At 32.1% G+C, this 57,671-nt stretch carries 68 protein-coding genes (2 of these 68 cut by a window edge); 11 read left to right on the top strand and 57 right to left on the bottom strand.

What is annotated here, in order from left to right:
* The 14 genes from NST63_RS27065 to NST63_RS27000 form a co-directional block, all read right to left on the bottom strand.
* Positions 1-1,913: the 5' portion of a helicase-related protein gene (locus NST63_RS27065; RefSeq protein WP_341044306.1), read on the bottom strand. 493 nt of this gene lie to the left of the window's left edge; 1,913 of the gene's 2,406 nt are visible here — the first part of the coding sequence; its start codon is at positions 1,911-1,913; its stop codon lies off the left edge, out of view.
* Positions 1,914-1,977: 64 nt separating this feature from the next.
* Entirely contained in the window at positions 1,978-3,138 is a 1,161-nt protein-coding gene (locus NST63_RS27060) for a hypothetical protein (protein WP_180212618.1), read from the bottom strand.
* A 563-nt stretch (positions 3,139-3,701) separates the two neighbouring features.
* Positions 3,702-4,598: a hypothetical protein gene (locus tag NST63_RS27055; RefSeq protein WP_180212617.1), complete on the bottom strand. Its 897-nt coding sequence runs from the start codon at positions 4,596-4,598 to the stop codon at positions 3,702-3,704.
* A gap of 157 nt (positions 4,599-4,755) precedes the next feature.
* Positions 4,756-5,010, bottom strand: a complete 255-nt coding sequence (locus NST63_RS27050; RefSeq protein ID WP_180212616.1) for a hypothetical protein — start codon at positions 5,008-5,010, stop codon at positions 4,756-4,758.
* Positions 5,011-5,069: 59 nt separating this feature from the next.
* The gene (locus NST63_RS27045) at positions 5,070-5,240 is read right to left on the bottom strand and encodes a hypothetical protein (protein ID WP_161809554.1); all 171 of its coding nucleotides are present in this window, start codon (positions 5,238-5,240) and stop codon (positions 5,070-5,072) included.
* Between the two features lie 27 nt (positions 5,241-5,267).
* Positions 5,268-5,633 (bottom strand): hypothetical protein, encoded by a 366-nt coding sequence (locus NST63_RS27040; protein WP_251340344.1) that lies wholly within the window; start codon positions 5,631-5,633, stop codon positions 5,268-5,270.
* Positions 5,634-5,651: 18 nt separating this feature from the next.
* Complete coding sequence (locus NST63_RS27035) at positions 5,652-6,701, bottom strand: DUF6094 domain-containing protein (protein ID WP_180212614.1); 1,050 nt, start codon at positions 6,699-6,701, stop codon at positions 5,652-5,654.
* Positions 6,701-6,973, bottom strand: coding sequence for a hypothetical protein (locus tag NST63_RS27030; RefSeq protein WP_180212613.1), 273 nt, complete (start codon positions 6,971-6,973; stop codon positions 6,701-6,703). The genes NST63_RS27035 and NST63_RS27030 overlap by 1 nt, the downstream gene beginning before the upstream one ends.
* Before the next feature lie 27 nt (positions 6,974-7,000).
* Positions 7,001-7,300, bottom strand: coding sequence for a DUF2325 domain-containing protein (locus tag NST63_RS27025; protein WP_341044305.1), 300 nt, complete (start codon positions 7,298-7,300; stop codon positions 7,001-7,003).
* Between the two features lie 234 nt (positions 7,301-7,534).
* Positions 7,535-8,419, bottom strand: coding sequence for a hypothetical protein (locus tag NST63_RS27020; RefSeq protein WP_212946038.1), 885 nt, complete (start codon positions 8,417-8,419; stop codon positions 7,535-7,537).
* A gap of 78 nt (positions 8,420-8,497) precedes the next feature.
* The gene (locus NST63_RS27015) at positions 8,498-9,226 is read right to left on the bottom strand and encodes a vWA domain-containing protein (RefSeq protein WP_341044304.1); all 729 of its coding nucleotides are present in this window, start codon (positions 9,224-9,226) and stop codon (positions 8,498-8,500) included.
* Positions 9,192-10,049 (bottom strand): hypothetical protein, encoded by an 858-nt coding sequence (locus tag NST63_RS27010; RefSeq protein ID WP_341044303.1) that lies wholly within the window; start codon positions 10,047-10,049, stop codon positions 9,192-9,194. The genes NST63_RS27015 and NST63_RS27010 overlap by 35 nt, the downstream gene beginning before the upstream one ends.
* Positions 10,050-10,062: 13 nt before the next feature.
* Positions 10,063-11,178: an AAA family ATPase gene (locus NST63_RS27005; RefSeq protein WP_212946037.1), complete on the bottom strand. Its 1,116-nt coding sequence runs from the start codon at positions 11,176-11,178 to the stop codon at positions 10,063-10,065.
* Between the two features lie 32 nt (positions 11,179-11,210).
* On the bottom strand, positions 11,211-12,170 hold the full coding sequence (locus tag NST63_RS27000; RefSeq protein ID WP_180212608.1) for a DUF6744 family protein: 960 nt from the start codon (positions 12,168-12,170) through the stop codon (positions 11,211-11,213).
* A 641-nt stretch (positions 12,171-12,811) separates the two neighbouring features.
* Here NST63_RS27000 and NST63_RS26995 point away from each other — a divergent pair.
* Positions 12,812-13,213 carry a DUF3888 domain-containing protein gene (locus NST63_RS26995; protein ID WP_212946036.1) on the top strand — a complete coding sequence of 134 codons (402 nt, stop codon included), beginning with the start codon at positions 12,812-12,814 and terminating at the stop codon, positions 13,211-13,213.
* 40 nt (positions 13,214-13,253) lie between these two features.
* Here the strand turns inward: NST63_RS26995 and NST63_RS26990 are convergent, their stop codons facing one another.
* The 4 genes from NST63_RS26990 to NST63_RS26975 all read right to left on the bottom strand — a co-directional run bounded on the left by NST63_RS26990 (position 13,254) and on the right by NST63_RS26975 (position 16,362).
* Entirely contained in the window at positions 13,254-13,760 is a 507-nt protein-coding gene (locus tag NST63_RS26990; RefSeq protein WP_341044302.1) for a hypothetical protein, read from the bottom strand.
* A complete protein-coding gene (locus NST63_RS26985) occupies positions 13,757-15,205 on the bottom strand; it encodes a hypothetical protein (RefSeq protein ID WP_180212605.1) in 1,449 nt (482 codons plus the stop codon). Before NST63_RS26985 ends, NST63_RS26990 begins: the two co-directional genes overlap by 4 nt.
* 529 nt (positions 15,206-15,734) lie before the next feature.
* Positions 15,735-16,079, bottom strand: coding sequence for a YolD-like family protein (locus NST63_RS26980; RefSeq protein ID WP_180212604.1), 345 nt, complete (start codon positions 16,077-16,079; stop codon positions 15,735-15,737).
* Between the two features lie 16 nt (positions 16,080-16,095).
* The gene (locus tag NST63_RS26975; RefSeq protein WP_242598335.1) at positions 16,096-16,362 is read right to left on the bottom strand and encodes a YolD-like family protein; all 267 of its coding nucleotides are present in this window, start codon (positions 16,360-16,362) and stop codon (positions 16,096-16,098) included.
* A 117-nt stretch (positions 16,363-16,479) separates the two neighbouring features.
* Here NST63_RS26975 and NST63_RS26970 point away from each other — a divergent pair, with 117 nt between their 5' ends.
* Positions 16,480-16,845, top strand: a complete 366-nt coding sequence (locus NST63_RS26970; protein ID WP_180212603.1) for a hypothetical protein — start codon at positions 16,480-16,482, stop codon at positions 16,843-16,845.
* A gap of 184 nt (positions 16,846-17,029) precedes the next feature.
* Here NST63_RS26970 and NST63_RS26965 read toward each other — a convergent pair whose 3' ends face one another.
* The 17 genes from NST63_RS26965 to NST63_RS26885 form a co-directional block, all read right to left on the bottom strand.
* On the bottom strand, positions 17,030-17,227 hold the full coding sequence (locus NST63_RS26965; protein WP_058005824.1) for a hypothetical protein: 198 nt from the start codon (positions 17,225-17,227) through the stop codon (positions 17,030-17,032).
* On the bottom strand, positions 17,224-18,252 hold the full coding sequence (locus NST63_RS26960) for a GAF domain-containing protein (protein ID WP_341044301.1): 1,029 nt from the start codon (positions 18,250-18,252) through the stop codon (positions 17,224-17,226). Before NST63_RS26960 ends, NST63_RS26965 begins: the two co-directional genes overlap by 4 nt.
* 242 nt (positions 18,253-18,494) lie before the next feature.
* Positions 18,495-19,670 (bottom strand): IS200/IS605 family element RNA-guided endonuclease TnpB, encoded by a 1,176-nt coding sequence (gene tnpB / locus NST63_RS26955; protein WP_341044300.1) that lies wholly within the window; start codon positions 19,668-19,670, stop codon positions 18,495-18,497.
* Positions 19,671-20,031: 361 nt separating this feature from the next.
* Positions 20,032-20,700, bottom strand: coding sequence for a JAB domain-containing protein (locus NST63_RS26950; RefSeq protein WP_180212599.1), 669 nt, complete (start codon positions 20,698-20,700; stop codon positions 20,032-20,034).
* A gap of 90 nt (positions 20,701-20,790) precedes the next feature.
* Positions 20,791-20,940, bottom strand: a complete 150-nt coding sequence (locus tag NST63_RS26945) for a hypothetical protein (RefSeq protein WP_341044299.1) — start codon at positions 20,938-20,940, stop codon at positions 20,791-20,793.
* The gene (locus tag NST63_RS26940) at positions 20,937-21,167 is read right to left on the bottom strand and encodes a hypothetical protein (protein WP_341044298.1); all 231 of its coding nucleotides are present in this window, start codon (positions 21,165-21,167) and stop codon (positions 20,937-20,939) included. Before NST63_RS26940 ends, NST63_RS26945 begins: the two co-directional genes overlap by 4 nt.
* Before the next feature lie 238 nt (positions 21,168-21,405).
* Positions 21,406-21,816: a hypothetical protein gene (locus NST63_RS26935; RefSeq protein ID WP_180212597.1), complete on the bottom strand. Its 411-nt coding sequence runs from the start codon at positions 21,814-21,816 to the stop codon at positions 21,406-21,408.
* Entirely contained in the window at positions 21,797-22,564 is a 768-nt protein-coding gene (locus NST63_RS26930; RefSeq protein ID WP_180212596.1) for a PD-(D/E)XK nuclease family protein, read from the bottom strand. Before NST63_RS26930 ends, NST63_RS26935 begins: the two co-directional genes overlap by 20 nt.
* Positions 22,565-22,766: 202 nt before the next feature.
* On the bottom strand, positions 22,767-23,390 hold the full coding sequence (locus NST63_RS26925; protein ID WP_212946034.1) for a hypothetical protein: 624 nt from the start codon (positions 23,388-23,390) through the stop codon (positions 22,767-22,769).
* A 30-nt stretch (positions 23,391-23,420) separates the two neighbouring features.
* Positions 23,421-25,220, bottom strand: a complete 1,800-nt coding sequence (ltrA, locus tag NST63_RS26920) for a group II intron reverse transcriptase/maturase (protein ID WP_341044297.1) — start codon at positions 25,218-25,220, stop codon at positions 23,421-23,423.
* An 890-nt stretch (positions 25,221-26,110) separates the two neighbouring features.
* On the bottom strand, positions 26,111-26,383 hold the full coding sequence (locus NST63_RS26915; RefSeq protein WP_180212594.1) for a hypothetical protein: 273 nt from the start codon (positions 26,381-26,383) through the stop codon (positions 26,111-26,113).
* A gap of 11 nt (positions 26,384-26,394) precedes the next feature.
* A complete protein-coding gene (locus NST63_RS26910; protein ID WP_212946033.1) occupies positions 26,395-27,522 on the bottom strand; it encodes a recombinase RecT in 1,128 nt (375 codons plus the stop codon).
* Between the two features lie 479 nt (positions 27,523-28,001).
* Positions 28,002-28,274: a hypothetical protein gene (locus NST63_RS26905; RefSeq protein ID WP_212946032.1), complete on the bottom strand. Its 273-nt coding sequence runs from the start codon at positions 28,272-28,274 to the stop codon at positions 28,002-28,004.
* A 12-nt stretch (positions 28,275-28,286) separates the two neighbouring features.
* The gene (locus tag NST63_RS26900; protein ID WP_180212591.1) at positions 28,287-28,520 is read right to left on the bottom strand and encodes a hypothetical protein; all 234 of its coding nucleotides are present in this window, start codon (positions 28,518-28,520) and stop codon (positions 28,287-28,289) included.
* 45 nt (positions 28,521-28,565) lie between these two features.
* Positions 28,566-29,312, bottom strand: a complete 747-nt coding sequence (locus tag NST63_RS26895; RefSeq protein WP_180212590.1) for a hypothetical protein — start codon at positions 29,310-29,312, stop codon at positions 28,566-28,568.
* A gap of 6 nt (positions 29,313-29,318) precedes the next feature.
* The gene (locus NST63_RS26890; protein WP_058005840.1) at positions 29,319-30,167 is read right to left on the bottom strand and encodes a hypothetical protein; all 849 of its coding nucleotides are present in this window, start codon (positions 30,165-30,167) and stop codon (positions 29,319-29,321) included.
* Between the two features lie 183 nt (positions 30,168-30,350).
* Positions 30,351-30,509, bottom strand: coding sequence for a hypothetical protein (locus tag NST63_RS26885; RefSeq protein ID WP_161809556.1), 159 nt, complete (start codon positions 30,507-30,509; stop codon positions 30,351-30,353).
* Positions 30,510-30,898: 389 nt separating this feature from the next.
* Here NST63_RS26885 and NST63_RS26880 point away from each other — a divergent pair, with 389 nt between their 5' ends.
* Positions 30,899-31,048 carry a hypothetical protein gene (locus tag NST63_RS26880; protein WP_161809557.1) on the top strand — a complete coding sequence of 50 codons (150 nt, stop codon included), beginning with the start codon at positions 30,899-30,901 and terminating at the stop codon, positions 31,046-31,048.
* Positions 31,049-31,245: 197 nt separating this feature from the next.
* On the top strand, positions 31,246-31,461 hold the full coding sequence (locus NST63_RS26875; protein WP_180212588.1) for a helix-turn-helix domain-containing protein: 216 nt from the start codon (positions 31,246-31,248) through the stop codon (positions 31,459-31,461).
* 70 nt (positions 31,462-31,531) lie between these two features.
* On the opposite strand, the gene NST63_RS26870 is transcribed toward NST63_RS26875, so the two are convergent.
* From NST63_RS26870 to NST63_RS26840, 7 genes are all read right to left on the bottom strand, one after another.
* Positions 31,532-31,711 carry a DUF3976 domain-containing protein gene (locus NST63_RS26870; RefSeq protein ID WP_180212587.1) on the bottom strand — a complete coding sequence of 60 codons (180 nt, stop codon included), beginning with the start codon at positions 31,709-31,711 and terminating at the stop codon, positions 31,532-31,534.
* Positions 31,712-31,760: 49 nt separating this feature from the next.
* Complete coding sequence (locus NST63_RS26865; RefSeq protein WP_419715189.1) at positions 31,761-32,057, bottom strand: permease; 297 nt, start codon at positions 32,055-32,057, stop codon at positions 31,761-31,763.
* 107 nt (positions 32,058-32,164) lie between these two features.
* On the bottom strand, positions 32,165-32,359 hold the full coding sequence (locus NST63_RS26860; RefSeq protein ID WP_180212585.1) for a helix-turn-helix transcriptional regulator: 195 nt from the start codon (positions 32,357-32,359) through the stop codon (positions 32,165-32,167).
* A gap of 167 nt (positions 32,360-32,526) precedes the next feature.
* On the bottom strand, positions 32,527-33,219 hold the full coding sequence (locus NST63_RS26855; RefSeq protein WP_341044296.1) for a hypothetical protein: 693 nt from the start codon (positions 33,217-33,219) through the stop codon (positions 32,527-32,529).
* Positions 33,220-33,356: 137 nt separating this feature from the next.
* Positions 33,357-33,758: a disulfide oxidoreductase gene (locus NST63_RS26850; protein WP_180212583.1), complete on the bottom strand. Its 402-nt coding sequence runs from the start codon at positions 33,756-33,758 to the stop codon at positions 33,357-33,359.
* 27 nt (positions 33,759-33,785) lie between these two features.
* Complete coding sequence (locus NST63_RS26845; protein WP_341044295.1) at positions 33,786-34,202, bottom strand: thioredoxin family protein; 417 nt, start codon at positions 34,200-34,202, stop codon at positions 33,786-33,788.
* A gap of 413 nt (positions 34,203-34,615) precedes the next feature.
* On the bottom strand, positions 34,616-35,920 hold the full coding sequence (locus tag NST63_RS26840; RefSeq protein WP_341044294.1) for a replication initiation protein: 1,305 nt from the start codon (positions 35,918-35,920) through the stop codon (positions 34,616-34,618).
* Between the two features lie 1,368 nt (positions 35,921-37,288).
* On the opposite strand from NST63_RS26840, the gene NST63_RS26835 reads away from it, so the two are divergent.
* Complete coding sequence (locus NST63_RS26835) at positions 37,289-38,710, top strand: IS110 family transposase (RefSeq protein ID WP_341044293.1); 1,422 nt, start codon at positions 37,289-37,291, stop codon at positions 38,708-38,710.
* A gap of 215 nt (positions 38,711-38,925) precedes the next feature.
* On the top strand, positions 38,926-39,828 hold the full coding sequence (locus tag NST63_RS26830) for an alpha/beta fold hydrolase (protein ID WP_341044292.1): 903 nt from the start codon (positions 38,926-38,928) through the stop codon (positions 39,826-39,828).
* Positions 39,829-40,065: 237 nt separating this feature from the next.
* On the opposite strand, the gene NST63_RS26825 is transcribed toward NST63_RS26830, so the two are convergent.
* Complete coding sequence (locus tag NST63_RS26825) at positions 40,066-40,338, bottom strand: hypothetical protein (RefSeq protein WP_341044291.1); 273 nt, start codon at positions 40,336-40,338, stop codon at positions 40,066-40,068.
* Between the two features lie 154 nt (positions 40,339-40,492).
* Positions 40,493-41,817 (bottom strand): IS3 family transposase gene (locus tag NST63_RS26820; RefSeq protein WP_139254896.1). Its coding sequence is split into 2 segments (ribosomal slippage): positions 40,493-41,439 and positions 41,439-41,817, totalling 1,326 coding nucleotides; the frame shifts between segments, so codons are not numbered across the junction.
* A 211-nt stretch (positions 41,818-42,028) separates the two neighbouring features.
* Between NST63_RS26820 and NST63_RS26815 the strand changes: the two genes are divergently transcribed.
* A complete protein-coding gene (locus NST63_RS26815) occupies positions 42,029-42,847 on the top strand; it encodes a hypothetical protein (RefSeq protein ID WP_341044290.1) in 819 nt (272 codons plus the stop codon).
* Between the two features lie 423 nt (positions 42,848-43,270).
* On the opposite strand, the gene NST63_RS26810 is transcribed toward NST63_RS26815, so the two are convergent.
* The 8 genes from NST63_RS26810 to NST63_RS26775 all read right to left on the bottom strand — a co-directional run bounded on the left by NST63_RS26810 (position 43,271) and on the right by NST63_RS26775 (position 50,211).
* Positions 43,271-43,822: a D-glycero-alpha-D-manno-heptose-1,7-bisphosphate 7-phosphatase gene (locus NST63_RS26810; protein ID WP_341044288.1), complete on the bottom strand. Its 552-nt coding sequence runs from the start codon at positions 43,820-43,822 to the stop codon at positions 43,271-43,273.
* 107 nt (positions 43,823-43,929) lie between these two features.
* A complete protein-coding gene (locus NST63_RS26805) occupies positions 43,930-44,427 on the bottom strand; it encodes an NUDIX hydrolase (protein WP_341044287.1) in 498 nt (165 codons plus the stop codon).
* Positions 44,428-45,212: 785 nt separating this feature from the next.
* Positions 45,213-46,427, bottom strand: a complete 1,215-nt coding sequence (locus NST63_RS26800; protein ID WP_341044286.1) for a hypothetical protein — start codon at positions 46,425-46,427, stop codon at positions 45,213-45,215.
* A gap of 40 nt (positions 46,428-46,467) precedes the next feature.
* Positions 46,468-48,075: a type IV secretory system conjugative DNA transfer family protein gene (locus tag NST63_RS26795; protein WP_341044285.1), complete on the bottom strand. Its 1,608-nt coding sequence runs from the start codon at positions 48,073-48,075 to the stop codon at positions 46,468-46,470.
* A gap of 536 nt (positions 48,076-48,611) precedes the next feature.
* Positions 48,612-48,755, bottom strand: a complete 144-nt coding sequence (locus tag NST63_RS26790) for a hypothetical protein (protein ID WP_341044284.1) — start codon at positions 48,753-48,755, stop codon at positions 48,612-48,614.
* Positions 48,756-48,795: 40 nt separating this feature from the next.
* On the bottom strand, positions 48,796-49,008 hold the full coding sequence (locus NST63_RS26785; protein WP_058005846.1) for a hypothetical protein: 213 nt from the start codon (positions 49,006-49,008) through the stop codon (positions 48,796-48,798).
* A 194-nt stretch (positions 49,009-49,202) separates the two neighbouring features.
* Complete coding sequence (locus NST63_RS26780) at positions 49,203-49,487, bottom strand: AbrB/MazE/SpoVT family DNA-binding domain-containing protein (RefSeq protein WP_058005847.1); 285 nt, start codon at positions 49,485-49,487, stop codon at positions 49,203-49,205.
* Between the two features lie 76 nt (positions 49,488-49,563).
* On the bottom strand, positions 49,564-50,211 hold the full coding sequence (locus NST63_RS26775; RefSeq protein WP_341044283.1) for a hypothetical protein: 648 nt from the start codon (positions 50,209-50,211) through the stop codon (positions 49,564-49,566).
* A 105-nt stretch (positions 50,212-50,316) separates the two neighbouring features.
* Here NST63_RS26775 and NST63_RS26770 point away from each other — a divergent pair, with 105 nt between their 5' ends.
* From NST63_RS26770 to NST63_RS26760, 3 genes are all read left to right on the top strand, one after another.
* Complete coding sequence (locus tag NST63_RS26770; protein WP_341044281.1) at positions 50,317-50,544, top strand: helix-turn-helix domain-containing protein; 228 nt, start codon at positions 50,317-50,319, stop codon at positions 50,542-50,544.
* Positions 50,545-50,897: 353 nt separating this feature from the next.
* Positions 50,898-51,842: a hypothetical protein gene (locus NST63_RS26765; RefSeq protein WP_341044280.1), complete on the top strand. Its 945-nt coding sequence runs from the start codon at positions 50,898-50,900 to the stop codon at positions 51,840-51,842.
* 188 nt (positions 51,843-52,030) lie between these two features.
* Positions 52,031-52,867: a site-specific integrase gene (locus tag NST63_RS26760; protein WP_341044279.1), complete on the top strand. Its 837-nt coding sequence runs from the start codon at positions 52,031-52,033 to the stop codon at positions 52,865-52,867.
* A gap of 42 nt (positions 52,868-52,909) precedes the next feature.
* Here NST63_RS26760 and NST63_RS26755 read toward each other — a convergent pair whose 3' ends face one another.
* The 5 genes from NST63_RS26755 to NST63_RS26735 all read right to left on the bottom strand — a co-directional run bounded on the left by NST63_RS26755 (position 52,910) and on the right by NST63_RS26735 (position 56,378).
* A complete protein-coding gene (locus NST63_RS26755; RefSeq protein ID WP_341044278.1) occupies positions 52,910-53,365 on the bottom strand; it encodes a hypothetical protein in 456 nt (151 codons plus the stop codon).
* Between the two features lie 31 nt (positions 53,366-53,396).
* On the bottom strand, positions 53,397-53,771 hold the full coding sequence (locus tag NST63_RS26750; protein WP_341044277.1) for a hypothetical protein: 375 nt from the start codon (positions 53,769-53,771) through the stop codon (positions 53,397-53,399).
* 19 nt (positions 53,772-53,790) lie between these two features.
* Positions 53,791-54,987, bottom strand: a complete 1,197-nt coding sequence (locus tag NST63_RS26745) for a ParM/StbA family protein (RefSeq protein WP_341044276.1) — start codon at positions 54,985-54,987, stop codon at positions 53,791-53,793.
* 361 nt (positions 54,988-55,348) lie between these two features.
* A complete protein-coding gene (locus NST63_RS26740) occupies positions 55,349-55,960 on the bottom strand; it encodes a hypothetical protein (RefSeq protein ID WP_341044275.1) in 612 nt (203 codons plus the stop codon).
* Positions 55,953-56,378, bottom strand: coding sequence for a hypothetical protein (locus NST63_RS26735; protein WP_180212684.1), 426 nt, complete (start codon positions 56,376-56,378; stop codon positions 55,953-55,955). The genes NST63_RS26740 and NST63_RS26735 overlap by 8 nt, the downstream gene beginning before the upstream one ends.
* Positions 56,379-57,002: 624 nt before the next feature.
* Between NST63_RS26735 and NST63_RS26730 the strand changes: the two genes are divergently transcribed.
* Positions 57,003-57,671, top strand: the start of a protein-coding gene (locus tag NST63_RS26730) for a DNRLRE domain-containing protein (protein ID WP_341044274.1). 1,293 nt of this gene lie beyond the right edge of the window; the window shows 669 of its 1,962 coding nt (coding positions 1-669); it begins with the start codon at positions 57,003-57,005; the stop codon falls past the right edge of the window.

Raw genomic sequence — 57,671 nt, 5'->3', positions numbered from 1 at the left:
GAACGTTCAATAGCTCCTTCTACTAGTAAAGCTGATACACGTCGTGACATTAATCTCTGGAACTGTGCCATTTGCTGTGTCTTATCATTAACCAGATATAATACTTCACAATGAAGATGTTGGCCAAGTCTATGAGATCGTTTAGCAGCTTGCCTCACTGTGTTAATATCATCATTCATTTGCCAAAATATAATGGTTGGGAAAGCTAATAAATCAAGGCCTACTTCCACCAATCTTTGGTTTGTGATGATAACTTTAGTTCCCTTTTTAGTTTGATCCTCTAACCAGTCAAATCGTTGATCGGCACTTATTTTTCCATCCAAAATAACAGGATCTACCCCATTTCGCTTTAAAACCATTTGTATTCTTTGGTTTGTACGATACTCTTGAGTATAGTTTGTATAAATGATTACTCGACGATTTTGGGCTAGTCTTTGTAAAACAAGCTCAACCAATTTACGTTCTTTGGCTGTTTCATATTCTGGTGGAAATGCAGGAGCTTTTACACTATATAATGTTTCACCCATCTTATTTTCAAAGGAAACTGTCATACCCAGTGTAGGTTGATCAGCGTAATTTAAAACAGAAGGATTAAACTTACTCCATGCCGCAGTTCCTAAATCATTTTGCAAAGTCTGACAAGCAATGTACATACTGCTATGAAATTTTTGATATTCATCAAAATGATCATCATCTAAAGAGACAACTATAGGCTTTTCCTCTAACGTAATCATAGGAATCTGTAATTCTGATACATCCATAAATATAGATTTATCCAGTAGATGGTTGGCTACTAACTCAGGTGAAATACCTGGTTTTTCTTTAACAATGACATTTTCCTTTTGTCGGTTTGTTGTTACCCCTACTTGTTTCATATCTGTATCAAGTTTTTTAACCTTTTCTATAACGCCATAACGTTGAGCCCAAGTTTCAGTAGTTGTCTTATGAGAGAAACCCATATTTATTAATTCTTTCGGGAATACGCGCCATAAAACAGCGTGAATACTAGAACTTGCTCCGTTAGTTAAAGTTCCTGTTAAGAAAAGTGACTTTCTACAAGATTTTAAAATTTTATGGAATGCTAGACCACGACCACTACCTTGTGCTTTCATTTGGTGGATTTCATCAAATATACCTAAATGAAAATGCTTTGGTAGCATACGTTGAAATAGTTGAGCAATCATCCAGCGATTTCCATATTTACTTTCTCCTAACTTTTTAATAGCAGGCCGAGCAAGAGAACAGTTACTTTTCTCACTAGTATAATCAGCTTGAAAGGAACGAACTTCTGGTTTCCACTTCTTCACATATCCAATAGGTAAGCCATGTGGATCAAGTAGTCCATTTTTTCTAGCCTCTTGAATCTCTGCTAAAGTTGGTGGGTTTGATGGTTTTTCAATAACATCCTTCCACCCCGCAAGAACTCCTGCCTTTCTATCTTCCTGTTTTTCTCTAGGTGATTGTAAAGCAGCACCAGTGTCAGGATTGACCCAATGGAAATGATATGGATTCCATTTAGCGCCTAAAACAAAACCAAATGAATGTAATTTCATCCTGTCTGTAGATACAAGAATGAAATGTATTTTTCCTTTTGGAATTCTCCATCCTGATTTAACAAATTGAATGTAAGAAAGGGCATCCTCAGTACTATTCAAAATAGTAACAATTTGTTTGGATTTTTTGTATTCAGCCCATAATTTATATTCTTTTCTGTTTTTTGAATGCTGAAATTTATCTACCTTTGATAGCAATGAAGGTTCAAGGATACAGGTTGATCCAAGAGCCTTTGGTATTTCACTTGTGGCCCACTTCGGTATAACATTAGAAGGTCCAACAATTAGACAACGAAAACCATCGTTTGCTCCACTTTCTTCTCGTTGACGAGCTTTTACATGAGCAGCAGTTAAAGACATTTGGGTTTATAGTGATAGGTAAGAATCATCCTCGGCAGTCCGTTAGGAGTTCTTTTCCCCCACTTCACACCGAACGTGAAAGTTTCCCTTCATTCGGCGTTCCATCAATCTCATTATTATTAGGTTTATAGGTTTGTTTATTTAATTCAAAAAACTTAATTACCTTTTGATACTTCCTATCTAGATAGATGGTAGCATTTGCATAGACTTTCGTTAGAAAGGGAATGGTATATTCTTTTTTATTTATCAGATAACCATATGCTTTTCCGTGTGTTCTGAAAGTTTTAATTGGCAAATTCCATCTCTTAATCAGTTCAGAAAGAAACTCCTTAGTTCCAAGAATTTCAATCATACAACTTCTGTACTTATTGGTTATTGAACCATCACCATCTATATAACCTCTAATAAAGTGATGTTGTAATTCTTTTGGAACAATAGTTTCATCTGGAAAATTAATAGTTAAAGATTTTTTTGGAGTACAACCAAGATCTATTAAATCAGAAACAATTTTTTTATTATAAATGTGGATTACATTTGCTAAATAAGTTTTATTATTCAAATGGATTGTCTTGTTCTTTATCGGTACATCAGTATTGAGAAAAGTTTTTAATTTTTCTAGATGTCTTTTATCTCCCTTTTGCAGGGTTACTTCAAGAACATAACGATCACCACTTGTAACGGAACCATCAGCATATAAAAATCCTAACCAATATGCTTTTTCTTCAGAGTCTATGATTTTGAATATATTTTCATTGTAGGTATATTTCTTACCATTTTGATTAGAGGAATACCCTTTCCTGGTTAAATATTGAATGAATTTAGTAGCATCTAAACTTAAGAGCTTACAAATTTTTGTTCTAGGTACTCCATGCAAGAATAGGAGTTCTCCTTCTTGCAACTTCTTCTTAAATTGAATTTGTTTTTCTAAATTAGGTTGTTGTGAACTTACAATGATATAATCTCTTTCTTTTAACCATAGACTTAAAGACTTTTCACATATTTTTAATTGTTTACTAATAGATTTGATACTCATACCTTGTTGGTATAATTCTTCTCCCTTCCTATATAAAGGCGTTTTATCGTAGCCCGAATTTCCTGTACGAGCATCGATTCTATACCCCTTTTCCTTTAATATGAGAGATAGCTTTTTTCTATTAATTCCTGTTTGTCGTTCTATTTCTCTTAAAGACACACCTTCAAGAAATAATTGCTCTGCTATTTGCATATTGCCTCTCAATATTACAAACCTAATAACATGTGATGAATTGACTGTGCCCCTTCACTCCATCGGCATTACCCGACTTCATCATTACTACAGGCTGCTGTCCTTTGAGTTCAACAGTCATTTCCTACTGTTTAGAGATATCGTAGTACATCCTACTTAACAATTTCTCTCAAAGTTCCGACGTTCCTTGTATCCTAGCTTTCAATCATTCCCTTAGCTTTTTTCTAAGACAAATCGCCATTCTTTTGCCTTTAAGTTGGTTGACGAAGAACACTGAAAAAAACAGTATAGTAATTGATCAGGGAATTACAATTACTACGACAAATTTATCTCTAAGAAAATTCCTGTTCGTAAGCATAGAAATGTTATAGCCCCCCGCCTTAATAAGACGACTTCACCGAGCTTTACACTTATTCTTTGATGTAATGAATAAGCATATCGGATATTAGAGTATGACCGCCAACACAATCATAAGTAGGTACTGCCCCTACCAATTCAGATACAAAGTTAGATTAATTATAATAACCCTTTAGTCTTGTCACACGTTTCCATGTGTTTTTCAACTAAAAACGTCGCACACTCCCTGTTCCCATACCTGCTACAAGAAAAGCACCAATCTTCTTTTTTAATACTTCCAGTAATCCCATCACCGAACGAGCTTGTGATGGTACACAAACCCTATTTGTTTCTGCAATAAACTTAGAAAAATATGATCCATCATATAGAGGCTTCATATATTGATCAAGCTTTGCAAACAAAGGTCCAGCATTGGCGCGTAAATAATCTTCGGTTGACCAATCATTTTGAAATGATGCTTCAACTTTAGTAATATCCTTACTTTTTGTTTGAAGATAGCCCATTTGGATACCATCTTGAACATAAGAAAGCATTTCATCCTCTTTCATCGATTTAATAATGAACGCTCTCATATTTTTCATGTTACCAGCTATATTAGTAGTTTCGATGTCGACTTTTTGAAGCTTCTCCAGTGGAAGAATTGACAAGTAATGTTTGGTCCATTCTTTACTTCTAGGAAGCCCGAAAGTCTCTGCAAGAAACCGACCTGCCACTTCATAAATATCATGATCCCATGTCATTACAACGCGCTCAGGCATAGATTGATTATTATTCTTAGAATTCTGTAAGACAGCTTCTTGATAATCTTCACTAACTGCCATTCTAGGCATAGCAAACATATGACAAACCTTTCCATTAACGTCTTCAATTCTTCTAAAAGATTGACTGGAACGAATGGTTTCTGCTTTTCCAGTAGCTTCATCAAATATTTCAATGGTCGGGCTATATAAAGCTGCATGAACAGCACGACAAGATGTTAAGGAACCGGCAAAGGCAACACCAATTAGGGTTTTTTCTCCCTTATCATTAGTCGTTGTCATTGCCATCTTTAAAAATGCTTCAAATTGTTTGCCATCTTCAGTTACACGAATCTTTTTAGTCATAAATAAACGCCCATTTATTACAAAAAACGTTTAAAATGTAGAGGGTTACCCCCTCTGCATATAAACGTTCATGCAAAGAGGGCTTCCCTCCTTTAAAAGTTATTTTTTAATAAATAGTTGTTTCCATCAGATAATCTTCGTATTGCGAATAAACGCCTCAATCATGATCTATATCACTATCATCTTCATTTGTAAAATATGTGGAATATTCACTACTATTTTTAATAAACTCACTTAAATATTCCATCACTTCTACAGTATGTTCTACATGTGTGTCATAAGGGTCTTCCTCCGCTAATACCTCATATACTTCAGTCAATTCTTTTGGGATTTCAACCTTTTCATTGCGTGCTGTGTAATAAAGAGCTTTAAAAATAATATCAGCTTGTATTGCTTTGATGGTTTTTTGCATTTTACTTCTCCTTTCTTTCACAATAGGTATCTTTTGGTGAATTATAACTATCCAACTTTTTAGACATTAATATATACATCTTCCATAACAAAGTCCTCTAGCACGTAACTATTAAATACTATCTCCAGTGCTTCTTCTTCTGACATTTGTTTCTTCATATCGTTAAACACTCGTTCTAGTAACTTGTCATCTTTTATCATTCTTCTCATTTTATCTGCAGAAAATTGCATTTAAATCTTCCTCTCTTTTCGGATTTGTTATGCATAACCATTTGTAATCCCATGTAAAGTCCAACATTTACTTGAGTAGTTACCATAAAGGAAAATAGCTCCTTCATTTGCAGCATTAAACGAAACTTTACAAGAAATCATGGCTGTTTCTCTAAATACAAATCCTGCTATTTCATCTAATGTAATTAACATAGATCCGTTTGATTCCTTTCTATAAGGAAGTTCACAATTTAAAAATCGAAAGAAAATCGATTTTACAGAGCCACTTTGAAAATCGAAATTTTCACATGTGACTTCTACCTGGTGAACCATCAAATCAAATTCAGTTGACCCTTCCACTTCAGAACCTAGATTTAGCTTATGTTTAGATTGATCATCTATATAAGACAACAATTTATCTTTTCTCCTTCTCTACTTTAGATTGAAAATACCTTTTTCTGAAAAGATACGTACAATGGACTTTGATTTAAAAGTAGTCACTTCTTCCTCTTTTCCACTCTTAGGATTAATCTGCATTTTCTGCTCTTGTACACGTTTAGAGACCCCTACAAGAAGGTGGTCTCCCATTTCCTCCGGTAATGTACCAGAAGCGATGGCTGTTGCAACGTGAGTAATTTTAAGAGGCATGGCAGGATTAATTTGCTTACCCAAAGTTATATTTAAGTCCTTTATTTTATCCTCAATTTTCTTATAAAAATCACAAGTTTGAAGAGAAATCAAAATATCATCTTCCTCTACTTTCATGGACTGAAATAACGCCACTGGTTTTTCATTACTAGGAATTTCATAGGAACATGTTTCCCAATCAGCAACATCTAGAGATGGGATAGCATGCTTTCCTAAATAAGAAAAGTTCACAAGTTCCTTCTCAATATTTTGCTGATAACGTCGCTCCTTTTCACTTCTTAATCCCTTTCTCCGTCTCTTTGCATAGACGATCACTTGCTTGTATGTGTCATAGTTGGCATCTGTAAATCGATATACTTTAATATTCACAAATCGACTAGCCAATATTTTTGCACAATCTTTTAGTACATATTGAGGGAGATTAAAGATTAAAACCCCTCCAGGTTGCAAATAATCACCTGTTAAATCCCGAAGAAAGGTGTTTTCCATCCTCTCACCATTCATTTGCATAAATGGTGGATTAAGGTACATAGCACTAAACGCGTCATGAGACATTCTAGTTTCCTCATATCCACATTTTGCTACGTGATCAATTACCTTTTCAGCTATTTCAGCACGTGACTTTTCAATCTCGATTCCGAAACTGGTTGTAATAGCTCCTTTGGACGTTAGATCATCCTTCCATTGTTTCAATGCAGCGCCCTTTCCACAGCAAGGGTCTAACAGAGTAATAGATTCTCCAGGAACACAAGATAATCTTTTTAATATGAGATCCATTTCTTCTGAGGGAGTGGGATAAAACCCACCTTTAGCTTCTGATTCTAAACGTGCCATTAAGCAGCACCTCCTTCAGATTTTTCAATTACTACTAAGCAATAAATTTCCTCATTATAGAATAAAAAAGGACTTTTGCTATAAATAATTGATTCTGGATCACACTTTTCGATTAGCTCTACATATGAAATAGACACAAAATCTTTTGTAACTGTATCAACAAAACCAGTAAAGCACCCCAAATCCCAAATGGTTACCATAACCTTATCTCCAATTTGAATGTCGACTGTTCTATACTGTGGATGACCAGCTCTTTTTAAATTTAATTTCATTAATCTCTCTCCTTAATAAATCATCGTTTATTTTTGTTTTTCGTATTCTAATAGGGATAAATCTATAGCTAGAGTTATCCCTTTTCCTTTTGTATAAACAAGAGGTTTCTTAAGCTCTTTCGCAATTCCTCTTGCAGTTTTCATACTGTTATGGTTAAGAGCAACTATCATTAGAGTCACGACGTCTGCTTTTCGAATCATACTTCGGTATTTAGAAGATGGTCGGTTCATTTTTCCATCGTGAAATAAAATAGTTACTCCTCTACTCTCTACATACTTTTTAATGGAAGATTCCCGTGAACCGCCAATAATTGCGATTGTACACATCTGGATTCCTCCTTTCGAAGCCGTTTACGATTTTTGTATTTGGTACAGGCCCTATATTGAGGATCATGGCAATTCGTTGGAATAAGAAAAGCACATTGTTTTTCTCTATAGAAATAACAAGAATGACACTTAGCGCTTCTATCCTTTTTCAATCCATAGGCCCTTACCATAGGATTTAAATTAGCAAGCCCCCAGTCAGTCGATTGTAGATTTAAAGTATTTTGCAACATAAGATCAACTCCTCTTATGAGTGTTTAATCGTTGTAGTCGTTGCATTTCACTTTCTATTACAGCCATAGCTTCTGGGGTACTCAATTCATCAAAAACTCTATTAAAATCCCAATTTGAAGGATAAACAATTTTATATTTACTATTCAGTCCAGTCCAAGACCCTCCTGTATAGGACAGAATATACGCAATATCTTTTGGTTCAGTAGCTTCGCACAAGGCAGCCAATACTAGCCGCGTAGCAGTCACTACTTTAATTTCTGGTCGGTAGCTATGTTTACTAATCCCGCAAAAAAAAGCATGTGTGTCAAAGTAGTCCTTCATATCATTGAAATCTGTAATTAACTTAATTTCTTCTGAAGCAACTTTAACAACATCTTTTTCTAATTGTTCTGAGAATCGATTCATTCTGGTTCCTCTAATCGATTCATTATTCAGGAAGTAGTCCAATGCTTTCTGTTCACTAACTAATTTTCGAGCAGAATTATCAAATGCTTGAGATCTCAAGCGATAATACTCATTTGATAACTCATTAGATGGAAAGTTAAAGTTAGGATGCCAGCGAGACCCCAAAGCTTTTTCGTAGTCTCCAGTAAGATAAGCCTCCTCCATTTCTTCGATGACATGCTCTACTGCTTCGTCAGGTGTATGCCAATCCCGTAAATCATCGGGTATGGTTATACCCCTTCTATCATCACCGTAGAATTTAATCCATTGTCTTTCTTCAAAATCAAGAAGATAGGGAATTAATTCATTTGGAAGGCTATCTTTACTCATTCCATAGTAATTTCCTCTCTTTTTAGCAAGTTGCTTAAGTATTTCAAAATGTTCATTAATCTCTTCTTCTGTTTTCGGTTGAATGTATTCCAACATTTCTAATAAATCTTCCATTAGTAATCGCCCTAAAAAACAAAAAGGAGGAACCCCCCCTTTAGCGTTAGAGGGCTTCCTCCTTTCAAATTTTAGATGTTAAATCGTAAAAGCAACACTAGCAACAGTATCATTGTTAAAGTCGCTGGCTCTTACTATCTTGTCAGAAAAGCTTTTTACATTATTATCCGTTACATCATTTCCAATGAGTATTGTCGCAACGGAAAATTGCCTTTCTTTTTTTATCTTAGTAAAAACTCCACTTTGAGGGTTTGTGTAGGTCCTTAATGCATGATGATCGGATGGTTCTCCATCTGTAATAAAAACTACATCTGCTTTCCTATACCTACTATTTTCCTCAATAATGCTGACTGCTTTTTGTAAGGGGGAAGTATAATTTGTCCCTCCACCTAAAAAAGTTTCAGCTAGCTTTACTAGATCACCTGGTTTAATCTTTCCCTTGTCATAGCGGAAAGTTCCTTGTTTTGTAGAATTAGAAAAGGGAATAATCGCAAAATCACGTCGTTGTTTTTTTGCAATCATCATTAAGGCTAGAGCGAATCCTTTACTTTGAGCATCTAACTTTTTCATTGAACCACTTTGATCTAAGCATAGAATTATAGGGCCTTTACCTAATGTTTCTTTCCCTTCCGGTGCGTACATCATGGTTTGATGTTCAGCATAGCGTCTTAAAAAATCTAGCTTGGTAGATGAATTCTTATAAGCTGCTAATTCGACTGGTAAAAGTCTTTCTACATCAATACCTAACATCACACCACTACGATCTATTGTTTCAACATGTTTGGTTTTTTGTTTTTTTTTGTGCAATGGCTTTAAATCTTCCTGCCCATTCAGCAATTTCTTTTAATTTTCCATTTTTAGATAATAATTCAGCTAATTTAATTTGATCACGTAACGGAAGTTTTTGTAATTCCGATTCCCCGTTACCTGCACCTCCAGCCAAAAGATTTATTAAGTCCTCCTTTGACTGTTTTGCTTTATCAGTAGCTAAAGACATTCTTTCACTGAATTGTTTTTTATTTTGTTCAATTGATTGTGTTAATTGTGACTGAATTTGTTGCACAGCATTTTCAAAGTTCTCTTGAGCCACTTTCATTTGCTTTTTGGCTTTTGTGATTTTTCTTTTCGCATTCTCTTGAGCCTTTTTATCACTATTCTGATTAGCCACGTCTAACGAATCTTGCGCCTCTTGTTGCATATTCTCAGCTTTACATAGTGACTTTTCAAACTGCAGGGCTTCTTGAATGGCTTTTTGAAGCTCCTCATTTACTGATCTTTGCTCATCGACCCATTCGTAAACTTTCTCTGAATAGCTTACCGTTCCGAGTGCTGCACTTAAATCATCTAATCGAGTCGTTTTATGAGAATGATGATAACTCTCTTCATTCATCATTTTTTTCATAAAATAATAGTTTATTTTAAATTCTTGATCAAAGTCTTGTTCTTCTAAAAGTGATGGTTTCACTTTATATAAAGAAGCCCAAATATCTGACATTAAAGGGGAAAAGGTAGGAATAACCTCTTTCCCTTTTTGGTTTATTTCTTGCAACCGATCTGACATTTCTAAAATTTGCCCGAAACGTCTTCTATCATAACGATCAGTATTTAGAACTGATTTTCGTTTATCCATACTATTGTCCCCCTTAAATTCCTAACATAAGGGTAGCAATTTGTTTTTGACATGTTTCTATTTTATTGCGAACAACTTGAATATCCCCTTCTCTATCAGGATGCTGACTAGAAAGTTGGGATAAATCTTTTAATAAAGATTTCATTTTTTGAGTACCCTCTAAACTAATCTCTGGAGATTGTTCTTTCTTCACCTTCTCATATATTTCTTTAGCCTCAGCTTCAATTTCAAGTATTCGTGTTTTAACAAAGTCTTGTGCATATTTTGTTACTATTTCTTGCACTTTTGTTTTTTGATCAATAGTTTCCCAAAGCCCATCGGTTAAGATCAAAATATCTTCAATAACTACTGTTGAACGACCATCCATTACTGCTTTTGCTTTTAGAAGAGAAAGCGACTGACGAAAACGTCTATCTGATGGTCGAATCCCTTCATCTTTCAATTCAGTACGAATTTGTTTTAAAGTTTCGTAAACATCAGGTGTTATGTTAGTCATATCACAGTACATTTGAAGATCATCAATATCATCTAATGTTAAGTACTCTGTTGGATTTTTAGCTTGAGTTCCTTGAAGCATCGAAATAAAACTTGCATCTTCACCGATATAATCAACTTCAAACCGAAGTAAGAAACGGTCAAATAAAGCTTCAAGTCCTTCTCCTTCTTCTGGATACTCATTGCTTGCTCCAATAACACTAATTAACGGAGTTTTTACTGGAACTCCATTGTTATAAAATAAACGTTCATTTATTAGTGTTAGTAAAGCATTCAAAATAGCAGAGTTTGCTTTGAAAATTTCATCAAGAAATGCTATATGTGAAACAGGCATCTTGTGCTCTGTATTTCTTTTATAAATCCCTTTCTCTAATTCTGATAAACTAACTGGACCAAATATTTCCTCTGGAGTAGTAAAACGTCCCAATAACCATTGGAAATAGTTCATTCCTTGTATGGATTTTGCTACATCCATAGTTAAAGCAGACTTTCCTGTTCCAGGAGGTCCAACTAATAAACAGTGCTGTTTAGCAATTATACTTAGATAAATGGCTTTTATAACCTCTTCTCTCTCAACGTATCTACAGGATAAATATTTTACCCACTCATTTAATTTTTTTATTGAATTATTCATTCTTATCCCTCTCCCGTTAATTAGTTTTTTGATTACGCTTGTTTTGCTCTACCTCTTCTACTATTAGCAGCTTGTTCGGCAGCCTTATCTAAAAGAATTTCGAAGGCGTTTTTAATTAATTCCTGGTAACTTTCCATTTTATCTATTGCATCAGTTACAATTTCACGATAATCAGCAAGATCTGAAACTACTCGTTTCGCTTCGTTGGCTAATATCTTCAACTGTGCAGTTGGAACATTATCTTGTTTGGCCAATTCTTGACAGCTCACAAGTGTGCTTTGAAGATGCTCTAAAACCTTTCTTTGTAACATATCCTTATTCTCATCCGTTTGAATAAGAGGAATCATAAAACCTTCCCCCTTTTCTAGTGAGTTGAGAAAATTCACAAGTCTACGTAACTTATTTTCGTATTTAGCTGGAATAAAGTAGACACCACCTGAGGGTCTAACAGGAGTAGGTGACATGGTTTTAAGAATATCAGTAGAAGACATTCGAATCGCTTGTCCGTTGTGACAAGTTTTATATAGCTCGAATAATTTGCATGCCTCTTCTGCTAAGTCTTCAGCCATCCCACCCTGTTCAACGATAGCCGTGCTAATGGTTTCAGCTTTCCTATTAAAAATAAGAATAGCTTCATTTTGTTTATAAGAAAGCTTTTGTCCTTTTGAATCTATTGTTTCCTCCACAATGTTCCTCTGAATGATTTCCTCATTAGTACAAACATTTCGAACGATGTAGTTTCTATAAATTCCTTTAGTATCTGTTTCGACACGTTTGGTCTCAATATCTTTCGTAGCTCGTCGAAAGGCATCTGCAGAACGAATTTCATTCGGTAAATCTGATTCTTCAAACCCATTCAGTAAAAGTAACTTCCTTAAATTATTACGATCATAATTACTTTCTCCTACTGAATACCAACATAGATATCCAATAATACTTTTTACATTGCTATCCTCATTGATAGCAGCTACTTTTTCTAAATTCATTGTCATTTGAAACCCTCTCCTTTTTTTGAAAATAAAAAAAGAACAGAATTAGTTCGAATTAATCGAACTGACTCTGTTCTTTTTAGTACCAACACAAAAATAAGACCTACAAATTGCACGTCTCGTTGTTGGCAAATCCTATTAACTTGTTCTCTTCAAGCATATTTCAAACTAAAGCTTGATGAGTCTTTTCCTCTAGTAATTTCACTAGATAGACCTTTCTTCCAGCACGTTAAAAACGGAGAAGCATAAAGGTAGACCACAAAAAGTGGTTTTTTACGAAGGTGCTTTCACATTCCTTCTGCCCGACTTCATTCAGCACGTACCAAACGGTGACGGAAATGTACAAGGGCTACAAAAATTAAAAAACTATAATTTCATTATACGGAAAATTACACCTTCTAGCAACGAATTTTAAAGATTAGTTATATACCTGTTTAAGAAAAATAAGGCATTTTACTTTTTATTTGCAATTAGTAATTAAGGATAATTTATTGTATTGAGGACATTATTAAAATAACAACAAATTCACAACATAAGATTGAAATGAAGCTAGTATAAGCAAAACATTAAATGTAATTGAGTTCACTTTGTTGGAATAGTAATTTTTATTTGAGTAATCTTTGAAAGCTTAAGGAGGTGTAAAATTGATAAAGCTTGTGTTTAGATTAGTTATAATATTTATATTAGTTAATTCTTCATTATTTCCAAGTTACACTTCGCGTGTTAATGCAAAGAACATAGATCAAACTGAATTAGAAAATGCTTTTATTGATGCTGTGAATCCTCTAATATATGAAGCAATTACTGATTTCTACAAAAAGGAACCAGTTAATATTTCATATATGTGTCAACATCTTATAGATTTAAACAATATAGATAAAGGATCAAGATATTTTGATGCTGTTATCCAATTTATAACTTATCAAGGTGCACACAATCCACCAAACCATTTATTCACTATTTATATAAAAAGAGGAGTCCAAGGCTGGCAATTGATTAGTTATAAAGTTGATAAAAATTATAATCCGAAAAAATATTGTAGATAATTAAAAAATCCTCATATTGAGGACTCAACATGAGGATTTTTTATAAGGATTTAGTAAACATTATAATTTTTTTGGGTGCTCCCCAGTTTAAAGCGTAATCATAATTATCTTTAAATGCATCTTTATCATTACAAGTAGTGCAAAAACCAAACCAAATATCTACAAAATTATAGGACCAGTTGTAGCCATAGTCTCCAGTGTCCTCTATTTGAAAAGATGATCTAGATCCATATAACGGGTGAAGTACTGGCGTATCAAAGACAACTGCAGATCCAAATGGAATTACAGGAGATGTACCGCCTCTTACAGGATGAACTGCAGCATAACCCCATTGTGGGATTTTGCCACTATGCGTTCTTCTTGGTTGACCATTTGGTAGATACTGAGGAAGTGAATATGCTGTTACATGTTGATTATTATATGTTATAAAAGGGGTTACATCTTTTTTAGTATTTTCTTTTGCTGCAAAAGAAGGTTTAGGTTCTTGCATAAATGAAATAAGAATTAGAGAAAAAATAATAAGTAATGTACCTATTTTTAATTTCATCGGTTATCCTCCTTTAAGTTCTCCCAGTTAAATTCAGGTAGTGTTCCTACAAGCAATTCATTATCTTTTGAAATAAGTGTTGAGATTTGTCCATTACCAATAAAGATTTTTTCTGATTTCCATGTATCATCCCCTTTCAATATTTTATATAGAATATATCCATCGCTAATAAATAAATTATCAGTTGTTGTTATTAATTGATTAATATTTCCACTAATATCTAATTCGATTTTTTTTAATTTAAGAAAATTTCCATCTATTTCCCATATAGTATCTTTTGAGTATAAAAACAATTTTTCTTGAAAAACAGTCAATTTAATACCATTCAAACTAGGAATATCTATTTCTTTAAAATTATCATTAATAGAATTAAATATTAGTAATTTATTTGAAGTTAAAATAACTATTTTATCTTTGTTAAAAGACACAGAAATTAGCTGTTTTTCAAAATTATATTCATTCCATGACAATCCTCTATTAGTTGTTAAATAAAGTTTATTGTTTGAAATTACACTAATAACATTTTCTTTTATTGCAAAATCAATTGCATCTTTACTTTCTAATGTTAAGATTCTTTTTATTTGCCCATTTTGATAATGAGATAGACTATCAGGGGTTAGTATATATAAGTCTTCAGAATTGTCATTTTGCGGTAATACCTTAATAAACCTATCATCCAAATAAATTTTTGACTCCTTTTTTGAATCTTCACCTACTTTAGAAATGAAGGGTTTAGATAAATACACTTGAGGTCCTTCTTCACCCCAAAATATTAACTCCGTATTTTTTTTATTAAAATAACCTCCTAATATGGCTTGATCTCCATTATTTTCAATTGATTTATTACCTTGAAGAGTATATAACCCTCCATATGAAGGTACTTTTTTCAAAGAATAAATTACTGATCCTTTTTTTGCATTTATTACTACTTGTGAAAAGTGACCTTTTTTGTCAACACCATATACACTTAAATTCAATTCATTTTTATTTTTTTCTAAGCTAATTTGATATCCATTTATAAAGCCTTTGCCTGATAACAGTCCATTCTTTTTTGCTAGAACAATTCCTTCATCACTATCAATATTAATATCATTAACATTTATATAGTTATCATTTGATTCATTTTGCAAGTTTATCTTTTGTGTTATATTTGAATGGTTTATTGTTATTAATAATTGTTTTGAAGTTTGAGGTACCCCATAAATTAAATTCCATTTTTCATGATCTTTTTCTACCATTTTTCTAGTGTCTTCTGAATGAGCACTATATAAAACAGCGTCCTTGCTCCATTCTTTTGCCTCTTTATTGGCAATATTTATTGTTTCTAAAAGTGTAGTATTATTTTCAGTTTTATCTTTTTGTACGGAATCCACATTATTTATTTTTAGTCCTATCAAAACCAAAAATATCAAAAAAGGGAAAACCAATAAAAATTTTATTTTCATCCAAAAATCACCTCCAGTAACGGATATACCGATATAATTCGACGGAATATTCTAAATTCCTTCTATTTTTTTTATATTCCGTCTTTTTAGTGTTTTGGCTGTTGAGAAGATCATTATAATGCTATTTTTGTGTAAACATAGACTGTTCATTTAATAATAAATTAGGTTTTAGTTATGTATTTTTGTTTAGTCAATGTAAATGACTAAATTTAATCAATGAAGTTTAATACGAACTTCTGAAATCTACTTGAGGATCATACCTCTTCTTAATTCACATTAGCAACATCATTTTCAGCATAAATAAACCTCTCTTCAAAAAGAGGAGAGGTTTATTGGCTTTGATCTATGATAATGTAATAGAAGTAGAAATTTTAGTTCAATAAGTTTTAGAAAATTGTTATCTCTAATCCACCAGTCTTCAATAATTCAGAGTTAAAATGTGATTTTAATCTAAAAACATATTTTAACTAACTTATTAATTAGGAGTAAATTTTTCAACCTGACCTTTCTCCCTTAAAACTGAATAGTTTCAACAATTAAGCTTTATATCCATAATTTCCCCAAAGTTTATATATTCAAATTCACCGTCATCCATTGTTATTTTAATTTGGCTAGATAACTGATCAAATGAATGAATTAGTCCAATTAGTGTTTCTATAAATCCGTTATCAAATACAACAAATTCTATTGGACAATTATACTTTTTCGCATAATTAATCTTCTCCTCATATTCTTGTAACTGATGATCATCTAACAATGGCATTTGAATCTTTTGATTTTCAACTTGTATTTGTCTTAACAAACTAATATGTTCGGGCATAAAGAAGCCCTGCCATTTTTTATTCCCTCTATCACGAATCTTGTCATTATTCACAGTTGAATGCACCTCTCTAATTTACAGTAGTTGATACTTCCAATATATCCATAAAAGGAATCTTGATCGTCTCTAATCCACTTTCCACATGAATTAACTTTGTCTGTCCGTCCATTTTTATAATTTTACCCTGTACTTGAAATTGGCCTTTCTTCCATACTGTAAGATTTACTAAGTTTTTTTCTTGGTATGCCTCAATTAGCATATTCCCTAATTCCTCTAACTCAAATTCGTCACGAGTAGGTTTTTGTGGTTTAGATTTTTTAGGCATTTTTATTCCCATTTTTATTCCCCTCCAAAGAGTACTATTGTTCTTATTATATACGAACACAAGTTCTTGTTCAACTTGATTTAAGAACAAATGTTTGTTTATAATAAAGTAAAAAAGCGAGGGAGCAATATGAGATTAATCCCCGAAAAGGATAAGGATATTATTGAAAAAGCAATATATTTACCGATGGTAATAATCGTTCTTAATCAAGATTTAAAATTAATTAATAATAGCCCTATTAAGCTAAAATCTCCTTATTTAGAATGGATCGATGAAACGATCAGAACGGTTCAGAAAGAGTTATCCACTGTAAAACGATATATGAAACAGCAGCAAATTAAAGTGGAGAAGGTTAAGACTGAAGAATCATTCACACAATATGTCTTTATATATAAAGGGTATGAGGAAATTCATAGATATTTTAATCCCAGACTTCGAAATCGGACTGAAGAATTATTAAAATATTATCTATATCAAAGATTTAATGACAATTAAATCTCTGTACTCAAACTGTGATGTGTAAATTGATCAAAAACATGTATTTTAATTCGAGGTAATTCTTAAAACGTTGGTTTACTTCCTACAATTTTACTTTTCAACGGTCTATTGGAATTTATTCTAAGAACATAATATATACGAATAAAACAAAACAAAAGCCAGTCTAAGACTGACTTTTTATTTATATTAAATGAAATTTTTTAATTGTTCTTTTATATTTTTTGTTAGGAGAATTGAGTTTCAAGGGTCTATATTGGGCGGTCCTATCAATATCCTTTTTTAATTGATCGCCTTGTAATAATAAGCTATGGGTCTCAACTAACAAATTATCAATATCCGCATAACCAGTTTTTTTAACCTCTTTTTTAAGAATAGTCATTGATCTCCCTCCCCGTTTTTATTATTTTTCATTTTATCATATAAAAGAATTAAGGTACACATTCTGGAATAATATTCAACTGTTCTTAAATCAGCGTTATTGAACCCATCTTGCGTTTCAGACTGGAGACATAAGACACCTAAGATCAATTCATCAACAATCAAGGGTATCCCCATTATAGAACCAATTGGACTTGTCGGTAGTTTACTCTTGAAGCGCTCATCTTCTTCTTCAATTTGGTTCACTATTATCGCTTCACCTTTATCCCATATATAGCCTGCAAAACCTTCTCCTTTTTTAAACGATCTCTTAGAAATCGATTCGGCATTTATTCGAACCGATTCTACAATTTTTAATTCCTCATTTATTACTGAAAACAAAGAAATGGATTTATCACTTTGATCTTTTTCAAGTATAGTTATACATTCTGAAAGAATATGCTTTAGCATTTGTTTCGAAAAATCCTTATCATTTTTCAAATATAAAAAATTCAATGATTTTATTAACCTATTTACATTTTCATTATGTCTTAATAAGACTCTTAGTTTTGCTTCAAACCTAGTTAGTGAATTTTCCAATTGTGTTGAGTAATTATAAGACTTTTTAAGTAAGATACTTTTTATATGAAATTGGGAAGCTAGTTTTTGATACTGCTTTTGTAAATACAATGGACCTTGTTTGAATCCTGGATCATAAAAAGGATTCGGAAAATTAGTAACAGCTGTTCCGATTTCATTTTTTTCACTTGATCGCCAATGATTCCCTAAATTAATAGTCAATCTATATAGGAAGTAGCTTATCGACACTACACTAATGATCTGCAGCCTATTTATTGATTTTTGAAGTGAATTACTAAGAATATCGGCTATTATACCTGAAAAACCGTAAATAATCGCTATCACTAGTAAACCTGCTAAAAGATAACAAGTTGCTATTTTCCAAAATGGATATTTAGGTTGGTCATATGATTCTTCATATGTGTCAGAGGCCCCTTGTTCATCTATATTTAATCTATTTTGATTCATTTTCCCCTCTCCTCTTTCCAAAAATTCGTGACAACATCTTTAATTTAAAAAAAGGAAGCACAGATGTGTTTCCCTTTTCCAAAATTATTAGTATTTATCTATTTTTATATTTTTTTTAATACGTTAGAGTAAAGCCCCTTTCTCTTTACCTAGCCAAGATTGAACTACCCTCTCTTTAAGAACCTTACGAGTTGTTTAAAGAAGGGATTCCTAAGAACACCGGTGTATACACCAGTTATGGATTAGGCGATCCCCGCAGTCCCTGCGGTTAGAAGTCGAATGGCTTCATTTTTAAGATTGATTCCTGCGTTAATATCACGATTATGATGAGTGCTACAAGAGGGACAGTCCCATTCACGTAATCCGAGATGTTTAACGTCTTTATTTTTGTAGCCACAACAAGAGCAAAGCTGGCTACTCGCAAAGTTTTTTGAAACGGTTACTACTTGTTTACCGTACCATTTCGCCTTATATTCCATCATATTTTTGAAATGCGACCAAGAAACTTCGCTAATTGCTTTTGCAAGACGGTGGTTCTTTATCATACTTGATACGCACAAGTCTTCCATTCCAAAAATGTCGTGGTTTTTGATCATTTCAGTAGAAATCTTGTCTAAATAATCTTTTCTTGCATTAGCAATCTTTTCGTGAATACGAGCGACTTTTCTTTTAGCTTTAAGCCAGTTCGCACCACCTATTGTTCGTCTACTCAATACTTTTTGTGCATGAACTAATTTCTTTTCTAATGAACGATAAATCTTAGGATTCGAGTAAATCGTACCATCCGAAAGAATAGCGAAATCTTTCAGTCCTAAATCAATGCCTACTGCAGAATTGGTTTTAGGTAATTCCTTGACTTCTGATTCAGTGTATAAAGAAACGAAATAGCAACCAGAGGGATTTATTTTGATCGTTGCACCTAAAATACGACCTTCAACTTCCCTACTTTTCGCAAAACGGACTTTCCCTAACTTAGGAAGTTTTATATAATTCTCTATGACATCAATATTTCCGTTTGTATACTTTGTTGTATAAGATTGAACAGGATTTTTTTTCGACTTAAATCGAGGTGATTTATTTTGCTTTTTGTAATATCGAACATAGGAATCCGCCAAAATCTCTACTGATTTTTGTAATGCAATACTATCTACTTCTTTCAAAAAGGGGTAATGCTTCTTTAGTTCAGGTAGTGATTTCACTACTTCATATTTGTTGAATAATTTTCCTTTCCAGTTATTTGATATAACTTGCCCATTCTGTTTCAGTTCTTCGGTGATATACCAATAAACTTCTTTTTCCTTTTGTTTTCCAAGAAAGAAATTGAATACAAATCTTGAACAACCAATGGTTTTATTGATCAGTTCAATCTGTTTTTTGTTTGGGTAGATACGGAACTTATAAGCCTTGTTGACTAGCATATTTTTCACCTCACTATTTTGGCTTCATCCATCACATTCCTTGAGGAAGGGTTATTCTGCCGTTGGGATGATAAAGCTCTTTTAAGAAAACAACATATTGGTCGCTCCTTTTAATGGATGTTTATTCTTGAAATAAGAAATAAAAAAAGCGAGCAGTCATTATCGACAACTCGCATCTCCTTTGAAATTATTAAAACTATTACGTATTGCCAAATTCGATTGAATACAAGTCATATTGTATTTCTTTAGCAAATCTTTTTTATTTTTCTCCATAGCTCCTAGCATAAGTAAGGCAACATAAGCTTGTCCCCCACCTTTGGATAGTCTTGATTGGAGAAATCTCCTACAGGATTTTGGCATTTTAAATATACCCCATTTCTCTATGACTAAAGTATTTTCCATCGCCTATGATAAGATGATCTAACAATTCTATACCGATGACTTTTCCAACTTCAGCTAATCTTTTAGTGACCTCTATGTCTTCCCTACTTGGACGTTCTACTCCTGAGGGATGATTGTGCGCTACTAGTATTGTTGCAGCACCTTTTCGAATAGCAAAACGGAATGTTTCTCTTGGATGAACAATAGAGGTATTCAAACTACCTTTAAAGAGTTCATCTTTACCAATAATTTGATTTTTAGTATCTAAAGCTAACACAACAAACACCTCTTGTTCGAAATGTTGCATATATTTTAATGCATGATAGGCATCTTCAGATGAGTTGATGGTAAACATCTCAGGTAATGACATGGAATTTACCTTTTTAGTAAACAAGATAGTCGCATAGATTCGTTCAGCGATAGTTTTAGAAAACCCCATTGACCGAATATCATCTTGAGTGAGGTCCAAAAGCTCCCTAATTGATAATGATGAGAGTTTATAGCAAACGTTAGGGTTAGCCTTATTACCAACAATTAACGCAAGTAAATCTGATAACTCTGATTCACATCCACCATAGTAGGAAACTCTTTCACGTGCAATTTCAATAAAAGATTTTTGCTCGCTTGTTAGTGTTAATTGAATATCCATATTCTCCTTTCCACACTCCGACAACCGAGATGGCAGTTGGAATGTGCCACCTCGTTTAAAGCCGAAGGGGAAGGCTATTTTAGTAGTCTGTTAGTTGAATGCAATTAAAGATCGATCATGCTTTATAAAATACTCAACACGTTTTTTGAGTAAACTTTTTGAAGTTAATGGATAGTGAATTAATAATGCTGGATGACGTAATAAAGGAACACTTTTTGACCTTAAGATATGTTCAATCATTTCCTCACCTCTAGCAATAAATAAAAATTCACTAGTTTTCCCATATAATACATTCGTTTGTAAGTTTTTCGTTGACCAAAGATCTCTTCCACATCTTTATGTGGAACCTTTGCCCCTACTTTTTGCTTGTTATATTTCATGTAAGAACTGTGGTGAACTGGTAAATCTATTGAAAGATGTGTGAAAACACTCTTCTTTTTAGTGAATAATTGAGTTAAAGCTAACATATAAGGTTTCCTCCCCATTTATCTTTTTAGTAAGTAGCTAGTACAAAACGAGAACCAGAGCTTGTTTCTATAACAAACTTCCAACAATCAGGGTATACTTCCCTATATACCTCGCTTGGTTGTCCGAAATAGTCTACATTCCCCAACAATATACGTTCTGTCATATTCAATCCCTAACTACCGAAGGGGAAACCCCAACGGTAATAGGGTTCCCTCCCTTCATTTAATAAATGGATTTTTATTTTGATTCTACTTTCTTGCTGCGGAAAGAGTGTGTAGTTTTGCTTTCTGCATACTGAGAAAGAACTGCATCATCCCAACCTAATTTTTTTAAATCATTTGCTGAAAAACTTAAATATTCCCATGGATTCATTCCTTCAATTGCAATCATTTCAGCAAATTCCTTTTTACTTTGAGAAGTGAACTTCCAGGAGTTTGACGGGTGTTTATCCCAAACAACGCCTCCAGCTTCAACAGGCCCATTTAATTCAACAAATAATTTTAAATGATCCTTCATTTTTTTTAATCCAGATTCGATAAAAGCAATTTTATTAGCGAAATTAACTGCATCTTCCATTGTCATATCTTTTGGATTCATCAATATAATTTCATCTGATGTTTTTACTTTTTCATTTACAAGAGTTTGCATATAAAATCCCTCCAAAAATTTCTTTTTCGTTTTTTAATAAACACTCGCCAGCAAATGAACAATGTTTACAATGCGGATTCATTTGATAAGGAAACAGTTTTTCAACTGGTTCACCTATTTCTAATAGAAAAAGTCTATTTTCAATTTGAATCGCAGTGTCTTCAGCCCATTTTCTAGCGTTTTCCATTTCTCTTTTAGAAAAACTCATTCGTTTCTTTGCCTTCTTGAAATAACGTAAGAAGAATAAAGACCCGACTATATCAAAGGTTTTATAGATTTTAAATAATGCCCAAGCATATAAAGGTAGTTGCATGGTATCCATCGGGCCATATACCATTCGGTTAGTTTTCCAGTCTGTAAACTCAATACAGCCAAAAACTGTTTCAACCAAATCAATATAGCCCTGTATACAAGGAGCATCGTCAGCATCTGAAAGAGGTAATTTAAAATACTTCTCAACCTCTACCCCACTTTTTAATCCAGCGCCCATCTCTATAGGAGCTTTTTCTATTAACTTCCTTAGTTCCATCGGATCAATAAGGATAGGACAGTCCATTTCAGCTTCGAATAAAGCTTGATCTAAACTATGTCCTTTAAGCATTAATTCAATCGCTAGATGAACAGCTTTTCCCATCGCTAATGGTTCAGTGACTGGTTCCTCTCTTTTTTCGATATATCGTAAATAAAAACGATAAGGGCACTCTTGAAAAAGAGTTAATCGAGAAAAAGAGTATGTCATAATTGCCATGGTTTTCCCTCTTTCACCTTTAAAATAAAAAGTGCACCATCTCTAAATAAGTAGAAATAGCGCACATTCTTTTTGATAAGTATCTTCTAAAAACATTTGTATTAGCTTGGATTTCTTTAATTTAATGAGGTTCAAGAGACTTTATATAACCCGAATTTGGTTGTTGTTACGGTTATAAAACTTTGTCCTCAATTAATAAATATTATCCAACCTTAATTAATGAATTTTTTGAGTCAATAGAGTGTTTATACTGTTTATAATGTTGAAACGAGAATAATACATAAATTAAAGCATTAGCCATTTGATTATTCTCAAGCTTTGCAGTTCGATAAGCTTCCCCTGCAATAATTCTAGCTTCCAAAGCCCAATCTTCCCATCTTCTACAAGAATACATTGTAAGAACATCATTAAGTAGACTAGGGATTTGTGTTTCTTCAGATTGGTTTTGAATATTTTCGACAACCAATTGATATTTCATTGACTCAAGTCCAATTAGCAATTTAGCGAATGCTAATATTCTTTGCTCACGAACATGAGCATTCCATTCTGTCATAATCTCTTCTAGGGACTGTTTATACTCCTCGAAGTCGTTACGTTTAATTTCTGCCCAATCGATCAATTCTAATTGTTTTGGACTTAAAAGTTCAGCAGGATGGTACTTTTTCCGTTTATGACCGAAGTATTTTTGCTTTACTTCTGTAAATGGTTTTCCCGTCAATAAACTTTCAAATTGAAGAACTCCACCTGACTCCTTAATAGCAATAGGTAAGAATTTGATATTATCTCCATCTTTTCCCCTGCTCCACACCGTACATGAGACTTTCACCTCATACGGCGCTCCATCTTTTAGTAACTTCTAATTGATAGGTTCTAGGTTACACTTTTTACGATATTCATTTATTTTCTTAATAGCTATATCATCAAGATTTAGTATTTTAAGATATTTAAATATTGTTTGGGTGTCTGAAGCATGTACTAAGACGTGAATATATTTGTGTAGAATACGTAGATTTCTAAATTCATCTGTTCCGCCTAGATTAATAGGTTTATAGTGATGACAATGTACAAATTCAGCAGGGATAAATTCTCCCGTAATTTCACATTTGCCTTTTCTCATACTGTACCTACTGATTCGATTATCAAAGTATTCTACACTTCTATTTGGTATGGAAGATTCCATAAGTTTTTTAATTTCATAAGCTATATCACTACTAAGAGTCTTAAATATATGGTTTCTTCCTTTACATGTGAAAGGAGTATGCCACTGTGAAAAGCTCATAATACTCTTATGACGAATATCCGCTAGTGGAAAGAGATACATACCGCAAATTTTGTATGTCTTATATTTGTTCTTATAAAACCTTTTATATGATTGCGGTGGATCCATGGGACATTCATATCTTCCTATCCTACCCAAACGATTATTTTGGAGTTCTCTTAAACACCATGCTATTTTCTTGAAATCATGATAAACGTGAGTTGCTCCCTTACTATAATTCTGGATACCTAATACCCAGCTATTATAGAGAATGACATTCTTGGCAGTTGGACTTTTGTGAATTTGTTTTATTCGATTTTTCCCTTCCTGCACATACTGTCTCTGCTTCTTGCTTGTTATATTAGAGATTGCAACACGTTTATTGCCATTTCTCTTAGCTTTAATTGTAAATCCCAAGAAATCGGATTTATTTTTTCTAAGATTAATTACCTTGGATTTTTCAGGTGAAATGTCAAGTTTTAAACGGTCTTTTAAGTAAAGTCTTACAGCGTGGTACCATCTTTGGGCAGTTTTCCAGTCTCTACATAGAATTTTAAAGTCATCTGCGTAACGAACAATGAATCCTTCTTTTAAGTTTGTTTGTTTAAGCTGCTTATATTTTACATATTTAGCTGCGTATTCATAATTACTTTGAAAGTTTTCCCATTGTCCTGCTACCCATTGGTCTAAGTCATTAAGAACTACATTAGATAGCAAAGGTGATAAAATTCCTCCTTGTGGAGTACCTTTTGAGGGAATGCCCTCCCCTGCTATTTCAGCTTTTAACATTTTGCTGATTATGCGTAAGACTTTCCTATCTCTTATTCCTATATTCCATAATTGCTTTATTAATAGTGAGTGGTTGACATTATCAAAGAAACCTTTAATATCAATGTCCACTACATAATGCAGTTCGCTTTTGTTTATTAAATAATTCACTCTTGCGATTGCATGGTGTGTGGATCTTAGGGGTCTGAATCCATATGAGTGGTTGTAGAATCTTGCTTCACAAATTGGTTCGAGGACTTGTTTAAAGGCTTGTTGTATGATTCTGTCACTCATGCTTGGAATACCTAATGGGCGTTTATCCCCACTGGGCTTAGGAATAAAGACTCGTTTAACTTTCATAGGCTGATAGTTTTCAAGACGCTTTTGGATAAATGCAACTAATTGTTCTTCTGAGAACTTTCTAAAATCATCAATTGTGCGTTTATCCATACCTGGCGTTTTAGAACCTTTATTTGTTTTAATTGTTTGATAAGCAAGTAAGATGTTTTCTCTTGAGGTAATAATGTCATATAGACGATTAAAAGATTTTCCTTCCTTGCTATCTTCATATAAACTATCAAACGTTTCGGTCATACCGTAATATTCCCAATATCGTAATTGTGTTTGCATGATGGATCATCTCCTTTCTGGGGATGATTTCCCATCTTCTTACCTGATCCCTGCAATGAACCTTTTAGAATATCAATTCAGTTACTAATAGACTTGGGGCTGTTCCTCCATTACCATTACAGTAACTTCAATGGTCGTGCCCCTACTCTCACAAGGATAAATGCATTTCGGCATAATGCCTTATAGCAACCGTTAGGGTGATAGCCCCTTATCAACGTTCCTTGTTTTCCTTGTTCCTCTTATCCTAGCTTTTCATATATCTTTAGGTGGTTCCTTTGAGCCTGTAAGTTTTATCAGTGCCATTGTTCACCGGATGAATTTCAGCGTATTGATTCTTACTTTTCACCAACTTACCTAGTCAATGACTGGCAGTATCTTTCGAATACTGTGTGCTTCTAGACCCGTACATTCGAAAACTTCGTCAGACCATTATTGGTCATTCTCACCATAGATATTTTATAGCCACCCGAACTATCAGTTACCATATCCAATGGACTTAGGTATCCTTCGCCCGACTTCACCTAGCTTCACACCTCTAATCTCTATCAAGATTAGACGCATGTAGGAGTATCAGTGTGGTTGTTTCGGAAAACGTGGTTTCCTCATTCCAACCATCAGATAAGAAGTTAGGTTAAATATTACTTAACCCCTACTTTTCCTGCATATCGCGGTTATAGTAGAACAAGTCGCACCAATACCAGCACTTAAAAATATTTTCTTTCGGATTTAATGAAAGATAAAATTTTTTAGGACGACTAGCATCCATGAGACAAAAAGGACATTTACAAAGGACTTCTTTCTTAGTTAATGATCGTTCATTTATAATTAAATTATTTTCTCTAGCTACATTAATGATGGATGGTAACAATGTAATCAACCACCTAACTTTTTTATATTTGTATCCAATGAGATTGTAGTTGGATTTGCTTATTTTTATAATGAATAACAATGGATTCATAATCTATGTTCCAACTTTGTATAAATACGTTGGCATGACGATTATGATCACAAAGAACATTTTCATTACACGCATTTTCAGAACAGGAATGAGAAACGATATATTCAGTTCCTTTTCTTTTTATTTCAACTATGACATTGCCATAATGAGAAAGAGAAGGAACAACGAAGTAAAACGCTGTTCCATCTGTAAGGGTAACTTTCATAGCACTTCTCCTTACGCTACAGCTAAGCCAGCTATTTTTATTATGTGGACATAGCCATTTACATTTTCAAGCTCAAAAAGGTATGGTTGGCTTTCTTCAACTTCGTCGAGTAGGTCTAAGACCTCACCTCTAGCCAAAGCAATAGTTTTCTCTCCTTGATCATTTTCGAGAGCTACCTTAGCAAAAGGGGTTCCTGTTTGAGGAGACTTACCAGCTTTAACCATCAACACTGTCCAAGCTTGAAGTTTGGAATCAACATCCTCCTGGAATGTTTCTTTCTCATCATTAATAACTACCTTTTCGTCTAAAGGTAATTCTAAAGATTCTTGATTCAAGGGTTCCACTGATTCCTTTTGCGCTAATTTTCCTTTTTGTTTGATTTCCTTCTCCTCAGAAGAATCTTCCTTGTCAGATTGAACTTCTACCTTTTCTGAAACTGATGATTTCTTCTCTTTTTTCACTGTGTTACTTGATTTCCCTACTTGCTCCTTATTTTCTTTCTTAGGTAGTTCTTCGGTATTTTTTGTTGTTGGTTGTTCAATCACTTGCTTTTCAAATTGCTCAATTTCCAATTGATCTAATCCCATTTCTTCAGCAGCTACAATACCACCTAATGGGAATTGACGACGTAATGCAGCAACCTCTGCAACCTTTTGAATCATTGCTGATGGCATCGAATCCCAAACATAACTCTTTCCATTTTGAGATGCAGCATTAGCAACAAAATACTCTTGGAAATCAACATTAACTGGTAACTTTCCACGTTTTGCATGTTCTGCAAAAGCCCAGGCTCCTATAATAGGTCCACGTTTTTTACCAAATTTATGAATAACATTTCCGTCAATGTCCATTTCGAAATCATCGCCTTCACGAATAACAGCGCTGACACACTTTACAAAATCTTTGTCTCTCATCGCTGCTTTAAGATAACCATCACGACTGACGACAAAATTAGTTACTGGACCACGTTTCGTTTCAAATCTTTGAAATACAATTTCTCCTAATATTGGATCAAGTCCATACTTTTCACAGATGTCCATAAATATTCTTGCATCGTCCTGTGTTGCTCCATTTGGTGACAATTTTGTTCTCCAAATTAAATTTTTTTGTTCATCTGTAAATAAAATAGTTTTTTCCATTGAAACCCTCTCCTTTTGTTTTTTAGATTATTTTTCACATAAAAAAAAACAGGTCTCAGCCAAAAAGACTGGAACCTGCTTCTTTTAGATAACACAAAATAAGACCTACCACATCTCCATTTTGATATCAATAGAGAGTATACGCCTTTGTGTTCGAAACTATATAATTCTTCTTTACGCATAAATAACTTGCATAAAGTCTTTTGTTCTAGTTAATACACTAGAACGCTTTTTGTCTTTCAGCACACATAAAAGTGGGAAAGTATAAAAGCAAACTGTAAAAACAGTCTTTTATGGAATATCTTTCGATTATTTCCTACCCAGCTTCATTCAGCACGTACCAAACGGTGACGGAAATGTACAAGGGCTACAAAAATTAATAAAACTATTGTATATATACTATCAAATTTTTCTAATATTGAAAAGCTTAAATCAGAAAAAGAAGAAGGATATTTATTTCCTTCTTCTTATAGCTATTTTTAACATATATATTTTAAATTGTCTGTATTAAATAAAGTCATGTATTCCTCAGTTATTATTCTTAATCCAATTAAATTTTCTTTTCTTGGATGTTTGTCGATAGTTTTCAATAATTCCTCTAAAAATACCACTATATTTTCATGGTTCTTATCAACTTCCGCCTGTATAATAGCTGACATTGTTGTTTTAAAAAAATACTCATGTTGGTCCAAAAAGCTATCAAATAGAATTTTATAATTTAGATTCTTTTTATCCGACATATCAATCCCCACTTTTTTAAGTCCTTAACCAAACAAACTATTTTTTTGAATTAAAGCTTGAGAAAATTCATGATATCCTTTAAGCGTTAACTTTAATACCTTACCATGTAAGTCAGTATTTTTAACAAGCAAAACCCCTTTATCTTCCAAATGATTTATTCTTTCATTATTTATTCCATATTTAATAAGGAGGTGTACTGGAACCCATTTATCAATTCTTTTAGACTCAAGAAGAATTTTAGCTATTTCCATTAACATACTTACGTCCTTCCCTAAAATAAACAGATAAATTAATACGAACACTTAAATAACTGATGTTTTCTTGATATTAGAATGTTGTTCCTCCGAAATAGTATTTTCTGGAACCCATTTGCCCTCTTTCCATAAATAAAACATTTCACTAAAAGAATGATTTGACATTTGATTATCAGTGGTCATTCTTACTTTACATTTTTGAAGGTATTCATCTAGAGTCTTACCATGTTCCAATGTTTCTTTTATAAGGATAAAACGTTCCGCAGGCGTATAGAACTTGAAAGTATGAATAAGATCTTCCTCGTTGCCTCTTTGGACTAATACATGTATTTTTTTATCCTTTCTTTTAACCGATCCAATAAACGGAGGAATGGATGGCAATACTCTAATATTAGGATTTTCATCCTTGAATCTACTAACTAGTTGAAAGAATAATAATCGCTGTAATAAATCAGGAATACTAAAACAGGTCCAATCAACAACCGGGTAACGTTCTTGAATCATCGCAATTCCTGTTGGCCCAAGAGAAAATATAGGAATCTCTTGCTGATTTTTAAAAAGTTTATGTCTAGTTAGTTTTCCTGTAGCACATAGCTTTTTTAACCTTTGTTTATCACCATCTAAAAATATCTTTTTAAGTTGTAATGAACTAATAACACCAACAATCGCCAATGCAATTAACATATCTTCTTCTCGTTTTCCAACCCAATTCATGGCGTTCTCATGTAAACGATCATATTTATACCATTGAACTTTCCAGTCATGACAGAGAGAAAAAGGACTTAATGTATCCATAAGAACTTATCCTAGTTTTCTTACAATTTTTGCACGAATGTGCTGTTTTTCAGGTTGGATCTCAAGTAGTCTAACTAGGACTCTGTCTCCCTTTTTAAACTTATCAAATTTTAAATGCGGGGTTAGAGCATCTACATTTCCACGAATATTAACGAAAACCCCGAATTCTGCTATTCCAGTAATGGTACCTACATATTCCCCTTTGATACGTAAATGCTTAGCGATGTTATCCCACAGATTCTCCTTTAGAGCCTTTGCACTAACTTTCACTTGTTTATTTTCACTATCTAATGAAATTACCTTAACTCTCAAATGATCCCCGACCTTTAATTCATCACGAAGATCCTCGATAAACTTATAATCATATTCATCTGCAGGCATATTTACAGATACTCCACCAATCTCTAGTTTCACTTTTTTCATTCGAACATTACGGACTACAGCAATGACTTCTTGATCTTCCTTAAGACGCTTCCATGTAGCACTCTGCATATGTTCTAATGCATTTTTACGAGATGCAACAAATTGTTCTTCTTCTCTAATTAGATTCGTAACTTTAAAGACAATTTTAGAACCGATAAGTTCACGAAATTGCTTTATACTTTGGATTTCTTCCCCTGCCTCTTGTAAAGGCAAAAATCCACGTACAAATCCTACTTGTATGATTCCATATGTCTTATCAGCTTCGGGAGTTTCTATCCCTATTAATTCCCCTTGCATAATGGTGCCATTTTGTCTGGCTGCATAAATAGATTGCCAATCTTCGGATACATCTACGTTATTTTCATGTAATGCTTCCAATGCTTTTTCTGGATCATACCCTTCTACTAATACCGATAATGCTTGATCTGACATAAATAAAATTCCTCCCTTTTAAAATTCAAATAAAAAAAGACAGAGTTTAAGGAATACAAATCCCTCAAACTCTGTCTTTTTACAGTGGTTTGATAATAATTATTTGCTTTTGTTCATTTTAGCCTACAATGACTGATAATTCAATAAAAATGTTATTCATTTTAACAATTGTTATTGATTTTGTCAGCATATACACTTTTCCGATTCTATACCAAATTCAATAATATTAACTTCTTTTGACCTTTCAATTTCATTTCTATACTTTAAAAAGACTTCTAAAATTGAATTTGCATCCATAATATCAATAAGTCTGTTATCTAGTTTTACCTCATATTGTTTCATTATAATTTCCCCCATGTTCTCTTTTACTAACTTAGCGAAGGTACAATTAAATATTTTAAAAAGAGAGAATTTCAAAATACAAGACAGTACTTCCACTAAATAAAATGTTATTTATAAAAACATAATATAAATACTTGTTATCATAATTATACAATTGACTATTTTATTTAGTCAATTAAAACAAAGGCAATTTAGTTTTAATATTTTTCATAGTATAAAACAATGAACATTCATTAGTTTATTTCAGTTAAAAATTTCTAGAACTAATAAGGAAAATATTTTTTTATTTTTCTGAAGGATTTATTTGAAGTCCGTATACGGACATGGTATAATTTAATTAGGGTATGATAATTACATACCTACCCCCTTGTAGAAGGGAGGTGAGGATAGTGGAGATTATTTTACTCATAACTTCTATTGTTAGTTTATGTAGTGCTCTTGTGGGTCTATCAACTGCATTTGTTACTTACAGAAAAATAATAATAGAGAAAAAAGAAAAGAATCTTCAACCGACTGCAACGGATGAAGATTCCAAATGAGTTATTGAACCGGAAAAGAAAGGTACAAGCCTTTCTTTTCCCTCCACTATTATATGTCTATCATACCCCGAATATTCTTTTTTAGTCAAGGGAGGGAGTAAATTGATTACAGTAATCTTAATCGCGTCTATAGCGTCTATAATTGTAAATATAATTACCCTTTCTATCGTTATGAAAATAAAGGCTGAAAAGAAAAAATGAATAAAAGATACCAAAATGAAATTGAAAAAATTAAAGATAAAATCATGAGTACTTCTCAAGCAGCTAATCTTTGGGGTGTACACCAAGATACGATTAAAAGGCTCTGTAGAACTGGAAAAGTTGCAGCAATAAAATTAGATACGGACGACCCAAAATCTCCATATTTAATTCTACGAAATCAGCCATCACCAATAAATAAAGATAGAATTTAATATATATAAAACAAAGCTGATTCTCTAAAAAAGAATCAGCTTTGTTTTTTTTAATTTTTATTATTATTGATTAGTGAGTTGCTATAGTAACGTACACCGCTGCCAAAATCGCTACTACAACCATAGATACTATTACTTTAATAAATCCCTTTTTTGTTAGAGATTTATCTTCGTTAACATCTTTTCTAATTAAAAATGAGACTAAAATAAATACTACAAGAACAGCTAAAAAAGGATAATAAGTTTCCATTTTAATTAATCACCTCTCGTTAGAATTTGTATTATATCTATTTAGAAAATCAATATCTTTTTGATAATACTACCCACGAGAGGAAAACAGTCATGATCATTAAACTGACCATAATATGAAGAAATTGCATAGTAGTTAACATAAACATGTGAAAGTTATTTAAAATGATAAAAATAACGAAATAAATGACTAATGCAAAATAAGAAACAAACATTCCTTTTTGTCTAATTAACTTCATTCTTTCATCTTTTTGTTTAAATTGAGGGAATAAATAATAGGCACAAAATGCAATTACAGCAAGAGCTAAAATCAAAATACTGTAAGATGGTGGATAATTATTATTCATCATTGAACTAACAATTAAAAAACCACTTATACTTAAAAGTATAATTCCACATATGAAGTAAGCAACTCGTGAATACATGTAAAACCTCCTAATGTATTAGTGTATTTCTACTCCTCCAAGAAAAAAATCTTTTCAACTATTGTATCGAAAGTCTTTGCAATCTGTAGTGCTAAAGGTAATGAAGGATTGTATTTTCCTTTTTCTATAGAGATAATAGTTTGCCTTGAAACCCCAAGTTTTTCAGCCAAAGTATCTTGAGAATAACCGTACAGCTTCCTGTACTCATTTAATTTATTTTTCAAAGCGAATTGGCCCACTTTCCTAATTTAATTTACATGATGTAATTTAAATTATAGTTCAGTAAGAGCTTTTTGTAAAGTTTCCTTTACATTTTTTATAAAAAAAATAAAAATAAAACAAAAAAACCCGTTCTAATTAAGAGAACGGGCCTTTAAAGTGAAATAAGTACTTATGAATTAAGGAAGCAACCTACAATTACTCCTCCACCAGCTGCTCCAAAAATTCCAAGACACGGTAAGCACAATGTACCTAAGGAAATGGCACAAACAGTTCCACATGTAGTTAAAGCAAGTGCAGCAGTATCAGGATTTACCCCAAATCGTGCCATACAATCATTTACACGATCAATATATCCCATAGTTTGAAATCTACTACTTTTTTCGATTGTAGCAGATCCAGCTTCAGAACCATTTATATAAACAAAACTAGTAGCTTGAGTTTTAGTTTCTGTAACCTGAATCTCAGAATATTCCTGTTGATTTAGTTGTGCATCAAAAGTAACAGTTAATCCACTTAATGTTTTTACTCCTTCAGTATCTTTGTAAGGGATAGTGATACTTGTTACATTTTCAAAGTTAGCATCAAATTTAAAAGCATTGGAATTGTCATAATCTAACTGATCAACGTCACCAACGACATTTATATCTTGATTTTGAATACCTTCTTTTACTTTCTCCACAAGCTGAGACTTCTCTGACTTCCCAAGAACTGTGGAATGATCTTGATATTGTTCCATTTTCTCTACGAAATCATCATTCCCGCCATTAGTGTTAGCGCTTACATTAAGTCCAGGAATTGTTAATGAAAAACAAGAGACAGCTAGAGCAACCGTTACTACAATTTTTTTGAGATACTTTTTCATATTTTCTCCTCCTAAATAATTTTAAAAAAATTATCTGGATGCGAAATCATAGTTGAATTTTTTCCCTCCTTCCATAGTAAAGCAAACTTTACATTTTTATTGTAACAATTTTACAGAATATATCAACTATTAAAAATTTATTTTTTTCTTAAATTTAAGATTACTAATATTGAAATCGTAAGAAATGCTAGACACGATAGTAATGGTATTGTAATAAATCCTAACCAATTTATATAAATTGTTGTACATGGAATGCCAATTTCACAGGCCTCTATAGATTGAAAGAAGGTAAATTTTTGAGTGAGATAGTGATAGAATGCTAGAAAGAAACCAATTATTGAAAATGGTAAAACATAGATTGAACTGTTTTTATCTTTTTTTAATATAGATATCCCTAATATAATTACTAATGGATACATTAGAATACGTTGGTACCAGCAAAGAGTACACGGTATAAAATTTCTTACTTCACTAAAATATAAACTACCTAAAGTCGCTATTATTGATATTATCCAAGCAACATAAGATCTAATCTGCAAAAATGGTCCCCCTTTTTGTGAGTATTATTATTGATTTGAGAAATCGATAAAATTTTCAAGTGCTTTTTTGGAAATATTACCTTCCTTTTTCCCTTTTTCAACTCCATCGTTAAAATAAATAAGGGTAGGTGTAACTTTTATATTATTTTCCTTAAAAAACTGTTCATCGTAATTTTCTTCTAATGAAATGTTAAGTGCTAATACTTCTACTTTCTTTTCTTTTATAGTTGAATTCAGAACGGGTCTCAGCTTTTTACACGCTGGGCAAGTGGTGGAATAAATATAAGTTATAAAACTCTCCTTTTGATCTAATTTGCGCTCTAAATCATGCAGGCTAATGTTTTTGTAGTTATCCTCATTGCTTTTAGCTTTTTGAACTATAACTAAAGTTGATGTCACCCCTATTAGCACCAAAGCTATCACAGTGAGATACCATTTTTTCATAATTCAATCACTCCTTGTTAATTTTATTTTTAAGAGAGTATATAACCCCCCTACCAAACTAAAAAAACTTTTTTAATCTCTGTTACTTCGATAGTATTACTGTTTAAAACAAAGATTAAGGAGCATTTATATCACGGTGAAATAACAGATATATCTGAAATTTTAAAATAGGAAAATATTGTTATTGATGTTAGCATAAAAAAATAGGTAGTGTAAAGTGTTTTTTACTTTTTTTCTAAGAAAATGTAACTATACACTAAACCCATCAATCCCTTAGAATTTCAAAAAAATAGGCGATTATTATATAGCAATATAGTAAATTTGTTGGTGTTTATAAATTAAATAATATACTTTAAGAATATCAATAAAAAACCAGCCAATTATCATACACTTTATTGGCTGGTTTTTATCTTTTATTTTGTATGTATATATTCTTTATATAAATTTTTAATGAACTTATTGTCAAATTCCTTTATATAACGAGGTTTTAAACCTAATTCAGTTCTTTTATTATAATCACTATCAATAATATTCTTTACTTCCCGTTCAGCAGCTTCGTCACTTAGTCTTGCCTTTAATTCATAAACTTTTAATAGATAATTTTCAAATCCATCCTTATACATGGATTCATACTGTTTTAATTGATATTCTGGATCATATTCTTTGTCAATATCCTGCATATAATCTGGAATCATCTCTTGCCGTATAGGTTTTTTCTTAGTAGGGGCTGGTTTAGATGCAGCATAATCATTTTTAATTGCGTTATATGTATACCCACCGATTGAATTAACTGAACCTACCCTTTCCTCTGCATATTGAATATTTCTCAAAATTTGTTCTGGAGAATAATTTTCTAGAATATAGTCCCATTTGCTTTTGCTCACTTTTAAAGCTTGTAAACGATCTTTTATTTCTTCGCGATCTAAGTCTTCCATAAAGTTCAGTTGTTGAGGTGGTTTCTTTAGTTTTTTTATGTCATTTTCAACTAAGTTACTTTCAATTCGAAATATGAGACCGGTAACTTTTCTACCTTTTTTTGTTTCCTCAAATTCAAATTTAATATCGGTTTTCTCACCTATTTCTTGTTGTGCGACGGTTATGACTTTATTCTTCAGATGGCCATACTGTTTATACTTCGATGGCTCAATACCTAATTTTTCACGAAACTCTTCTAAAGTGAAAGTTCTTTTTTTAATAGATTCATATTGTTTAAGCAATTCATAAATACGAACGGAATAAACAGAGTTCAGTTGAATGACGTTTTCAAGCTGATACATTGTAAATTTCTCTTTCAAATGCAAGAAGAACTCTTTTAAATCAGGATTAAACTTTAAGATTACCGTTCCCTCATTATCCTCATAAATTGAAGTCACTAACCAGTTAGCCACAATCGTTTTAGTTCCTTTTTTATAAGATAATGTCTTTCTTTGTAAACCCGTTACGACTTCTCTTATGTATGAATACATGCTGCTTTTTTTACTAGCCCCTATCTTATCGATTAGATCACTTACTCTAAACTTATACGGTTTAAAATCTTCATCGCTTGGCTGCACTTTACTCGCAGTAATAAGCAATATCCTTTGTTCTTGAAGGGATAACTTATATTGTGATTCAATAATTGCATTAGATTTAGTGATCCAATCTTTAGTATTGATTTCATAAATTTCATCAGCTGATAAAGGATCAACAATTAAACTATTATTTTCATAGTTAGGCATACAGCAAAAATCCTCCGATTTAAGGGAATAAATACTAATTATCACTAATTCTACACAAAGTGATAATTATAATCAATCAAACTCCTATAATATTAATATTTTCAATACAGATAATAAAAAATGATAATAAAGTTGATTTTTTTTTTATAAGAGCCTTGCTACAATTCGGTTGTAGTAAGGCTATTTAAAATTATTTATTATTTAAAGGTATTTGGACTCAAAAATTATTAAAATATTTGTTTAATTCTTATTGAACTAAAGCCCCCGTTAGTTGAATAACTGAATAACTATTTAAGATATGACTTTATCGTACTAATCATAATAAGTACCAGTAACAATATATTCAGCCAAACCTCTAACCTAACTAACCACATAGCCCATTGCTTTCTTTTTAAACTAAAATAAAGGATTAAAACATAAAACAATATATTAAAAATAAAGCGTGGAATAGAAATTTCCTCAGTCCAAAGGTCAGTAAAGTCGAAAATTAAATTTATTAGTGAAGAGATAATATAAAGAATTAAATATAGCTTAAACTTCTTTTCTTTCTTCTCTATCTCATGCTTAAATTCATACATTTATTATCACCGCATCCTGATTAAAATTCGTACTATCCCCTTACAATAACAAATTTTCTATAAAAGCAAATTAAGAAAAATATCCCAATTAGTATTACTCTTATTGAACTAAACTGCCCCTTTAGTCGAATAAGAAAAAAGAGTTGCTGATCCACATTGAATCTTCAACTCTTACCCCCGTTAGTTTCTGTAATACATTACCTTTTATATTGTTAATTTTTATAGACTACATGCTAACGTATAAGTGTTTACCTTTAGAAATGATTCGCTATAATATATATACAATGTACCTTTTACTTAAACGTGGGATCTCTTTTTTTGAGAAACTTTGCCGTTAGTTTGGGGACATTGTTTTTTTATTCGGCTTCATAATGTAAAATAATAATGTGCAGTGACCTTTATGGTACACCGACCTAACTGGATTGGGGCTAGTTTCCTAGACCTCTTATATAGATGTGAGGCACTCCATGTAATTTACGGCACTGCACATCATTTAAATAAATACTATCTTATCCTGTTAAATCGACAGGATTTTTTATTTTTTAGAAGGAAGTTTTGGATAATTGTCGTATCTTTATATTTAATAGACTATATAGAAGAATAGTTTGGATATATATAATTGTTAAGCAGTTGAAACTCTACCGTTAATTGGAGCTAATAAGATAGACTCTTTTGTTAAATATGAGATTTAATATCTGGCGATATAATCCTGACATGCTACATTGGGCGTTAAGCTCTAACAGAAACTTGGATAGTCAGATATGTCATACTGCTTTTTGGAGGATACATGATGAAAGAAGCTAATACTCCATTTAGTTATGGAATTGAAAGTGAAGTAGGCAAAGAGATAACTTCACGTAAGTTTTATCAGTTCTACGTTGGTATTGATATTGGGGCAAGTTTTCATGTTGCTTCTTGTATCAAGTTTGATGCATTCTTGGATCCTAAAGGTATCGCTTGGAAACGTACTAAGACAATGAAGTTCAACTCAGACAGTTCTGGGATAGCTGAATTTTTAGCTGCTCTAAGAAATATTGGAAAGCAGTTCGAACTAACAGAAACAGACTTTTTAATTTTGTTAGAACCTACAGGTGGACACTACTCCTATTTGGTCCAACAGGTATTACTTAATGAAGGATATGATTTATTCCAAGTTGAAAATAAAGCTGTTGGAGAATTTCGCAAGAATAACCTTGGTATTACCGAGAAATCTGACTCAATGGATGCTAAGGTAATGTCATATATGGGATGGCATAAGCAATTACATCCTCATATGCAAGGAGTCACTCTATTAAGACCTCAAACAATATTACAATCTCTATTTAGAACTGTTATGAGGGACCGTTGGTACTTAAATGTTCAACTTACTAGAAGAAAAAATCAGGTCCAACAGCTGTTAAAGGTTACTCATCCAGATTTAAGTAAAGCCTTCAAAAGTTTAGGCTCAACTTCAGTAATGAAGTTAGTTTTAGAATATCCAAGTGGTTTACATATGAAAGATGCTACAGAGGACGAACTATATAAGGCAATATCTAGGGCTGGGGCTAAAAATGTTGCGAAGAAAGCTGCGAAAACACTTGCTGAAGTAATGCCTAATACTATTGCTGTCCCTGTTGAGCACCTCATTGGAAGGCAGGTTTGGGTTATTGAGGAAGCCTTACGGCTTGAAGAAAGTATTAAGTTAATTGATAAAGAGATTCATAACCTATTATGGGGCGTAGCCGATAAAGGTATACCTCCCCACCCTTATACTGAAATCCTTTTATCCATGCCTTTTATAAGCGAGAATTTAGCTTGTACACTAATTGGTGTTATTGGAGATATTAATAGATTTAATACATATAAAGAATTCAAAAAATACTTAGGAGTATCAGCCGAAAATACACAGTCTGGTACCTCAGTTAATGGTACTAAACAAACAAACAGTGGGGTACGCGATGCACGCCGAGTTCTTTATCAATTAGCTCTAATCAATATTGCAAATGGTAAGAATAACACTACTGTATTTAAAGTTTATTATGACCGAAAGGTTGAGGAAGGAATGAGTAAGAAGAAAGCAATGGGCCACCTATGTGGTAAAATTGCTAACTTAATCTATTCTCTACTTAAAAATAACAGTAAATATGATACTAAAATCCATGCAAGTGCAATGGGTTTGAAGTTGGAGGATCTTAATCCAAAAGTTGAAGAAGAACATTTATTACTAAACTAATGGCAGGTTGCTTTAAGATTCGTAATACCCTATAAATGGAATTTTTATTAAAATTATTGTATAATTTAAAAAATTACACAATAATACGGAGGATACATTATGTTGTTAAAGGAACACGAATTTTAACGTATAAGACCAACAGCCACTTTAGCCCGTCCACCACCTTATTAAAGGATTCAATTCTTAAATTGCGCAAAAATAAGGGAGGGCTAAGTATGAATGGAAAACTGATTGAGGTTCGGGGTAAAAAGTTGTATGTTGAAATACATGGTGAAAACCATAATAATGCAGTGCTTTATTTGCATGGTGGTCCTGGTGAAAGTTGCTATGATTTCTCTTATCATCAGGCAAAAAAATTATCAGCTTCAATGAAGTTAATTTTAATTGACCAAAGAGGTGTTTGTCGTTCTGAATTAATTCAGGAAAATGAATCATTTGGCCTTGATGATATTATTCATGATTGTGAGGCATTAAGGAAACAATTAGGAATTAAGCAGTGGTCATTAATTGGACACTCTTTTGGAGGCTTCCTTGCGTTAAAATATGCATTTTTGTTTCCTTTATCCATAGAAAAAATAATATTTGAAGGACCAACTTTTGATTTTAAACTTACAACTCTTGGCTTATTAAAAAAGACTGCTAAAATTGCAGAAAATCACGGATATTTCAATTTGAAAAGTCAATGTATTTCTGTGCTAGAGAGTGTTATGTCAGCTAAGGAGCTAGAAGAAGTATATCAGGAATTAAGTTCTCAATTAGGAGAACGTAGAATGGAAATCTACACATTTAACTTTAAAAATCCCACTGATTACTCTCTCTACTCGCAAGAAGAATGGGATCAATTCGATTATAATGCAGAAATACACTATAATCGTTTAAAGGATGAAGGCGAAATATATAAAACTTTATTACCATTATTGAGGAAGATTGAAACACCAATGTTGCTTCTCTTAGGAAAACACGATCCTGTTACTTGTGAAAAACAAATTCAAGAATTTAATAATGGAAAAGACAGAAATATATACGTATTTGAGAATAGTGGGCATACACCACATTATGAAGAAGCAAATGTTTTTACAAATGTAGTAACTGATTATATACATTCAAGAGTAAATTAATTTAAGGGGGCAGGAAAGTTTACATCTTTCCCTGCTTCTTTTTATGAATTTTTCTAAGTCTATTAAAAAGCATAAAATCCCCAACTTTTTTTCATAAAGCTGGGGATTTTTTCTGATTAACATCTCTTTGGATTTCTCTATGCACCACACTACATTTAAGTACGTTCCTTCACAAACAGAACTCATAGCACTTATCACAAGATCTTTGTCTTTTGCCCCCATTTGCTTTAGCAAAAATTATGATTTTAATTGTTTATCAAGTAATGACAATAATTTTGTTTGAGCTTTCTCACTATGAATAATTTTTTTAACCCGAATGTTACTTTGTAAATAAGCTCTAACGTTTCTATTTGTCATAAATAATCTGTGATATTTCTCGTCATCGTATATTTTTTTAAACCAAACTTCTTGTTTTAACATTTCAATATTTTTATCAATTTTTCTTGTATCCAGAGCACCTGTACTAACTCCAAGCATATTTGATAACAAATCAGATAAAAGGTCAAACATTAATAAATCCCATCCTATAATTAATTTAAATTTATTTCATTATAGCTTACTTCTTCTTTAACTATCCTGCCATGTTACTTCAATAAGAAAAGCCTCCATGTCTTATGAACTGCGCCCTAAATTTCGGACAGTTTAATAAAAGTAACCCTGCTATTTAAGCAGCGATTAGATGACTTCGGTATTCTGCCGGAGTCATCTTTTTTAAATTCCATTGTCTTCTTGATGCATTATAGAAAATCATATATTGATTAACTAATTGTTTTAGTTCTTCAAATGTATGAACTTCTTTATAGTCCATTTCATCTTTCATATGTCCAAAGAAGGATTCCATTGGTGCATTATCGATACAGTTCCCTCTACGTGACATAGATTGTTTCAAATTCATCTGTTTCACCCTTTTTTGAAATTCTGGATGCGTGTAATGGAAACCTTGATCAGAGTGTATCATGGCTTCTGGATGTATATTATTCCCTAATTTCTCTTCTAATTTTGCTAGAGTATTGTAAACAATCGACATTTTCAATGTTTGTGATAATTCATATGCCACTATTTCACGTGTAGCGACATCCTTAACACAGGATAGATAGGCTGTTTTTCCTCGATACTTTAAATAGGTAATGTCAGTTAAAAATACTTTTTCCGGCTCGTCTTGTGTAAATTCACGGTTTAATCTATTTGGTAATGTCTTATGTTCTTGAGTAGCTTTTGCAATATTTTTATATGGGTTTGCACGTCGCACTTTCGCAAAGAAATTATACTTGCGCATTAGACGGCGTATTTTCTTTGGGTTCATTGGGTTTTCAAGTAATTCACATACTTTCATATAAAGTCCACGATAGCCAACTTTCCCTTTGAATGCATCATAGATGCACTTTAAAAAGAGATAATCCTCATAATCATTGTTCTCTCGAATGGCATGTTTTTCAGTATTCCGCAGCCATGCATAATAACCACTGCGACTAACATGTGCGACAGTACATAGCTCAGAGACACTATTGATTAGTTGATATTTACGAATTACTTCATTGATGACTGCGTATTTTTCATGTGGAGCTACTTGTGTTTCTTCGCCTTCCTTTCGAGTTCCTCTAGCTTTTTTAGTAATTCAATTTCAGCTTCGAGATAACGAATACGAGCCTCTGCTTTTTCTAGCTTCTTATCAGCGGATAACTCACTAGTTGTTGGTCTTCCCGTACTTCCTTTTCCTCGACGTTCTTCCAAAAAACCATTTTCTCCATATTGATTAAAAGTATTTCTCCAACGCTTCAAAGCTGATTTAGCTTTTTTAGGGCCAATCATTTCAAGATCAAACCCATTTTCTATAAAGATTTGAGTAGGTCCTTTCCCAGCTAAGTTCTCATTTACTGCTTTAATTTTAAATTCAGGTGTATATTGAATCGCTCGGTCAGATACTGAAGCAACATTGGGATTGGCTTCTAATAGTTGACGTTGATGTTCATTAAAATAGATTTTACTCATAAGATAACTCCCGTTCAAATTAATTATGTTAAGTATAACGGGCTTTTCCCATAGAAAAAACCCCGAATAGGGCACTTTTTTTTAAGTGTCTACTATTCGGGGTTCAGTTCATTAAACTAATCAAACAATATCTTCCCTAAATACTCTAAGAAAATGGTAAAATTATGTTAGTTTTTCATGAACGGAGGGAGTTAATCTGGATGATCCCAATGTGCTTTTAACAGCAATTATTACGATTAGCGCCGGATTGGTAGCAATTATCGGAGGATTTTTAGTAAGCCGTCTTATAGCATTAAGTTCTGAACGAAATAGCATACAAGGGAAAATAAGTGAATATCAACAAGAGATTAAAAGAATAAATGAAAAAATTGATGAACAAAATAAAGAGCTGTATAAAATAGATCTTAAGTGGTTTAGCCAAAAAGCTTTTAGTAACAATGACTTCCATATACCCCCACTTAGCGAGTTAGTAAAAGATGAATTCATAAATATTGGTAAACGAACAGAAGAAGAATTGAAACCTATTTATGAGGATATCGTTAAAAGAAGAGGGGATTTTTTGGAAGGCGCTCGCGCTCCTAAAATGGACTCAAAAGTAAAAGATGTATTAAGTAATATAAAACTATCAGACTTAAACCTCCCTTTTACCATTCCTATAAAAACTGAAGAGGAATTGGAAAAAGAAAAAAAGCAAAAACGCGCTACTGAAAGGAATAATTACCATACTTCTCGAAAGCAACATCTTGATGTAATAAAAGAATTAGAAAAGGAAAAAAAATACTGGGATGAAAAAATAGAGGATAATCAATTATTACTGAAACACGTAGGGAAACCTCGAGGCATTGTCGGAGGAATTGTTTTTATTGTAATGTCAATTATTTTTGGCATTGTCACACCCATTTGTTATTTACCCATGAAGTCCGGTGATATGACTGAAAGCTTAAGATATGTTTTTCTTGGTGGACTGTTTGTAATATTACTTTATTTTATTATATATCTAGTTGTACTTGCTGCTGATACGGACCAGTAAAAAAATATAAGGTATTACACGGATTTTTTATTTTACTCAGATAGTAGTTCCAGCATAAAGGTGTATTTGCTGTCTAATTTGTTCAAATCCTTAATTAGCTGAATTGTACTTTTATAGGTAATTACTAATTGGCTGACCGTATCCCCAGTAACATCTTTATGATAAATGATTGTTTTTGTCTTCTGAGTTGCACCGAAATGGCAGCCGGAACTTATACATGAATAGTAAAAAGCCCCTTACTTTTGTAGTAAAGGGTTCCGTATTGAAGTTCATATCATATAAATAACAATAAAAATGGCTTGCCAAACCGATGCCAGTTAGCAAGCCATTTTCTGGTTTATATAGTCTTTTTGAATGGATAGGTTACTGTCTATACAACTATCCCCCCCCGTTAGTTGAAGAAGAAAAATACCTAATTTTTAACTACTTTAAGTCTTTTAGTATCCATTCAACCGCAGTTAACACGTTGTCGGCAACATAATTGACCTTCAACTTTTCTGAAGTGCTGTTTGATAACTCTTTGAAGGACTTCAAACCTCTTCCAGTTTTAACTAATACCTTTTTTGCACCAACATTTTCGGCTGAAAACATATCACTTAATCTATCTCCAATAATATAACACTTGCTTAAGTTCAAATTATTTTCTATTTTAGCCTTCTCCAATAAAGTAGTTTGAGGTTTACGACAATTACAATTATCCTCTGCTTTATGAGGGCAATAATAAATCCCATCTAAATAAGCATTATTATTCTCTAATTCTTTCTCTAACTCTTTACACCCCTGAAGAAAGTCTTTTTCAGTAAACTTCCCCATCCCTATCCAACTCTGGTTAGAAAAAAGAAAAACCTTTAATCCTTTTTTATTAAGAAGGTTAATAGCTTTAGCTGAATATGTGTAAAGACGAAATTCTAGTGGGTGAATTCCTCCACCATCTCCACCAATTGTTCCATCACGGTCTAAGAACACTCCAATCATAATGATTTACCACCTTTCACTCAAAATCCAACTTTTGCTTTAACTATTCTGCTCCTTTTCTTCAAAAAAGCCATATACTTTTTTCTCCTTGTACTGAACTATATACATTAAGAATTAGAAACTTTTAATGCCTCGTTTATTATATGTATAGATAGTTCATGATCATTTAAAACGTATTGAATTTCTTCAGGTTCTACCCAAATTCGTGTAATAGTTTCGTTTTCTCGAAGAAAAGGAAATATTTTTTTTATATCTACTCTATAAAACAATTGATAACCTCTCAAAGGATACGGACCATTATGTATAAAGTTTTCATTTTCTTTATGATTTACTTCGATAGCGCCAAGATACTTAAGAGTTCCTGTAACATATCCTTCTTCATATATCTCCCTAAGCAGAGCTTGCTCTGGATCTTCATGTAACTCAATATGTCCACCAGGTGTATTAAAGCCTCGATCTTTAACATGTACTAATAAAATTTTCCCATCCATAAAACAGTAACCATGAACACTTGTAACTAAATTATTTTCGTTTATTTTTATATGAGGCAACCATTTGAGACTAACTTTGTTTCCACCCCAATTAACATATATTTGATTATTCATAGTGCACCTCTATTAAAAATTAATTATTACATTAATTATTCTCTATAAGAATAGAATTACCTTTTTAAACTAATCTACCCTTAAGTTCAATAAAAATTATACAATTCTATTTTTTATTAAAGGACTTAATTATAAGTAAATAACCTTATTAACACATAACAGATAATGCGATTTCATCGTAAAATTAGTGATAGTAATTAAATATAAGCGTAAAATTGGTGATAATAAATACAATATATACGTAAAATTAGTGATAATAATCGATCGAAAATCAAATAAGCCCTGACTTTTCTGGTAAAGTTCGCTAATTTATACTAAATTATTTGGTTTTTCCCCATCAAGTAAGCCCTTTCTTTTAATCTTCAAAGTATATTTTATTGACTAAAGTGAACCGTAAAATTAGTGATCTTTTTACATTTGGGTTCACGTAAATTTAGTGATAATAACGTAAAATTAGTGATATATAGCGTAAATTTAGTGATAATAACGAGGTAAAAATAGTGATAATTTACGTAATAAAGGTGATTTTTCACGTAGAATAAGTGATAATTTACGTAATAAAAGTGATAATTAGGGTAAAAATAGTGATAGTTAACTGCTATAAACATTGATAGAATAACAATTTTCGACACTCTAAAACATATAAAACAATAAATCTATTAAAACATGTTAAAATATATTAATGTAAAACACTAAAACATGGGTTATTTTTTTATACTAATTTTTTATAAATATAAAAGGACCAAAAGAATAACTCTCTCTTAGTCCATTTATATAAAATAATTTTATTGCTGTTCAGTAACTTTTTGAATTTCTTCATTAGCAGGACGGTTAATTCTTGAAATATCCGTTCCATATTTTATAGCAGCATGTAAAGCTTTGTCTAACAGCTCAGGTTGTTCTTTAAATATTGGATTGTCCCACCACATTTTTCTTTCCTTAATCCATAACAATTCAGGGTCTGTCCAATTTTTATCTGCTTCTTCGACACCATATTCTTTAGCTGTAGAAGAAAGATGATTAAGCCCAACAATGTAAGGTACTTGTCCTGGAGCTTTTTTAAATGATTCTAGTCGATCAAGCATTGCATTATTCCAGATTTCTATTCCTTTTTCATCCTTATTTAATTCAGCTTCTTTTTTTGCATGTAGAGCACTTTCAAATAATTTTCCATAATAGAACTTATTATAAACAGGTTTACCATTCACAATTTCAAAATTATAAGGAGCCTGTTTATATGAAAACTTGCGGTATTCCAGCCATGCATCAGGATCACCATTCTTTTCTTTTTCTATTGCATCCAGAATTAAACTATTACGCTGTGTATTTACATGATGTAGAGGATTATAAGCCATAGCTTCCTCATGAGTAAGTTGTCTCCATTGTTTACTTGTTTCATCAAGTACCTGGACATTACTAATTTCATTATCGTTTGGAATGTTAAAGCTAGTATTAAATGCATCTTCATTTACCGTTTCTTTTTTGTCAGTAGCATTTTTTTCTTCAGTTGTTGTAGTCGAGGGCTTAGTTACTTGAGTTTCATTATTATTAGGAATTATAGTACGATCGCTAGTTGGCTCCGTTTCATTTTTTACAAGAGGATTTTGATTTCGTTCATCACTATCTTGCTTCTTTACTCCTTCCTGCTTTGTAACTTCTGATAATGGTGTTGAAGTAACTGTTTGTTTTTCATTATTTAGCTGTTCGACCTTAGCAACTTTTTTTACTGAGGTATCTGTTTTTTCTTTATATGTTGATGTTGTTATATACATTCCTGTACGATTATCGACTACATTTTCAGCCTGCTTAACAGCTTCTTCTGCAAGTTTTGCAGTGAAATTATTACTATCAACTTTAAAACCAGCTGACTCAATCATTAGAGATTGTTCCCCTCCTGTTGAATGTGCTATTTCTGATGCATCTGCATCGTGAGGTAAAAACGTAGCACCTACTATAGCAGCTGCAGGAATTGTTGTTATTACTAGTGGTTTTTTATTCATGTTGAACTTCCTCTCTATTTTCATAATATTTATGTCTTCTTTACCAAAAATCATCATCTTCAGTATTAGGTGATTTTATAGGATCATTTGCATTTGAGCACGAAGCTAATGAGGTTTTTTCTAAATCAACTACTTTAGATTCAGATCTTTGTTCAATGTTTAATTGAGTTCCTGAAGAAGTTTCTTGGTTTTTAAATGAAATAAGTACCTTTCCAGTTTCCTCAGTATTTATAGGATCATTAAAAGGATTGACTGAGAAAATATCCTCCTTGGTTTCCTTGTTAATTGTCCCTCTTTTAAATTTGGGATTTTTATTATTTGTTAAATTTAGATCTTCCCTTACTAATTGTTCTTTCCAATCACGAGGAACAAAACCACCAACTGCAATTCCAGGAGGTTGTGGATGCCCCTGTTGTAAAAGCTTGTGAACAAAATGAAAACGAGGTAAACCGTCCATTAACAATGTATAGGGATACCGGTCTTTATCCTCTTCTTTAATCCGATAACCTTTTGGAATTATATTTTTTAATGGATTGCCATCAAAAGATTTATCTTTATAGATAACACGGTCTTGGCCAAGTTCTCGAGCTAGTTCTATTGCATCGTTTGCAGCTAATCCACCAAAAATAATTTTGTTTCTAGTGGAAGTCATAATCGCTTGTTTCATTGCTTTTCCACTAATTTGGCCTGCTTCTACTTCTAACTGTGCTGGTGATTGGATGGCAAACATACCAGCTACACGATATTCAGCAGAAATGGATAACCATCTTTCTACATCAGGATTTATATAACGACTATACTCATCTATGATGAAATAATGGTCTATTCGTGTTCTTTCAGTTCCTTTTCTTCTAAAAGTACCCAATTGAAGATGCATAGTGACAAATTGGCCAAATGCATCTCCAGCTTTCCCAAGAGATCCTAGTGCTGTATTAACTGCGAGAATTCCTCCATTTTCAAAATGCTCATCGATGCTAAAAGTGCTATTACCCGTTATGATCCTCTTAAGCTTTTCATTGGATGTGATATTTTCCATTTGAGCCCGAAGTCCAATAATTAATTGATTATACTTGTCTTTCAAACTCCCCATTAATTCGTTAACAAAGAATTTAACAAGTTCAGTATCACCTTGTTTTTGTTGCAATTTGTAAACATTTTTCATTAACACATCTTGATCCCTAAGGTTGGTGAGAACATCTGTAATATCCATGTTGTCACCATATAATTCTTTTAATAGTAAGGTGATCTTACGTGTTGATAACTCTTGTACTGTTGCAAAAAATGCTTCCTGCTTACCAAAAAGTGACTTCAATACAGCAACTGTTGCTTCTGCTACATCATCTTTTTCCCCTTGCATAACATTTATTCGATCACTTGTTGGACTATTAGGATCTATATGAATACAGTCTTCACCCATCCAATCACATGTTTCTTTAACCATGGCAGCAACATCACCTTTTGGCTCTATTACACTTAAACCTACTTTTCGACCTTTTCTTCTAGAGTCTAGTATTTGATATATGATAGGTTTTATGATCGTAGCTGTTTTACCGCAGCGAGTTGGTCCAATAATTAATGTATGAGTAAACGGATCATCTCCGCCCCATCTAAGATTTTTCTTTTCTAAATGTCGAGCTATTGTATTCAACCTCCTCCCCTAAAACAAATATAAGAGATTCGTCTTCTCTTTCTTTCTTCGTAGAAAAGTGTGTATATAAAGGATCAATAAGACCGTTTTGTTTTCTATCCTTCCAGATCCTTTTTATCTCTTTGTAATGGGAATGGGTATTGATTAGTTTTTCTCTTAAAGTTTTTGGTTTTTGAGTATCAAATCGTAGTTTATTCTTCCCTTCTCTCTTTTGGAGATATAGAAAGAGATATAAAACACTTAATCCAGTAGATCCGAAAAATATTATGTAAAACAATAGATGTGAAAAAATAGATTGTTCTTCATTTCCTACCAGTAAAATAACCCCATTACCAAAAGACATAAAAAAAGTAAAAACACTGATAGATGATCGTTTATAGTTTTTGTAACTGATATAAAAACTTATTGAACATGTCATTACTATAAGTGGTAATACTATATTCCCACCACCGTTGCAGCTCCATTTCAACAGCCAGTAAGATAATGGAGTAATCACTATTTGTAAGACATGTAAACTTATAGTTTTGCTCAAAAAATCAAAGGGAGTAAAATTCCTCATAAGGCATCCCTTGACTAGGTGATGGAGCAAAATATCCTTGTCCACTTGAATTTGCAGAAAGTATAGCTAGCAGACCAAAAAACATCACAATTGTACAGAGGGCAAGAGCTAATTTATTCAATTTATTTTCTCCTTTAAAAAATATTTTGTGCTCAAGAAAATTATGAAATATATTGTTGAGGTTTCTGGAACACCGTTAATACAAACAATAATTCATCCTGGAATATCTGTTTAAAAGCATGAAAAATTTGGTGCTGATCTTCTGGATTATGTTTTGCCAATTCTTGAATAATACTTTGATCTACCTCGATCTCATTAAACAATGTTTGAAACTTAGGGATAATCTCTACGCTTTCTTGATTAATTTGACTCATGTTTCGCCTCCAAATAAATTATTTTTTTGAAAAAAAAAGCAGGGTTCAAAGAAACTTGTCGTTTCTCTGAACCCTGCTTTTAAACAGTAGTTCTATTATTTTTTATAGAAATAATAAACAAATAATATAGTGAGTACATTTTACTATAGGTCTAATTATTACTCAAGTAATAGTTTTTATTAATTTGAAAATCTTCATACTTTTTGAATTAGCTCATTATGCAATTCAGATAATATTTCTTTTGCAGATTCTCTACTCAAAATAATTTTACCATTCCTAAGAGAGATATTATCATCTGCAATTTTACCAGTTAAGAGACAAGTGTTTTGACTCACAAATTTCCGTAAGATTATTTTATCTCCTTCAACAAAAATTTCTATAGAATCTCTTTCTCCAATTTTCAAGGATCTTCTGATCTCCATAGGGAGAACGATTCTTCCTAAACTATCTATTTTCCGTACAACTCCAGTAGATTTCACATCTCTTCCACCCTTCTACTTTTTTTACTAATTTTAACATAAAATTAGGTAGAAAGGTGTGAAATTTCAGATAATATCATTTTGCTAGTTTCATTAATTGATTAGACATTAGTACTGCTGACCATTTCTTTTTATTATTATCACTCATTTTACGTGTTTTGTTTGCATAATGAAAAAACCAAATATTTGAGTCCTTTTTTAATATGTAACCTAATTCATATTGGTCCGGTTGATTTTTATCATCTACTAATTGAAATTCATATAATGCATCATTTGTTTCTTTTTTTAGAACTTGAAAGTCCAATTTCCCATTAATACTCTTCTGAAGTGAAATTTTAAACTGATTTAAATAATCTTCCACTTGAACATTATCACTACTAGAAAATTTTTGAATTGTTATTAGTTCACTCCAATCTTCTATCGATTCTCCTTTAAGAACATATTCTAGAAAAAGTCCATTAGAGTTGTCAGAAAACCCTAAGTCCCATTCTTTTCCCCCAATAAAGTTCGGATTAAGATGGGATTTAGAATCTTGTTCTTTATTAACATTCAAAGATTGAACAGTGTTTTCTTTAGAGCCCGTTTTTTCTTTAGCTATATTGATATTATCTTCAGGTGCCCATTCTTGAGCATCATATACTTCTCTAGTTCCATTATCAGTACAGGCAGAACCTAATAATATTAAACTGGTTAGTAAAAAAACTCTCCATATTTTGACTTTCATTCTCATCCCCCCTATTCTTATTTACAATTAAAATTTTATGTGTTAATCTCATTTTACTAACGACTAATTTAATTAGTCAATAATATTAGAATATTTGGTGATATTATGAAAAAACGTACGGTGATTTATTGCAATTTAAAAGAGCTTCTGTTGAATAAAGATATTTCTATTAGACAATTAAGTCAAGAAATTAATGAACCTTTTGAATCTATCCGTCGATTACACAACAACGATACTACTAGATATTCTAAGCAAATTCTTGAAAAGATTTGTGATTATCTTGATGTACAAATTGAAGATATCTTAAAAACCGAGAAAATTAATCAAGAATAATGCAATTCATTAAAAACGCATTGAATTTAAACTAATCAATGCGTTTTTAATATTTTTTAATACAATTGAGTCGGAAACGATGAAAAACGATCGATTCTATAGTATTAAGAAGCGCTGCGAGCATCCAAACGCACTTTAGCGTTATCGTTTATGAATCAATTTGAATGAAATCGAATTGATTTGAATGCATTCTTATTGAATTGAATGAATCGTTTACGTTTGTGAATGAATAGAATTTGAATGTGAATTGAATCGTTAGAGTGCGTTTGTTGTTAAATAGCGCTTAAAAACATTGATATATAAACGATCTGGTTGTAGTATAAACGTATAGCAAACGATAGGAGGACGAACTTTTGAAACTTGATGGGAATATAAAAGAGTTAATAATTAATGAGTTTCAAAACGACCCAATTTATAAGTTGGCTGTAATTAATGGCCTGGAGGAATATTTTTTTAGTGATTCTATACTTTCTATTCATCCGGAAACTACATACAGTACTGTAGAGTGTGGGAAAATAATAGGGAGGGCAGACTCCACAATTAGAAATCATTTTCGTACGGGACTAATTGATTATATTGAACCTGAAAAATTTGGAAAGTATTATCGGCTAAATTACAAGAGTATTTTTAAATTGCATTTGATCTTTTTATTAATGGAAAAGGCAGGGAAGGGAACTATTGATATTTTAGTAGAGTTAGGGGCTGAACCTGCTGTAAGTCTTAGTCATGGAACAAGAATACCTCGCTCTCAATCACTACATAATGATAGTCCTTCAGTTTATGGACAAAATCTTGAAGATATAACTTTAAGAATGAGTCAGTACGAACAAGTCTTACAAAAATTAGTATTTCAAAATCAAATTCGGGACCAAAAAACAGAGAAACTATTAGAAGTTAAAGAGATTGAGATGGAAATAGAAAGGTTAGAAAGACAAATTGAAAAGGTAGAGTTGGAAGCAGAAATTAACCATTTAGAAGAAAAACAATCAAATTTGTTAATTAGTTCTCTTAATAAATCATTACAAAAGCCTTCATTATTAAATGTAATTAAGAATAGTTTTTCGAAGGAACAAGCTGAAATTACTTTGGATCCATTAACTCAATCGATGTCAGAAAATCTCAGGAATAAAAAGCTGCATTACATTGAAGAAAAAACAAAGTTTCCGAAGGAAAAACTTAATGAACTGAGAGAGAAACAGAAACAATTACTTAAAGAGATTCAAAATTTAAATCAAAAGGAACATTTAGAGAGAGAAAACATGTCTTTTTTACAGGAACAGACTGAGATCAACAACTGAATCGAACCTACTTATAGACTTGTTTTTAGGTTATATAAACGATCATTTATTTAGGGTACAAACAAACCCTAAATAAATGATATGGAATTTTTCTAAGAAATTTAAGCAGGAGTATAATTTAAATCTATCTAAATTACAATCTTTTTAGATGTTTTTTTCGATTTTTTATGCAGAAGGGGGTAGAAGAGGTGCCTTATGGATTTATAAAGCATATTGAATCTAAAGGGTACAGTAAGGAAACTGTACTTAGTTATAGAAAAGTCCTAAATTTATTTATTATGCATCTCAATTCTAAATATCCAGAAGGGAAGGAGCCGTTTGAAATTAACCCTTCTGATATTAAAAATTATTTATCTAACCAACTACAGGATGGGAAAAAGGTATCAACCCTTAATAAAGAATTAGGAATCTTAAAAACCTGGTTTAATTATTTATGGGAAAGAGATATTGTAAAGGTAGATCCAGCAGTTAAAATAAAGAGATTAAAAACAACTGATTCTCTTAAAATAGATATCACATATGAGGATATACAACTTTTATTACCCAAAGTTCTTTCTAATCCTTCATATCAACCAATTAGAAAGGTTATATTTTTGTTAGCAACAAAGGGGCTTAAGACTTCTGATTTTAGATTTACAAAAGATGACATCCTCATTTCTGAAAAGAATAATGAAATTGTAATCCTTCTTAGTAATCGTAAATTAATCCTAACAGACCAGGAAGCTGATCATTTCTTAGATTATTATAATTCAACATTATTTAACGGAAGTGACTTTGTATTTATAACAAACAAAAGTAAAGAAGGGCCGGTTGCTATAGAAGTGATGTCCATATTAACTCATCTACGTGCAATCTCTAATGATTATCTTCCCAACTTTGACATACAGCTAACCTTGGTTAATATGAGAAGAGCATTGATTTCCCATCTTTATACTAAGCAAAAACTATCTATACAACAAATTGCTGCCGAACTTGGCATAGAGGAGCAATCTGCAGCAAATTATCTTAAGAAACTTGCAAAATAAAAACACTCCGTCCAAATTAACTATTCAGACGAAGTGTTTTTTTTACTTTTTTAATAATAATTTTTCAAATGCATCTACTTCTTGATTTGTATTAATAATCTGTTGATCTGTAGTCTCTTCCGTATCCATAACGTTTTTCCGAGAAGAAGCTACTGCTTGTTTATTAATTTTGTCTCCATCTTCCATTGGTAGTGACGTAAATGTTGGTTCATCGGATAACAATCGAAGTATCATTTCTGTTACAAGGTTTAGTACATCCGGTTGTTTAAGCTTATTTACTATTTCATTAGGCAATTTTATTGGTAATGAAATATGAGTAAATTGATTATTTTCTTCCTTGATTATTTGCTTAATCGCATCAACAAGAATATCTGCACAATAAGAGCTTAAAGTTTCATCTCTTGGTTTGTTTAGCCATTGTATAACTTCTTCAGGTGTCTCCTTTGGAAGTCTAACTCCAATAACATCCCCAGAATTTTTCGGCTTATTCATCCCCATAAATTTCACCTAATTTTTGAACTAGTTACTATTAGACATTAATTTCCCCTCGACGAACTACCTGTCTTTGTTGTGGTTGACTTTTTGTATTAATTTCAAATGAAGTATCTTTTTTTTCTTCTGAGATATTACTATTCTGCTGTGGTTTGATATTAGAAATTGTATTTACAGAATTAGTTGGCGAAAGATCCAAGCCTTCCTTGGCCATTAATAAGTCCTTTGCCATTTTTACTTGTATCTCATCCGAATCAATATCTCCAACGCCGTATATACGAATAAAGTGCTCTAATACTCGTTTAGCTGCATCATTTGGGTTTGCTTGATTATTTACCCATTCCTTTGTAGATTCTGGTGTTTTTTGCCCAATCCTTAATTGAATGGTTTGATTTTTTTTACTGTCATTCATGACAAAACCTCCATTACAATTATGCCTTTACTTGTTCCTTTGCTAATTCATTTAATCTGATCGTGTTGTAAATACTCATACCCTTAACGTTCATATCAACAGCGAATTGACTAGGAACCCAAAGAACTTCTATACCATAATCTTCACAGTAATCTTTTAAACGCTTATAAAGTACATCTTTTAATAAAATTGAAGCTCCACCATAGACAGGTATAACATCTACTTCATAGGCTAGTGCTTTTAAGCGATTTACAATCGAAGAAAATAATTTATCAGCAACTTCTTTTTTTGGTTGGGCCATATGTTTTAAAGCTAATTTATGAAAACGATGGCTACTATCTTTTAAATACTCCGATATTTTTTGACGAGTGATATCAATATCCAATTCTTTAGATAAATTTACAGAAGCTTTTTCAATAGCTTGACCTAATCCGAATTTTTCACCAGTGGATTTATATGGGTCTGCTGAATATCCTGTTGTGTATACTAATTCTGTTGAACCATCTCCTATATCAGTGTGTAGGAGTCTCTTATCAAGGAAATATGAACCATCCACTTCTTTTTCGTAGTCATCATTAAACTGATCAAAAATTTCATCGTTACGATAATGCTCTTGTCCATCTTCGATTAGTGTAAATAAAGCAGGTACACCTTCTTTCATGACTTTAACAAAGTTGAATTTCACATGAACATTAATAACTAGATTTTTTATGTAAACTTTCACTTGATGTAAGTGATCTACAAATCGATTATGGAATGTTTTTTCACTTTCTGAATCATGAATAGATGCTGGTAATGCTGTAGTCATATTAACATCTACATTAATTGTTTCTCCGTCTTTTATTTCATTTTGCTCTTTATAATGATTTTTTACAGCCTCAGCTACTATTATTCCTAAAGTATTTATTATTGGTAAGTCTTCAAGATGTTTTTTGAGGTTCTTAACATCCATATTATATAAATCCGCTTGGCTTACACTTTGTAAGGCAGCATTACCAATAAGATAGCGATAAGTACCTGTAATTGCCTTTGATTCAATTCGGATATCAATGTGATCGTGTAAATTAGATACAATTGAATCTAGTTGTTCATCAGATTCTCCAGGATCAGAATGTAATACCGCATAAACATTTGGTTGACGTAATAGTGTTCCGTTTATTATGATCTTATGTTCTGAATTTCCATTATCATTAGCGATTTCAAATTTATAATTCATACCAAAACCTCCGTTAATAAAAAATATTAAATTCTATTCTTATTTATTAATAATTTACCAATATATTCTTTCGGAGTCAATAAAGCTCATTATAATTCTATTGAAATATATTATTGTTAATATATTTGTAACGTTTGTATTAATAAATAATAGAAAGCTAGATATAAATAATCATTTATAATATAAATTAATAATATTTATTCAATATCATTTAAAATGACAACAAAGAGGCTTTGGGGATAAAGATATTATTACCGCTAACAGTTAATCAAAACGTTTGGAGATCGTTCTAGAACGTAAACAAAACGTTAACATGTATTTATCACTTTAGATTTCATAAAATAAATACGTTAACGTTTTGTTAACGTAAATTGAGATTGTTTAATATTCTTTCCGTTAGTACTTTAGCATTTCCATGTTTCACTTCGTTAATAAAATCAATTATCATGATACAAACGATACGCTCTAAGGAAAAAGGGTGATCTGGATACTGTTCTTCCATATCTGCTAAGACGATTTCACCTCTTAGCGCTTTTTTGCGTTTTATACCAATCTTTATCGTTACAAACGATGGAGCAACGTTCCGAACCGAGGAAACGATTTCGTTGTTTTTAATAATTAACCGCTTATCGTTTGCAGCAAATTCGTTAGTGCTTGGATAAGCATTCTCTATAATTTCCTTTTGTAACATTAATTGATTGTAGATTTTATCAATATCAGCAACCTTCTTTGAAAAATAAAGGAAGTCATCATATAAGGCATCAATAAGATCTTGTGGTGTAAAGACATACTCGCTTAATTCCTCTATATCTTCGCAAAATACTTGTAAACGGAGATAGATAGATACCGGAAGTGAAATGTTGTATTCAATCATTCCTCGTCTTGTAACACCCCATAGGAATTTATCAATTAAAGTTGTTGGTTTGGACTGAATGTAGTCTAATTCTTCTTCGATCAACTTATACCTACTCATTTATTATTCCTCCAATATTCATGTTGATCATAAGAGAGGTAATTCGATATGCTGCTTCTCTTAAACTACAATCCCACTCCACGGAACAATCAAATAGTTTCTGATGGTCAGAAGGCTTCAATTTCGCGTGTATGCTCTTTTTATGAGTTGCTGAATATGAAACTATTGGAAAAGCTTTCCCGCGCGTTAAACCGACTACTAGAAGGCTAGAAACATATTGAGTTGGAGATGAATTTTTCATTTTTGCTTGTTGTTTTATAATTTTCCTTTCAGCATCACTAAAAGGAATCTTTACGTCGATTTTTGCATCAGAACGTTTTTTACGATCTTTAATGTTATTATTCGTTTTTGGAACTTTTTCAGTGTTTACTCTTGGTTTTGTATTTGATCGATTAAACATTGGGTTTAGTGAAGTCATATTCTTCTGCCTCCTTTTATCCCTCTTTTTTTAGTAATTAACTCAGGGTCATATCGTCATTTGGTTACCTGGTAATAGTTTATGAGAGGAGGGAGGGGAGTAGTACAAGTTTATTTGAATTGAAGGTTTATTTATTGCTAGAACTGTCGATACTTTTTAACAATAAAAATAACGAACATTGTTTTATAAATAGAGAGGAGAAAATTATAATGTCGAAAACAAAAAGAAAAAATATACTTAAAGAGCAAGGGGTAACACCAGACTTGGCAAAAAAATTCGTTGAGGAAATTATGAAGAGTAAGGGAGTTAAGCCAAAAAGAAAGAAGTAATATCACACAGGAAAGAATGTTAATTACGGAAAGTAAAAAAGTAAAGAATTATGATTTTTACTGTAAGTTTTATATAAAAATTTAATCGAAATTAAAATTAACAGAACACATTTGGTCCTGTTAATTTTTTTATAATTTATTAGTGATTAGAGATATATAAATTATGATTTATATACCAATAATTACCTATAATTTCTATACGTACTACAATGTACCATGGTAGCTTTTATGTCTAAAATGTTACAATCCTTTCTGGAATCTTTCAAAAATATTACATTCCAGGAAGGATAGCAGCATGAATCACACACACATTTTTAGAAAATGGTTAATTGGGCTTGTTGTATTTACTTTAACAATAGCTTACATTCCATTAACAAACTTTATTGTCCATGCAGAAACCAATCAAAGTGAGAAAGGGACAAATAAGGATACAGGGGGAAAAGTAGGTCGAGAAAATCGAATCGAACAAACAGATTTAAGAACTGCAGATTCTAAAACGTTCCTAAATAATGATGGGACGTATACTTCAGAAATATCCCAAACTCCTATTCACTATAAAGATAAAAATGGTGAATGGAAAGATATCGATAATAAATTAGTCGATAGTCCAAATCAAAACAAAGTAGAAAATAAATCAAATGACTTTTCAGTAAAATTAGATAAGTCTGTAGATGGTGATGCTACTGTTAGCATCGAAGATAAAGATAAAATAATTGATTTTGGTTTAAATTCAGTTGAAGAAACCAATAAACCAAAAGAAACAAAGGTTCAGAATTCAAAAGGGATTGTAGAAGATAATTCCATTACTTATCCGAAGGTCCTTGAAGGTGTGAATCTTAAATATAGTTTAGGTTCAGATCGAGTGAAAGAAGACATTATATATCAAGAGAAACCTGAAAATGGTTTTCCAGAGAAATATACTTACAAAATCGATCTAAAAGGGCTCGAAGTAAAACAGGAAAAC

It is taken from the genome of Heyndrickxia sp. FSL W8-0496, assembly GCF_038007825.1.
GTDB lineage: Bacteria > Bacillota > Bacilli > Bacillales > Bacillaceae_C > Heyndrickxia > Heyndrickxia oleronia.
The sequence above is the reverse complement of the archived record's forward strand: the minus strand, read 5'-3'. Positions and strand labels throughout refer to the sequence as shown.

Bases quoted from the DNA above. Each gene is read 5' to 3' on its own strand.
- NST63_RS27060 (WP_180212618.1), bottom strand. From the start codon at position 3,138: ATGCAAATAGCAGAGCAATTATTTCTTGAAGGTGTGTCTTTAAGAGAA.
- NST63_RS27055 (WP_180212617.1), bottom strand. From the start codon at position 4,598: ATGACTAAAAAGATTCGTGTAACTGAAGATGGCAAACAATTTGAAGCA.
- NST63_RS27050 (WP_180212616.1), bottom strand. From the start codon at position 5,010: ATGCAAAAAACCATCAAAGCAATACAAGCTGATATTATTTTTAAAGCT.
- NST63_RS27045 (WP_161809554.1), bottom strand. From the start codon at position 5,240: ATGCAATTTTCTGCAGATAAAATGAGAAGAATGATAAAAGATGACAAG.
- NST63_RS27035 (WP_180212614.1), bottom strand. From the start codon at position 6,701: ATGGCACGTTTAGAATCAGAAGCTAAAGGTGGGTTTTATCCCACTCCC.
- NST63_RS27030 (WP_180212613.1), bottom strand. From the start codon at position 6,973: ATGAAATTAAATTTAAAAAGAGCTGGTCATCCACAGTATAGAACAGTC.
- NST63_RS27025 (WP_341044305.1), bottom strand. From the start codon at position 7,300: ATGTGTACAATCGCAATTATTGGCGGTTCACGGGAATCTTCCATTAAA.
- NST63_RS27020 (WP_212946038.1), bottom strand. From the start codon at position 8,419: ATGGAAGATTTATTAGAAATGTTGGAATACATTCAACCGAAAACAGAA.
- NST63_RS27010 (WP_341044303.1), bottom strand. From the start codon at position 10,049: ATGGATAAACGAAAATCAGTTCTAAATACTGATCGTTATGATAGAAGA.
- NST63_RS27005 (WP_212946037.1), bottom strand. From the start codon at position 11,178: ATGAATAATTCAATAAAAAAATTAAATGAGTGGGTAAAATATTTATCC.
- NST63_RS27000 (WP_180212608.1), bottom strand. From the start codon at position 12,170: ATGACAATGAATTTAGAAAAAGTAGCTGCTATCAATGAGGATAGCAAT.
- NST63_RS26990 (WP_341044302.1), bottom strand. From the start codon at position 13,760: ATGAAATTAAAAATAGGTACATTACTTATTATTTTTTCTCTAATTCTT.
- NST63_RS26985 (WP_180212605.1), bottom strand. From the start codon at position 15,205: ATGAAAATAAAATTTTTATTGGTTTTCCCTTTTTTGATATTTTTGGTT.
- NST63_RS26975 (WP_242598335.1), bottom strand. From the start codon at position 16,362: ATGGGAATAAAAATGCCTAAAAAATCTAAACCACAAAAACCTACTCGT.
- NST63_RS26970 (WP_180212603.1), top strand. From the start codon at position 16,480: ATGAGATTAATCCCCGAAAAGGATAAGGATATTATTGAAAAAGCAATA.
- NST63_RS26965 (WP_058005824.1), bottom strand. From the start codon at position 17,227: ATGACTATTCTTAAAAAAGAGGTTAAAAAAACTGGTTATGCGGATATT.
- NST63_RS26960 (WP_341044301.1), bottom strand. From the start codon at position 18,252: ATGAATCAAAATAGATTAAATATAGATGAACAAGGGGCCTCTGACACA.
- tnpB (WP_341044300.1), bottom strand. From the start codon at position 19,670: ATGCTAGTCAACAAGGCTTATAAGTTCCGTATCTACCCAAACAAAAAA.
- NST63_RS26950 (WP_180212599.1), bottom strand. From the start codon at position 20,700: ATGGATATTCAATTAACACTAACAAGCGAGCAAAAATCTTTTATTGAA.
- NST63_RS26945 (WP_341044299.1), bottom strand. From the start codon at position 20,940: ATGATTGAACATATCTTAAGGTCAAAAAGTGTTCCTTTATTACGTCAT.
- NST63_RS26940 (WP_341044298.1), bottom strand. From the start codon at position 21,167: ATGTTAGCTTTAACTCAATTATTCACTAAAAAGAAGAGTGTTTTCACA.
- NST63_RS26935 (WP_180212597.1), bottom strand. From the start codon at position 21,816: ATGCAAACTCTTGTAAATGAAAAAGTAAAAACATCAGATGAAATTATA.
- NST63_RS26930 (WP_180212596.1), bottom strand. From the start codon at position 22,564: ATGGCAATTATGACATACTCTTTTTCTCGATTAACTCTTTTTCAAGAG.
- ltrA (WP_341044297.1), bottom strand. From the start codon at position 25,220: ATGCAAACACAATTACGATATTGGGAATATTACGGTATGACCGAAACG.
- NST63_RS26915 (WP_180212594.1), bottom strand. From the start codon at position 26,383: ATGAAAGTTACCCTTACAGATGGAACAGCGTTTTACTTCGTTGTTCCT.
- NST63_RS26910 (WP_212946033.1), bottom strand. From the start codon at position 27,522: ATGGAAAAAACTATTTTATTTACAGATGAACAAAAAAATTTAATTTGG.
- NST63_RS26900 (WP_180212591.1), bottom strand. From the start codon at position 28,520: ATGTTAATGGAAATAGCTAAAATTCTTCTTGAGTCTAAAAGAATTGAT.
- NST63_RS26895 (WP_180212590.1), bottom strand. From the start codon at position 29,312: ATGGATACATTAAGTCCTTTTTCTCTCTGTCATGACTGGAAAGTTCAA.
- NST63_RS26890 (WP_058005840.1), bottom strand. From the start codon at position 30,167: ATGTCAGATCAAGCATTATCGGTATTAGTAGAAGGGTATGATCCAGAA.
- NST63_RS26885 (WP_161809556.1), bottom strand. From the start codon at position 30,509: ATGAAACAATATGAGGTAAAACTAGATAACAGACTTATTGATATTATG.
- NST63_RS26875 (WP_180212588.1), top strand. From the start codon at position 31,246: ATGAATAAAAGATACCAAAATGAAATTGAAAAAATTAAAGATAAAATC.
- NST63_RS26870 (WP_180212587.1), bottom strand. From the start codon at position 31,711: ATGGAAACTTATTATCCTTTTTTAGCTGTTCTTGTAGTATTTATTTTA.
- NST63_RS26865 (WP_419715189.1), bottom strand. From the start codon at position 32,057: ATGAATAATAATTATCCACCATCTTACAGTATTTTGATTTTAGCTCTT.
- NST63_RS26855 (WP_341044296.1), bottom strand. From the start codon at position 33,219: ATGAAAAAGTATCTCAAAAAAATTGTAGTAACGGTTGCTCTAGCTGTC.
- NST63_RS26845 (WP_341044295.1), bottom strand. From the start codon at position 34,202: ATGAAAAAATGGTATCTCACTGTGATAGCTTTGGTGCTAATAGGGGTG.
- NST63_RS26840 (WP_341044294.1), bottom strand. From the start codon at position 35,920: ATGCCTAACTATGAAAATAATAGTTTAATTGTTGATCCTTTATCAGCT.
- NST63_RS26835 (WP_341044293.1), top strand. From the start codon at position 37,289: ATGAAAGAAGCTAATACTCCATTTAGTTATGGAATTGAAAGTGAAGTA.
- NST63_RS26830 (WP_341044292.1), top strand. From the start codon at position 38,926: ATGAATGGAAAACTGATTGAGGTTCGGGGTAAAAAGTTGTATGTTGAA.
- NST63_RS26825 (WP_341044291.1), bottom strand. From the start codon at position 40,338: ATGTTTGACCTTTTATCTGATTTGTTATCAAATATGCTTGGAGTTAGT.
- NST63_RS26810 (WP_341044288.1), bottom strand. From the start codon at position 43,822: ATGATTGGAGTGTTCTTAGACCGTGATGGAACAATTGGTGGAGATGGT.
- NST63_RS26805 (WP_341044287.1), bottom strand. From the start codon at position 44,427: ATGAATAATCAAATATATGTTAATTGGGGTGGAAACAAAGTTAGTCTC.
- NST63_RS26800 (WP_341044286.1), bottom strand. From the start codon at position 46,427: ATGAATAAAAAACCACTAGTAATAACAACAATTCCTGCAGCTGCTATA.
- NST63_RS26785 (WP_058005846.1), bottom strand. From the start codon at position 49,008: ATGAGTCAAATTAATCAAGAAAGCGTAGAGATTATCCCTAAGTTTCAA.
- NST63_RS26775 (WP_341044283.1), bottom strand. From the start codon at position 50,211: ATGAAAGTCAAAATATGGAGAGTTTTTTTACTAACCAGTTTAATATTA.
- NST63_RS26770 (WP_341044281.1), top strand. From the start codon at position 50,317: ATGAAAAAACGTACGGTGATTTATTGCAATTTAAAAGAGCTTCTGTTG.
- NST63_RS26755 (WP_341044278.1), bottom strand. From the start codon at position 53,365: ATGGGGATGAATAAGCCGAAAAATTCTGGGGATGTTATTGGAGTTAGA.
- NST63_RS26750 (WP_341044277.1), bottom strand. From the start codon at position 53,771: ATGAATGACAGTAAAAAAAATCAAACCATTCAATTAAGGATTGGGCAA.
- NST63_RS26745 (WP_341044276.1), bottom strand. From the start codon at position 54,987: ATGAATTATAAATTTGAAATCGCTAATGATAATGGAAATTCAGAACAT.
- NST63_RS26740 (WP_341044275.1), bottom strand. From the start codon at position 55,960: ATGAGTAGGTATAAGTTGATCGAAGAAGAATTAGACTACATTCAGTCC.
- NST63_RS26735 (WP_180212684.1), bottom strand. From the start codon at position 56,378: ATGACTTCACTAAACCCAATGTTTAATCGATCAAATACAAAACCAAGA.